This is a genomic window from Acinetobacter bohemicus ANC 3994 (genome assembly GCF_000367925.1).
Lineage (GTDB): Bacteria > Pseudomonadota > Gammaproteobacteria > Pseudomonadales > Moraxellaceae > Acinetobacter > Acinetobacter bohemicus.
Genome location: NZ_KB849168.1, coordinates 305,239 through 362,909, shown reverse-complemented (window position 1 = coordinate 362,909; position 57,671 = coordinate 305,239). Strand labels below are relative to the sequence as shown.

Genomic DNA, 57,671 nt, shown 5'->3' with positions numbered 1-57,671 from the left:
TTACCGACCAAAGCTGAAATTATTACTCCGCCTGAAGAACTACTTAAAATTCAAACCACCGGGCGGGGTAGTTATCGCATGCGTGCGATTTATACCATTGAAAAAAATGAAATCGTGATTACGGAATTGCCGTATCAAGTTTCAGGTTCAAAAATCATCACGCAAATTGCCGACCAAATGCAGGCCAAAAAATTGCCTTTGGTCAGTGATGTTCGAGACGAATCCGATCATAAAAATCCGACCCGTTTAGTGATTGTGTTGCGTTCAAATCGTATTGATGCAGAAGGGGTAATGAGTCACCTATTTGCAACCACGGATTTAGAATCCAGCTATCGTGTCAATATGAACATGATTGGTGCCGATGCACGTCCACAAGTTAAATCGATTCGTCGAATTTTATTGGAATGGATTGAAATTCGTAAGCATACCGTGACCCGTCGTCTACAGTATCATCTGAATAAAATTGAAAAACGCCTGCATATCTTGGCGGGATTGCTGATTGCTTATTTGGATTTAGATACCGTGATTCGGATTATTCGTGAAGAAGATCATCCGAAAGCAGAACTGATTGCCCATTTCGGCATTGATGACATTCAAGCTGAAGCCATTTTAGAACTGAAGTTACGTCATTTGGCGAAACTTGAAGAAATGGAAATTCGCCGTGAACAAGAAGAATTAGAAGCGCGTGCTGCCATTATTCGTGAACAATTGGCCAATCCAGAATCCTTAAAGAATTTAATCATCACTGAATTGAAGGATGATGCGAAAAAATTTGGCGATGATCGTCGTTCGCCCATCGTTCAGCGTTCAGAAGCGCAAGCCATCAATGAACAAGACATGTTGCCTGCTGATCCAGTGACAGTGGTTTTGTCAGAAGCCGGTTGGATTCGTTCTGCTAAAGGGCATGATATTGATGCTGAAAACCTAAACTTCCGTGCCGGCGATCAATATTTAAGTCATGCACAAGGTAAGTCCAATCAACGGGTATATGTACTGGATGAAACGGGGCGTAGTTATGCATTGGCGATTGCAAGTTTGCCATCGGCCCGTGGTTTGGGTGAGCCATTAAGTTCCAAACTTGCCCCTGCAAATGGCATTGCTTTTATTCAAGTGCTGATTACAGAGGATGAGCGTGAAGTCATTGCTGTTAGCTCGAAAGGTTATGGTTTTAAATCGAATGCGAAACAACTCGATACCAGTGCCAAAGCGGGTAAAGCATTTTTAACTGTAGCGGATGATGCCAAAGCTTTACCGTTACAAACAGTCGATGCACATACGCATTTGGCGATGCTGAGTACCGCGGGTCGTTTATTGGTGATTGATTTGTCAGAATTGCCAATCCTGAACAAGGGTAAAGGAAATAAATTGATACAACTTGAAGGCAAAGAACAAATTTTGTCCATGACATTAATTTCTTTAAATGAAATAATTCAAGTGGTTGCGGGGCAGCAACAATTAAAATTAAAAGGTGATGATCTTCAAAAATATATTGGTAAAAGAGCCACTAAAGGTCAACTCTTACCACGAGGATATCAAAAAGCAAATAAACTGTTCATTCAAAGATAAAACTAGCATCCATTGATCAAAATACGTTATATATGATTGGTATTCGTGTAAATGGATGTCATGTTATGCATAAACAAGTTAAATAATGACGCATAACATTGAAAAAATAGTTGAAACTAAGGATTATAGATTGGAGATTAGGGCATTATGGAAAAGATTTGGTTTGCTGAATACCAAAAAACAGGGATTCCTGAAACTGTAGAATTGCCAGCAGAAAATACCTCACTTAACGATGTTTTTGAACGTAATTTTCAAAAATTTGGTTCACGTGATGCTTTTATCTTTATGGATAAAGCCTTAACTTTTGATGAATTAGAAGAAGCAAGTCGTAAATTTGCAACCTATTTACAAAGTTTAGGCTTGGCAAAAGGTTCCCGCGTTGCCGTCATGATGCCTAACGTTCTTCAATATCCAGTGGTTGCACTTGGGGTTTTCCGTGCAGGTTTGGTGTTGGTGAATGTGAATCCACTGTATACCTCACGTGAACTTGAACATCAATTAAATGATTCTGGTGCTGAAGCATTGGTGATCATTGAAAACTTTGCCACTGTTTATCAAGCCATTATTGGTAAAACACCTGTGAAGCACGTCATTGTTGCTTCTGTCGGTGATATGTTGGGTACGCTCAAAGGCACATTGGTTAACTTTGTGTTGCGTTCAGTGCGTAAGCAAATCCCAGCTTGGAATATTCCAGGTCATATCCGTTTTAACGCGGCGATGTCTAAAGTCAGTGCCAGCAATTACAAACGTCCAAACTTAACTTTAAGTGATACCGCTGTACTTCAATATACTGGTGGTACTACAGGTGTTTCTAAAGGTGCAGAACTGACGCATCGCAACCTTGTTGCCAATATGTTGCAGTGTGATGGTATTTTCCAAAGTAAATTTGGCGCACAAGACGGCGCTAAAGATGACCGTATTTTCTGTGCATTACCGCTGTATCACATTTTTGCCTTCATGGTTTGTGCCATGTACGGTATGTATAAAGGTCAAGCCAACGTGCTCATTCCAAACCCACGTGACTTACCTGGGGTGATGAAAGAACTGCGTAAATATCAACCTTCATTCTTCCCAGCAGTAAACACTTTGTTTAATGCACTGGTAAATAATGAAGAGTTTAAACAACTTGACCATAGCAAACTTAAAATGGCGATGGGCGGTGGTATGGCGGTTCTTCCTTCTACAGCAGAAGCGTGGAAGAAAATCACAGGCACCAATATTATTGAAGGTTATGGTTTATCTGAAACCTCACCTGTTGCAACAGCAAACCCACCAACATCGACTGAATTCAGCGGCACCATTGGTATTCCATTACCATTGACTGAAGTTGCGATTTTAGATGATGAAGGCAATAATGTTGCATTAGGCGAACAAGGTGAAATCTCGATTCGTGGTCCACAAGTCATGAAAGGCTATTGGAACCGTCCAGATGAAACTGAAAAAGTGATGACGACTGATGGTTTCTTCCGTACGGGTGATATTGGTATCATGGACAGCCGCGGATACATTAAAATTGTCGACCGTAAAAAAGACATGATTTTGGTTTCTGGCTTTAATGTATATCCATCTGAAATTGAAGAAGTGATTTCAACACATCCAAAAGTATTGGAAGTGGCAGCAATTGGTGTTCCTGATGAAAAATCAGGTGAAGTGCCTAAGCTTTTTGTAGTGAAAAAAGATCCGTCTTTAACGACAGAAGAAGTGCTTGCTTTTGCTAAAGAAAACTTAACAGGCTATAAACGTCCTCGTTATGTTGAATTTATGGACGAATTACCAAAATCGAACGTAGGTAAAATTTTACGTAAAGATTTGCGTAAAACGGCATAAGTTAGCCATAAAAAAAGCGCCGTTTGCGGCGCTTTTTTTATGCTTTTTAAAAATCAATCTTTCATCAACCAGCGATCAATATACGGGCGTCCAAGGCCAAAAATACCGACAAAGGTAAACATGGTGCCAAACTGGCGGCTAAAACTGGGCAAACGAAATGCACCATAGCTCAGATAATTATCAATCAAGCAATACACCAAAATCGCGGTGAGCCAATACCATAAGTTTTGACGCTTAATGCTGACCATCCAGAAGGCAATAATTAAAATGATTAGTGTGCCGATGGGTGATGCAATATTCATATTGGCACATATGGTTGCGATTAAGAACGCCACGATTGGCAACACGATTTTCAGTACACGATCCACTTGACGTTGATGCTGTTGCTGTTTTTCAAGTACATCGAACATTTCTTGTTGATCAGGGTTGACCATAATGGATCCTTATTGCGCATTGATAAAAACATTATAATTTAACAAAAATTATTGTTGAAACACCATGCTATGATATGCAGCAGAAAATCGTAATGAGAAAAATGAGATGCAAAGCATAAGTGGAATAATTTATCTCATCTTAATTGCATGTTTATTGCCTTATGTTTTTACCATAATTGCAAAAAAAGCGGCAGGCTTTAAAGCACGAGATAACCAAAACCCACGAGAATTTTTGGGTAAAACCACGGGCTTGGCAGCGCGTGCCCATGCGGTACAGCAAAATAGTTTTGAAAGTTTACCTTTATTTATTGCTGCGATTTTAATGGCAGAATATATGGTGGTGCAGCAAACGGTGATTATGACCTTTGGCATGGCCTATATTGTATTTCGGATTATGTATGGCATTTGCTATTTAGCCAATTGGGCAACATTACGCTCAATCGTTTGGTTATTGTCTTTGCTTTGCCCCATTTGTTTATTAATTTTGGTGATTAAATTAACTTAAAGTCGCTGCATTTATGCAAATACATATTTGCGCGTAGCAGATGTATAATCACGAAGTTATTTAATTCTCAAAAACCGTTATAATCGTGCGGTTTAAATAAGATTTAACTTGTTAAAGAGTGATGCTATGAGCTACAGCAATATCCCAGCGGGTAAAGATGCACCAAACGACATCTATGTCATTATTGAAATTCCTGCAAATGCAGCACCAATCAAATATGAAATTGATAAAGATTCAGATGCTTTATTTGTAGACCGTTTTATGGGTACAGCAATGTTCTACCCAGCGAACTATGGTTATGTGCCAAACACATTGTCTCTTGATGGTGACCCATTAGACGTGCTTGTTGTGACTCCACATCCAGTTGAACCGGGTTCAGTCATTCGTTGCCGTCCTGTGGGCAAATTGAACATGGAAGATGATGGCGGTATCGATGCGAAATTGGTCGCTGTTCCACACGACAAATTAACCCCGATTTATAAAGATGTTCAGGAATATACCGATCTTCCACCATTGTTGATCAGCCAAATCGAACATTTTTTCCAACACTATAAAGATCTTGAGCCAGGCAAATGGGTTAAGCTCAGTGGTTGGGAGGGGGCTGATGTTGCGAAACAAGAAGTGCTTAGCTCAATTGCAGCTTATGCAGAAGCAAACAAATAATTGCTTTTTATCATCTAGGTTTTAAATTTTTTAAAGCTTGGAACAAAAAAACCTGCACAATGTGCAGGTTTTTTTTGATATTCGAAAATTAATCTGAATTAGAAGAATTTCACAGGGATATCAAGCCAGATACGCCATTCATTGGTATCACCAATGTATGCAGCTTGGTAAGCATCGCTTGCACGGTAATATGAGTGACGAAGACGTAAGCTCGCATCTTTGGCAAAACCAGATTGGACTGTGTATTTCACCTGATTAAAGAATTCACGTTCAGTTGCATTATCCGCCACTAATTGAGCACGATCAACTTGGCCTGCAACATCAATATCCCAACCATAAACAAAGGCAGTCGTCCATGATAAGCCCGGAACATTCATACCTGCAAAGTTGTAGGTATATTGAAGTTGTGCTGATTTTTCATCATTACCAACGAAGTCTGAAAGGTAAGAGTTAGCCAAATACATGGTTTGATGACCATCAGCAACGCCTTGACCTAATCCATAGTCATAACCCGTATTGCCAGTATTTTGCTGGTAAGCTACCATGACATTGTGGTTGCCCGTGTTATAGGTACTAGAAAGTGACCAAATATTATTGCTTAAGTTATTGAGATCATTGGTTGTGTGTGAGTATGTATACGCACCACCGCCAGTCTTTGCATCCCACTCAGTATGATAGCCGCTGAAATCATAAGTTAAAGAGCTATTATTTGCCAAAGCTTGTTTAAAGTTGGCATTGACATAATGACGTTCTAAACGATCTTGGATGTCAGCACCAAAATAAGAGGTATTTAGATTGTCATTGAATTGATACTTAGCGCCCCACACAACAGCGCGATCCAATTTATTCCCATCAGAATTGATTTGGTCTGAATATTGGTTTTTAGTGAATTTACCAGCTGTTAACTCTAGACCTTTAATTTCACGGCTAGTTGCTAACACACCTTCAAAGTATTCAGGTACTAAACGTACAGTGTTACTTGCAAGTACAGGTAGGTCGAGCACTTGAGTACCATAGCGAACTTCAGTATTTGAAATACGTGCTTTTACAATACCACCACCGCGTGTCCAATGGTCATAAGCATCAACATGACCATTTGCATCTTTTGCACCATCATTATGTAATGGGATCATGCCATTGCCAGCATGGTTGTTTTCGCCAATTTTAAAAGAAGCATCACCAATTGCACCTACACCAAAACCAATCACGCCTTTGGTATAGCCAGATTCCAATTTAACCATTGCAGTTTGAGCTGCTGAGCTTGTATCAGCATTGCCATTTTTTTTATCACGAGAAAGATAACCCGTGCGGAATAATACAGATCCTTCTGCATCTTCTACGAAACCTTTAGATTCACTTTGCTCACTGGCAAAGGCAGTAGAAATAAGAGCAGCTTGAATTAACACTGCTAAGGTCAGTTTTTGTGTTTTTTGCATTGGGAGAAAGCCTTATACAAAATAGGAGGAGGAAATTGAAAGAATTGTATACATAATGTATATCAGAAAAATCTTTTTTTTATTCATTTTATTTCATTAAAGTTATGCATTTTTTGAATATAAATTTGGCTGTTTTATAAAATAAAAATTGCCGATTTTTTTATTTTTTTAAATTATTATTTAAAACAATAATATATTTAAATTATGGGTGATTTTTTATGTAATTTTTTAAAAATCAGTCAACAAAATTTTGAGCTTGGTTGCTATTTTTAGGATCTAATACTTTAGTCGTATATGAATTTTTAGTGCTAAGTTATAGCCCTCTACTGAGGGGGGTATGACCTGTTGTGAAGTTTTAAATCGCGCTATATTTTTGATATTTAATGTAAAATTCATCTAATTTCTGCTCATTGAAAATAGATTTTTTCTGCATTTAAGCGCTTATTTTAGGTTAAAATTAAATCTAAAAAGAAGGGTTTTATTTGAAAATAAGTGATTTGAAATGATAAAAAAGCTTTAAAATCCACAGCTAAATTTGTCATCGAAAAAAGAATCTTCAGTGGATTCTATACAGGCCAGTAATGCATCAAAAATCACATAAAATTACGTTATTTTTACTGCTTAGCATGAGTGCAATGTCTGCATTTGCTGAGGAACAGACAATTTCAGCCACAGCGGGGCAGTTAACGGGTAGTTTTGCGGTGGTAAATAAATATATTTACCGTGGTGGGGTGGAAAATGATGATGTTGCGCTACAGATGGGTATTGAATATGCACATCACAATGGTGTTGCAGTAGGATACTGGGGATCAACATTGGATTATGATCCATCTGATGACAGTGAAACTAAAGATCATGGTTTTGAACATAACTTTTATTTGGCCTATGCTCAAAAGATCAACCAAAATTGGCACTATAAAGTTCAGACGACTGCTTATTATTATCAAGATGGCGGTACAGTTTATGCTGATAATGGTGATGCTCGTAAAACGACCGCACTCGATGTATTGGGTGAATTGGCTTATAAGGATTTAACTTTAGGCGCAGTGGTCATGCTGACCGATGTCTCTTTTGCCAATGCTGGGGATGTCTATTTAAATGCTAGATATCGTTATGCGTTAGCCCAAAACTTTATGTTGAATAGCTCGGTGGGTGCATCTATCTATAATAGCAGCCGCGATGACAGCATGATTTCAACCCAAAATAAGATTGCTTTTAATGAAGCTCGCATTGGGGTCAGTAAAGAAATTCCGAATACGGCTGTAACGGCATCTTTAGATTATATGGTTGGCGGTAAGGATCGTTTTGATACAAATTTTGACGATCAGGTGGTATTAGGTCTTAATTTTAATTTTTAAGCTGAAAAGCGTGAAGAATTTTTAAAGTGCATCGATTGTTTTAAATTTATGCACTTTTTTTAGGCATAATATAAAAATATGCTTAAAAAATAGCCTTAAAAAGAGGCATGATGTAAGTAAATATAAATCTTCATTGAAAGTGCGTTTGGGGGAAGTGTCGAACAGCCGAGCAAAGGGATTGAAGCAACGCGATTTTAGATAAAATACTTTATATGAAAAAAATTATAAAAATTTTACGTTGTTTTGAAAAAGTGAAATAGAAAATTTACGCATAAACGGCTGATACTGCCTGTCTTGATGATGGATTTAAAAGGTTTAAGCATGTACACATTTTACAACATTAGTTTTGCTCGCCAGAGAATTTTGCTCTCCAGTCTTTTTCATTTTAAAAAATTGGCATAGCAATTGCTAATACCAGTTGAGTCAATAAAAAATTGTTGGGGATGTTCAAATGCTTAAAAAATTATTGGTTGTTGCGACATTAACGGGTGTATCTGGCGCTGTATTTGCTGATGAGACACCTGCATTACCATTTGGTTTATCTGTGACTGGAACGGCTGCCTTAACCTCAGATTATCGTTTCCGTGGAGTGACACAAACATTTAATGATCCAGCTGTGCAGGCAGGTTTTGTATTGTCACATGAGTCAGGTGCATATGCGGGCGTATGGGGTTCAAATGTCGATTTTGGCGGTACAGCGCATATTGAACTTGACCCTTATATTGGTTATGCAACAACGCTAGACAGCTTTGCCAATAAACCTGTATTAGATGTGGGTTTATGGTATTACGCTTACCCAAGTGAAAGTGATTTAAACTGGTTAGAGTTGTACGGTAAATTGACCTTCAAAGATGTGTTGGTGCAAGGTGCAAGTTTGTTAACCGCAGTCAACTATACCAATGACTATGCGGGTAAAGATGAAAATAGTTGGAATGTGAATGCAACTTATTCTGTGCCTTTTGGTACAACGGGTTTTGGTGGTGTTGCTGCATTAGGCTATACACAGGCTGATAAATATGATTTTGGTGGTGGTGATGATCATTACGTGGATTGGAAAGCGGGTGTAACTTATTCATTTGCTTCTGTTAGTGGTCTAACTGCTGAATTGGCTGCGATAGGTACGGATATTGATGCTATTACTGTAACCGAGCGTGGCGTAGAAACAGGTGCCGTCTTCACATTAACCAAAGCATTTTAATTTTTGAAACTTTAACTTAAATTTCAAATAGAAAAGAACCTCTAAAGCCATGCTCTAGAGGTTCTTTTTATTGAGATGATTGAGGGACTGCTGACATTCCATCCCGCTGTATTAAAAATAAAGCATTGCTTTATTTTTGCTCATGTTGCAGAAAAAGCAGCATGATAGGTTACAGTGCCTTGTGGAAATTTTCCATCGAAACTCAATGCTTGAAAGTACTCCGCTGGGACATCTTCTAAAATAAGGTTGTTGATGGGCTGAAAACCAAATTGCGCATAAAAATGGGGATCACCTAAAACAACACAACCTGCTGCACCCATGGCTTCCAATTGCTTTAATGCCGCTTGCATCAGTGCTGAACCCATGCCGTGGTGTTGCCATTCTGGCGAAACGGCAATAGGACCTAAGCCAAACCAACCGTCGACACCTGAAGAAATGCTGACCGGAGAAATCGCAATATGTCCCACAACGTCTTGATTTAAAACAGCCACCAATGAAATAGTCAGTTGCTGTGCATCACGTAAAGCATGAACAATAAATTGCTCGGCATGGCTGGAATATTGCTGATCTTTAAAGGCTTGTTCAATCACATGTGAAATTGCAGCATGATCAGCCAGGCTTTCATTACGGATGATTAAATTTTGCATCAATGCTTAACCCTGTTGTGCTCGGTAAGACAAAGCTTCGGTTAAATGTTGGCTTTGAATCTCCGTATGTTGTGATAAATCGGCAATACTTCGTGCCACACGTAAAACGCGATGATAGGCACGCGCAGATAAGTTTAGGCGCTGCTGTGCCATTTCCATAATACGCTGGGTTTGGGAATCTAGCGGTGCAAACTGTTCCAGTTGTTTTGGAGTTAAAGCATGATTGAGACATTGTTGCCGTTGTATTTGCTGTTCATAGGCTTGAATCACGCGTTCACGCACAGTCAGGGAGTTTTCTACGGGAGCTGTATCTTGCAGTTCATGCGCTTGCAATGGTGGCACATCCAAATGTAGGTCTATACGATCCAGTAATGGCCCTGAAATACGGTTCTGATAGCGTTTAATGGCATCTGCCGAACATTGACAACGGGTATCTTGATTAAAAGCATAACCACAAGGACAGGGGTTCATGGCGGCAATCAGTTGAAAATTTGCGGGGAAGGTCATTTGCCGTGAGGCACGAGAAATCACAATTTCTTTCGACTCTAAGGGTTGTCTTAACACTTCTAAAACTTTGCGATCAAATTCGGGCAATTCATCTAAAAATAAAACGCCTAAATGTGCCAAAGTAATTTCACCGGGTTTCGGATGTGAACCACCACCGACAAGAGCAATCGCAGAAGCGGTATGATGTGGTGCACGAAAAGGGCGCTGTCCAAAAGAGTGCGCAGCATTGGCAACCGAATAAATACGTGCGACTTCTAAATTTTCCTGCATATTTAAGGGCGGTAAAATACTGGCCAGACGGGAAGCTAAAAGGGTTTTTCCTGTGCCCGGCGGTCCTTTAAACAATAAAGAATGTCCACCTGCTGCGGCAATTTCTAAAGCACGCCGTGGGCGCAGTTGACCTTTGACATCGGCTAAATCAAATTTGTATTGATCCACTGTCGTTGTCGTCTGTGGTTGATATTGCGCAATCGGTTGTTGCTTGGATAAATGCTCACAGACATCTTTTAAATGCTGGGCTGCGAAAACTTCAAACTGCGGTAATTGTGAGGCTTCTGGCGCATTTTGTTCAGGCAAAATCAGTTGATGCCCAGATTGCTGGCAAGCAATGGCAATGCTTAAAATCCCTGTAATTGGGCGAAGTTGACCATCCAAAGCCAGTTCACCAATAAATTCCAATTGATCTGTGGCATGTTCAGGAATTTGTCCTGATGCCATCAGAATGCCTAAAGCGATGGGCAAATCGAGACGTGAACCATCTTTGGGTAAGTCCGCAGGGGCTAAATTGATGGTGAGGCGTTTGGTTGGAAATTGAAACCCACTATTAATAATGGCAGAACGCACTCGGTCTTTACTTTCACGTACTGCGGCTTCCGCCAGCCCAACAATGGTTAAAGAGGGTAAACCTTGGCTGACGTGAACTTCGACCTCAATGAGGGGTGCATGAAGCCCAAGTAGGCCTCGCGTATAAATTTTAGCAAAAGACATTTTTGTTGTTCCATTATAGTGCGTTATTTTTAATCGTTTTGTGTCTTTTAATGCACTAAGAAAGTGCTTATTTATTATTCTTGATTTTGATTTCTAAAGCTTCAACCTGTTTAAGCAGTTCGTTTAACCGGATGTTGGTGTTATTGAGTGCAGTACGTTGACGCTCAAGTTCATCTTTAGACACTAAATCCATCTTGGCAACAGCTTCACTGAGTAAGGCACGTAAATTATGCTCAAGGTCTTTTTTAGGTTGCTCGATTTGTTCCATGATTGCTTGTAATAAAGTTTCGATCATTGTTGATTCCCTAACGATGGAGAGGTGGTTGCAGTGTAGCATTGCTCAAACCTAGACCATAGCCCCAGCGATAAGATATGGCTTTGTTCGATAAGTAAAATTGTCAATTTTATAGTAAAAATGTTGAGTTTTTAAAAATCGGACTACGCTTAAAAGTATAAAATAGGTTATAAAGAAAACTTGTGCTGAAAGTTTTTATTTCCCCCAACCTAAAAATTTTTGGCACGAAATTTGAACATAAAACCTTACTGGTGAAAGAAGCCGAAGGAAAACCAACATGAAGCTCGTAACTGCAATTGTAAAACCCTTTAAATTAGATGACGTGCGTGAAGCACTTTCTGAAATTGGTGTTCAAGGGATCACTGTAACTGAAGTCAAAGGCTTTGGTCGTCAAAAAGGTCATACTGAACTTTATCGTGGCGCTGAATATGTCGTTGATTTTTTACCTAAAGTAAAAATTGAAATCGCGATTAGCGATGAAATGGTGGATTCAGTGATTGAATCGATTACACGTGTTGCAAGCACAGGTAAAATTGGTGACGGTAAAATTTTCGTGACTAACTTAGAACAAGTCATCCGTATTCGTACCGGTGAAACAGGTGCAGACGCTGTTTAATTTGGCACGAAGTTTGCTGAGTACCTAATAACTCAAAAAAACTAGGTTGGGGGATACGAATGAAAAAAATGCTATTGGCGCTTAGTTTATCTGGCGCACTTTTAGGGGGTTCTGTTGCATGGGCTGAAGAAGCTGTAACAGCACCCACTCCTTCTGAAAATGTTGCAGTCGTTGCAACGACTGATACATCATTAACGCATTCTGAATTGGCTGTGGCACCTGCTGCTCCAGCTGAAGCAATAGCAGCACCTGTAGAAGAAGAAGTAAAATTAGATACAGGTGATACGGCATGGATTTTAGTGTCTACAGCACTGGTTTTACTCATGACCATTCCGGGTTTAGCCTTGTTCTACGGCGGTATGGTGCGTAAGAAAAACGTATTAAGCACGATGGCACATAGCTTTGTTGCAGCCGCAGTCGTGAGTATTACTTGGGTTGTGATTGGTTATACTCTTGCCTTTGGTGAAGGCAATGCATTTATTGGTGGCTTAGATAAAATTATGTTATCAGGCATTACCACAGATGCACTCACCGGAACCATTCCAGAAATTCTGTTCGTTATTTTCCAAATGACGTTTGCCATTATTACTGTAGCCATCATTACCGGTTCGATTGCAGAACGGATGAAATTCAGTGCTTTTGTGGCGTTCATTACCATTTGGAGTGTTGTGGTCTACGCACCGATTACCCACTGGGTATGGGGTGGTGGCTGGTTAGCTAACGATGGTGCACTGGATTTTGCCGGTGGTACGGTGGTTCACATTAACTCAGGTATTGCGGGTTTGGTTGCGGCATACATGCTTGGCAAACGTATGGGCTTAGGCCGTGAATCTATGGCACCGCATAACTTGGCTTTAACTGTACTTGGTGCAAGTTTAGTTTGGGTGGGCTGGTTCGGATTTAACGGTGGTTCTGCACTGGGTGCCAACGGTTCGGCAGGTTATGCGCTCGTCGCAACTCAAGTTGCAGCAGCAGCGGCAGCGGTTGCCTGGTTAATTACTGAAAAATTAGTGCGTGGTAAAGCATCGGTACTCGGTGGTGCATCTGGCGCAGTGGCTGGTTTGGTGGTGATTACACCCGCAGCAGGTTTTGTCACTGTAGGTGGTGCATTGGCCATGGGTTTAATTGGTGGTGTGGTCTGCTTCTGGGGTATTACCGCGCTGAAACGTGCATTGAAAGCCGATGATTCTTTAGATGCTTTTGGTCTGCATGGCGTGGGTGGTATTGTCGGTGCGCTGTTAACAGCAGTCTTTGCCAGTGAATTCATCATGGGCGATAAAGTCCCTACAGATATGATGCATCAATTATGGGTACAAGCTGAAGGTATACTTGCAACGATTGCTTACTCGGCTGTGCTGACTTTCATTATCCTTAAAGTGATTGATTTGGTGATTGGTATCCGTGTTGCTGCTGATGACGAACGTATGGGTCTAGACTTAAGTCAACATGGCGAACGCGTCGAATAATAGTTCAACTGCATAATCAATATATTGTGTGAAACAGCCCGAAAGGGCTGTTTTTTTTCCATATCTTGCGTAAGGCTCTACAAAACGCAGAATTTTTGCTACACTCTAAATCCGATTTGATTTGTTCAATTAAACCGCTATGCATTGCCCATTTTGCAACGCCGCAGATAGTAAAGTGATTGATTCGCGTTTGGCTGCTGAAGGCTGTCAAATTCGTCGCCGTCGTGAATGTATCAGTTGCGGAGAACGCTTTACCACTTTTGAAACTTATGAAGTTGTTATGCCACGGGTGATTAAATCTGATGGCAAGAGTGAGCCTTTTGATGAAGCTAAAATGCGTCGTTCATTGATGCATGCGCTACAAAAACGACCCGTGACGCAAGAGCAAATCGAAACCGTACTCAGTGATATCCAATTACAAATTCGTCGCTTAGGCGAGCGTGATGTGAAGTCACGTACCATTGGTGAAATTGTCATGCAATCTTTGTTTGCACTGGATCATGTGGCGTATGTGCGTTTTGCTTCGGTGTATCAAGATTTCCAAGATGTAGAAGCCTTTCGCCGTCAAATTGAACAAATGCAACAACGTGAACATTAAAAGAGTTTCAAGATGTCTAAGTTAAGCCCAGATTCCATTCAGCAAGATCAAATGTGGATGCAATTTGCCTTAGCAGAAGCAGAGACCGCAATTTATCGAACACGACCCAATCCTGCGGTTGGCTGTGTGATTGTGAAACAGCATCAAATAGTTGGTCGTGGAGCAACAGCACCTGTAGGCGGTTCACATGCGGAAGTCTTTGCTTTAAAGCAAGCCGGTGATCAGGTGCAGGGTGCAACAGCTTATGTGACTTTAGAACCGTGTGCACATTATGGCCGTACACCACCCTGTGCGAACGGCTTGGTTGAGGCGGGCATTAGCCGCGTTGTGATTGCCTGTTCAGACCCAAATCCATTGGTGGCAGGTAAAGGTGTGCAAATCCTGAAAAATGCAGGGATTGAAGTTTTACAAGGTGTTTGTGAAGCGCAAGCTGCTGCACAAAATAGAGGTTTTCTGAAAGCGATTGCAACGGGCATGCCTTATGTACGCTTAAAAGTGGCTTCCAGTTTGGATGGTCGCACGGCCATGGCATCGGGTGAGTCGAAATGGATTACCGGTACTGAGGCACGACAAGATGTACAACATTGGCGCGCGATTTCTGGTGTGGTCATCACGGGTATTGAAACAGTATTAGCGGATGATTGTCAGCTCAATGTACGTCAGTTAGCGGGTATTGATATCAGCAGCATTGTTCAACCGAAACGCTTGGTGCTTGATCGTCAGGGGCGCTTACCGCTTAATGCAAAAATTTTAAATGTTCCTGAAACAGTGATGGTGATGGGACCATTCCGTCAGGAACTTGCCGATTTAGGCGTGTTACAATTTAGTGTACAGCCTTTAACAGACTTGCTACAGCGCTTAGCGACACAACATCACATTTATGATGTGTTGGTGGAAGCAGGGGCAACATTATCGACGGCCTTTTTACAAGCGCGGTTGGTGGATGAAATGATCAGCTATGTTGCACCGACCTTTTTAGGTCAAACGGCACGTGCGATGTTTAATGCGGAATTTAATCGTATGGCAGAGCAACTTCGATTTAAGCTCATAGACGTCACCCAATTGGGGAATGATGTGCGCTTAAGGTTAATCCCTTCTCAAGAGACAGTATGAATTCAGAGTCTTCGGTTTATCATAAACGTCGTCATTCAGCACGTACCACAGACGAATATCTTTTTAATCAGCTTGTTCCGTATTTAGGCAATAAGCGTCGTTTACTGCATCTGATTTTAGAAGCGCTTGAGAGCACGGGAACATTAAATAGTAAAAATGGTCGTGCGCCAATTTTTGCCGACTTTTTTGCAGGCTCAGGTGTGGTTTCACGTCTGGCACGTCAAAATGGTTATCGGGTGATTGCCAATGATTGGGAACCGTATAGCCATGCACTCAACAGTGCGATTTTATCTTGCACAGAAGCACCGGCATTTAAAGAATTGGGTGGCTATCAAAAAGCCATCGATTACTTAAACCGTTTGCCTGAAGTAAAAGGCTGGGTCACGCATAATCTGTGCCCACGGAATGATGAAGTTTATGATCCGACCCGTGACCGTTTGTTCTTTAAACGCCGCAACGGCATGCGGATTGATGCGATTCGTCAGCAGATTGCGACTTGGCAGGCGCAAGGGGCAATTGATGATGTCGAGATGAGTGCTTTGCTGGCACCATTACTTTACTCTGCCAGTTTTGTCAGTAATACCAGTGGTGTATTCAAAAGTTTCCATCATGGTTGGGGCGGTAAAACGCAAACGGCTTTAGAGCGGATTGAATCCTTACTTTGGCTGACGCCAAGTCGTTTTTGTGACATTGGTGAGCCGAAAAAACCTGCGGCAGAAATGTGGTGTGTCGATGCACAGCATTTAGCCAACCAAATGAGCAGTTTTGAAGTGGATGTGGCTTATCTTGATCCACCTTATAATCAACATGCCTATAGCAGTAACTATCATGTCTTGAATGCATTGACCTTATGGGATCAGGCTGATTTACCCAGTCCGGATACCAAAGGTTTTAAGAGCGGAATTGACCGAGCATGGCGTAAAGAGCGCCCAAGTCAGTACAATTCTTCTAAATATGCCAAAGAAGCTTATGAAAAATTGGTTGCCACCATTAATGCACGTTATATTCTGACCAGTTATTCGACCGATGGTAATATTGAAGCGGGCGACTTGCTGCAAGCAAATTTAAAACGTGGTCGGGTGACTTTACTCACGCAAGATGTGCCACGTTATCGTGTCAGTAAGCAGCGTCAGTCAGAGCGTGCGCGTGTGCTGGAGTTTATTGTGATTACCGATACCCATGCCAAATCAGGACCGCCATTACGCCAGCTTTTAGGTCAGTTGTATCATTTTGCAGAACTGGGTGGGGTCGATACCACCGGTGTGAGCACGCAATTGGCATTGTGGTAAAATAAATACAGAAATAGAGAGCAAATTATGTTTACAGGCATTATTGAAAGTCTAGGTAAAGTTGAGAGTTTACAAAGTGTAGGCGGTGATGTTCGTTTACGTATTGGCACCAACCTTGATATGTCTGATGTGCATTTGGGGGATTCGATTGCGACCAATGGTATTTGCCTTACCGTGATTGAATGGGGTGAAAACTGGTATGCGGCGGATGTGTCACGTGAAAGTTTAAACCGCACCACACTCGGCACTTGGAAAGTCGGGCAGCCTGTAAATGTTGAAAAAGCCATGTTGCCGACCACACGTTTTGGCGGACATATCGTCAGCGGTCATGTTGATGCTGTGGGTGAAATTACCGTCGTGCGTGAAGATGCACGGTCAATTTATTACGAAGTCACGGCACCTGCTGAAATTGCCAAATATTTAGCAGAAAAAGGTTCGGTGACTGTCGACGGGATTAGCCTGACCATTAACCACTTGCGTGGCAGTGTGATTAGCCTGAATCTGATTCCCCATACCGCAGATCGAACCAATATTGGCACGTGGAAAACCGGTGCTAAAGTCAATTTAGAAGTCGATGTGCTCGCTCGTTATATTGAACGTTTAATGCTGGGTGATAAAGCCGCTGAAACGAAAGAACAATCAAAACTCAGTATGGCATTTTTGGCAGAAAATGGCTTCTTGAAGTAAAACACCATAGAATAGAAAACAGTCTCATTGCAAAATTAGACTGTTTTTTTTGTTTTGATGCATGGTTTTGCATGTATATGCACTTCTTATGGCTAAAGTGGATAGGTAAAAATGCTTGATTTTTTAATGCATATTGAACAATGGTTGCCCACTTTGCTGGATCAGTATGGCCTTTGGATTTACGCCATTTTATTTCTGATTATCTTTGCCGAAACCAGTTCTGTCTTTATGTTTTTCTTACCTGGGGATAGCTTGCTGCTCGCGATTGGCGCACTCTGCTCAACCACAGCGGTGATCCATTTACACTATATGGGACTGTTGCTTTTTACGGCGGCTGTATTGGGTTATATCGTTAATTATTATACTGGTCGGGTTTTGGGCTTTAAATTTTTTCATGCCCATGCCAAGTTTTTAAAGCCTGAATATATTGCCAAGACCAACCATTATTTTAGCAAACATGGTGGAAAAACCATTTTGGTGGCACGTTTTGTACCTTTTGTCCGTTCCTTTGCACCGTTTGCTGCGGGTGCAGGGCACATGAATATCTTCAGTTTTATGCTGTATAACTTAGTAGGTGGTCTGATCTGGATCAGTTTGCTGTTAGGGCTGGGGTATGGTGTCGGGAATATGCTTGGATTTGCCGTAGATGTATTTTAAGGTTTAAAGTATTTTTGAACATAAAAAGCCCACCGTAGTAGTAATGCTATTCACTTAAGCATTTTTAAATCCTCCCCTTGCGAAACAGTGTTTCTCATCCTTTTTCAAAGGAGGGAGTTTCAAGAGTATAAAATTATTTTAGCTTCTTGATAGTTCCCCTCTTTTTCAAAGAGGGGTTAGGGGAGATTTTTAAATGAGTAATCATTGAATTACTCTTAACTGACTGGCATTACACCAGAGTGGACTCTTTTGATGGTATTGGTTTTTAGTGTTTGGTAATGGTGACGGCTGTACTGCCGACCCAAGAACCTAAAAGAGCTGGGCTAGACACAGAAAACTGTCCTTTTTTCGCCTCACGGGAAATATAAATTGAGAGTGAGTGAAAGTCGGCATGACTGATGAATAAATCTTGAGCAGATAGATGCCATTTTTCTCCCGAATTGAGTGCTGCAATTTGAGAGGAAATTTGGTTCAAAATATCCATTTTTATTCCTGAATGACACGCATTTGAAGCGTTAAGATATGACTATCTTGTGACATAAACATGTCATTCATATGACAATCCTAACATCAGGCCAAATAATCATCAGCACTTATGCTTTTGGCTTTTCCGTTGAAAAGTTAGAATTTTTTAAAATATATTCAATTTCTTCTTGGCTGGCCTGCTGTAGCTTGGCACGAAATACAGCGACGGTTTGCTCAATCAAGGTTTCAGCTTCTAACTCGAGACGTAATCGAACATTTTCCAGTTCCGATAGCATGGCCGTGTCGCTAATCGACGGCATGCCTTTGGCAAAATTCAATGCCGCACCTTCAGGGTTCTTATGATAACGCGCCGTATAGGTCTGAATTTCACGCTCTAAATTTTGTCGAATCAGGGACAGTGTTTGGGTTTGTTCAGCAAATTGTCGTGCTTCATCTGACTGTAAGGCTTGAGCATAGTCTGCTTGTGCAGCGCGTTTTTTGGCTAAAGATTGTTCTAGCGCACGTTGATGACGTAGACGGGCATCTTCAATCAATTGTGCCTTACGTTCTACATAAGCACGTTCTATTGTTTCAAAGGATTGTTGCTGTGCAAGCTCGTCTTTTTCCAACCATTTTTGAATATTGGTTTCAGGTTTGAGCACATTACAGACGCGGTGTAGGTCATCAATAAATGCCTGACGAACAGCCTCAGGTACGTCTAACCAGCGCTGTTTAAAATCTTGACCGACATTTAATGCCACCGCGTATCTCCTTAATTCGATTGATCAGCTATAGTTTAAAAGTTCGTGGCTCAATACCTAAGCGTCGGTATTGTTTAAATTTTTCACGACCCAGTTGTTTTGCCGATTCATTATTTTCGATGATTTCTATAATGTGACTAAATTTATCAATCTGTTCAAGCGCTTGATTGTTAAAATTAAACACGATCCAGTCTGATTGTTCCGGCAGCCGAGATGAAATACAAATTGTAGCCGATTGCTGATCAATGCCATGCGGCATGAAACTGCTGGGATCAAAACTCCACAATCGTTCATCAAGCTGCTGTTGTAAGTCTGCGTCTGTACAATATAACCAAATCCGTTCAGGCTGTTTCAGAATCTTACGGCACAAACGGCAAGTGCTTTCCACTTGCCGTTCGGGACTTTTTTCAAATAAGTAAAAGCTTACTTTAGCCATTGGACTGCGCACGATTGGCTAAAAATTGGAGCAATAATGGCACAGGACGACCAGTTGCACCTTTGGCTGCACCCGAGTTCCATGCAGTACCAGCAATATCTAAATGCGCCCAACGGTATTCACGCGTGAAGCGTTGTAAGAAGCAGGCTGCGGTAACTGAACCGGCTTTAGGGCCACCAATATTGGCAATATCAGCAAATGGAGAATCCAGTTGTTCTTGGTAATCGTCAATCACGGGCATGCGCCATACACGGTCAAATGAGGTTTGTCCCGCAGCATGAATTTCAGCAGCCAGTTCATCATCTGGGGTGAATAGACCCGTCAGCACTGAACCTAAGGCAACCACACATGCACCAGTTAAAGTGGCAATATCAATAACTAAAGCAGGGTTAAAGCGTTTGATATAAGTCAAGGTATCGCATAAAACCAAACGACCTTCTGCATCGGTATTTAAAATTTCGACCGTTTGACCGCTCATGGTTTTTACAATATCCCCCGGACGTGTTGCATGGCCTGAAGGCATATTTTCAGCGGCAGCAATGGCACCAACCACATGAATCGGCAGTTTTGCTTCACAGAGCGCACGCATGGTCCCTAACACAGATGCTGCACCACACATATCGTATTTCATTTCATCCATACCAGCGCCGGGTTTGAGTGAAATACCGCCAGTATCAAAGGTGACGCCTTTACCCACTAAGACTACAGGCGCTTGTTCGGTATGGGCTTTATATTCAAGGGTAATGACACGACCCGGACGATCTGACCCTTTGCTAACGGCAAGGAAGGCGTTCATGCCTAAATCGGCCATTTGTTGCTCATTAATTACGGTGACTTTGAGCAAGTCAGGGTATTGTGCAGCGAGCGCTTGTGCTTGTTCGGCTAAATATTCAGGGAAGCAAATATTCCCCGGGCGATTGCCTAAATCACGCGCCCAGTTTTGACCCGATTGTACGGCATGAATCAAGTTGAGTTGTTGTGGATTCAAGGTACTGTTGTTTGAAATCAGATGAATATTTTCCAGTATGAATTCATTTTTTTTCGATTTGTATTCATCAAAAGCATACGCGGCTTGGGTTAAAGCCAAGGCAAATAAATAATGTTGCTCTATTGCTAATGCAGAAATATCAATACTGATCTGTTTGAATTTTTTTTGTGACGTTTTGATAATGCTTTGCGCAATTTTTGCTAATTTATTGGCTTGCAGATCCGCAGCTTTATCTATGCCGATAAGTACAGTATTACTACATACCGCCACTTTCCCGATGAGTGGTAAGCTTTCGGTTAAACTGGCTTTAAATTGGGCTGCTTCAACTAAAGCGCTTAAATTATTGATTTCATAAGAAGTAGCTGCCTTTTGTAGCTGTTCAGAATCGACTAATATCAACAAATATGGGCTAGACGCATTCTCTTGGAATGACGTATTAATTGTTAGTTTCATGTTCTGTATTCATGCCTTTGAATGTTTGCAAACCATTAAACCATTGAAACATTTCTATGAATAGAGTTTCAATGCGCAACTACAGTATAGGTTTTATATTTTCAGCATTCGGGTAAACTAAGCCTAGTTTTTATTTGCCTCTTTTTTGGAAGAATTAATTTGATTATTCGGAGTTATTTGGTCAAGCAAGTGGTGTCTACATCCTTGGTTGTGATTGCCTTATTGACCTTAATCATGATGGGTGGTCGACTGATCAAGTACTTTGGTGTTGCGGCACAAGGTCGTTTAGATGTCAGTATTCTATTCAGTATTATTGGTTATCGATTGCCAGAATTTCTGACTTTAATTCTTCCATTGGGCTTCTTTATTGGCTTGGTACTGGTGTTTGGTCGTTTGTATGTTGACCATGAAATGGCGGTGCTTAATGGCAGTGGAATCAGTCGGCATCGCTTGGGTCGTTTACTGATACCGTTGACTGTGGTTTTTCTTGCCGTGCAATCGGTGCTCATGATTTGGATATCGCCTTGGGGGCTGCGTCAGTTTGAAGAATTGACCACCAATCAAGCAGTGCGAACGGGCTTTGATTTAGTCCGCCCGAAAGAGTTTATTTCATCGGGGCCCTATACCATTTATGCGGGGGACTTGTCTGAAGATCGTCGTAATTTAAAAGATGTCTTTTTCTATCAACGTGCGGCAAAGCCAGATAAACCTGATGTGATGATTTTGGCGAAGGAAGCAACTCGTGTTGAAGTTGCCAATGAAACCGCCAGTATTGTCGATTTGGTCGAAGGTCGTCGTTACGAAATTTTCCCCGGCAAAGCGAAATATAGCCAAGCAGAATTTCAATCCTATCGTTTACGTTTAGAAAGTGACACAGAAGCTAAATTTGAAAGTGCCGAAGTGGAAGCATTACCTATTGCTAAGCTTTGGACGAATCGTGCTGATCCTGTTGTTGCCAGTGAATTGGGCTGGCGGATCTTCGTTCCATTCTCCATTATCGTGGCTTTAGCCTTAGCGATTGCACTTTCAGAAGTCAGTCCACGCCAAGGTCGTTATTTAAAACTCTTTCCTGCTTTGCTCATTTTTGCCAGTTTGATTGTGGCACTGATGGCGGTGAAAACGCGGGTCAGTAAAGATGAAATGGGCATAGAGGCATATCCGTTGGTCTTGGTGGTATATGGTGTTGCTGCGGCATTATTTTCACGCAAACAAAAGCTTGCCCCTAAAATTAAGAAACGCATTCAGCAGGTGAGGTCTTAAAATGTTAGCACGTCGAATAATTGCCAAACATGTGACCAAAACCACCGCATTAGCGATGCTGGGTGCAACTGTTGTGCTATCGGTTCTACAAGTTTTATTTACCTATTTAGGTGAATTAGGTGAGTTAAATGAAACCTATACTGCGTGGAATGCTTTGGTTTATGTACTTTGGAGTGCACCTCGCTACTTATATGAAATCTTGCCGATTGCGGCCTTAATTGGTGCTGTACTGGGTCTAGGCACGTTAGCGTCCAATGCTGAATTGGTGGTGATGCGTTCCGTCGGGATTAGTTTGTGGCGCATTGTGGGTTGGGTAATTCGCTCGGCATTAATTTTGGTGCTGTTGTCCTTTGTGCTCAGTGAATGGGTGATTCCATACACCAATGAACAAGCCAAAAGCGTGAAAGATCACCGCAGTGTCAGTTCATTGGGTGAAGTCAGTGGTTATTGGACACGCGAAGGTCAGCGTTTTATTTATATTGATTATGCCAATGCACAAGGACAGCTCAAGCATGTTCAAGTGGTTGACTTTGATGAGCGTTATCACTTGAAAGGGGTGTTAAATGCGGCAGAAGGCCAGTTCATCAAAGATGGCGACTGGAGTCTAAAAGCGGCTTCGCAAATTGACATTTTACCGCAGGGCAATGCAACAGTGGTTAAAGCAGAACAACTGCCTTTGGCTTTGGCGCTGCAACCTAAATATGTGCATATGGTGACCATTGATCCGGAGGATTTATCGCCAAGTCAATTGGTCAGTTTTATGAGTTATATGCATGAATACAGCCAAGTACCGAAAACGTATAAACTGGCATTTTGGCAGAAAGTGGCTTCACCGTTTGCTTTAATTGCATTGGTACTGATTGCTTGTTCCTTTATTTTTGGTCCTTTACGTCAACAGTCAATGGGTTTTCGTTTGGTGATTGCCTTGTTTATTGGCTTAGGATTCTTCTATCTACAAGATTTCTTGGGCTATGCAAGTTTAGTGTATTCACCTTCACCAGCATGGTTTGTGTTTGTACCGATTATTTTCATGATGCTGGCGGGCGGTTATTTACTGCGACGTGCTCGTTAATCATTGCATAGAGCCTGATAAAACACGGTGCATGATCCGCTTTAGGCATGATCTGCACATAGAGTCTTGACCGAAAATTCGGTAAGATATAACGATGAAATTGTAAACAAAAGAGTGTTCATTATGACGGGTGCAACTGCTGGCAAAATCCCTCACGTATTGGTAATTATGGATGGTGTAGGGCATCGCGAAGCGGTCGAAGACAATGCTTTTTTAGCAGCCAAACGACCTAATTTAACGGCTATGCAAGAAAAGCATCCACATAGTTTGATTTCTGGTTCTGGTGAAGATGTCGGTCTACCGGATGGTCAAATGGGCAATTCTGAAGTGGGTCACATGAACCTTGGTGCAGGTCGTGTGTTGTATCAAGACTTCACCCGTATTACCAAAGACATTCGTACAGGTGCTTTTTTTGAGCATGACGTTTTGATTGATGCGGTGGAAAAAGCCAAAGCTGCACAGGGTGCTGTACATATTCTGGGCCTGTTGTCACAAGGTGGCGTACATTCGCATGAAGACCATATTGTGGCGATGTGTGAGTTGGCCTTAAAACGTGGTGCGAAAGTATATTTGCATGCGTTCTTGGATGGTCGTGATACACCGCCTAAAAGTGCCCAACCTTCTTTAGAAAAATTAGAGGCTGTTTTTGCTCAATATCCGGGTCAAGGGCGTATTGCGACCATGATTGGTCGTTATTTTGCCATGGATCGTGACAATCGTTGGGATCGTGTTGAACAAGCCTATCGTTTATTGACTGAAGGCGAAGCAATACGTACAGCGACAACAGCCGTTGAAGGCTTAGAACAAGCTTATGCTGCTGAAGAAAAAGATGAATTTGTCAAAGCGACGCGTATTGGCGATGTGGCTAAAATTCAAGATGGTGACAGCGTTGTCTTTATGAATTTCCGTGCGGATCGTGCCCGTGAAATCACCAAAGCATTTGTCGAAAAAGATTTTGCAGCTTTTGAACGTAAAGTGGTTCCAAAGCTGTCTAAATTTGTGATGTTGACCCGTTATCAAGCCACGATTGATGCACCTGTGGCCTATATGCCAGATGCCTTGCAGAACTCGATTGGTGAATATTTATCGAATTTAGGTAAAACCCAACTGCGTATTGCTGAAACTGAAAAATATGCCCATGTGACTTTCTTCTTCAGTGGTGGTCGTGAAGATGAATATCCAGGTGAAAAACGCATCCTCATTCCATCACCCAATGTGGCGACCTATGACCTTAAGCCTGAAATGAGTGCTTATGAAGTGACCGATGAATTGGTGGCTGCAATTAATTCAGGTGAATTTGATTTGTTGGTGGTCAACTTTGCCAATGGTGATATGGTCGGACACACAGGGGTATTTGATGCTGCTGTGAAAGCAGTGGAAGCGGTAGACACCTGTTTAGGTCGTGTCTATGAAGCGGTGATGGCACAAAAAGGTCATATGCTGATCACGGCTGACCATGGTAATGTCGAACAAATGCAAGACTACAAAAGTGGTCAAGTCCATACGCAACATACCACTGAACTTGTGCCCTTCATTTACGTAGGACCAACTTCTGCAACGATTGCTGAAGGGGGTGTACTTGCCGATGTCGCACCGACCTTATTAAGCTTAATGCAAATTCCTGTACCTAAAGAAATGCAAGGTCGTAATTTGATTACTTTGGCATCATAAAATAAATCGTATAAACAGGTGAACGGATGGCTTTACAACGCTGGAAGATGGTTGTCACTTTAACCACGTTATTCATGTGTGTGAGCCATTCAGCTCTTGGGGCGGTGAAAACTCCGCCTGTTTTAGATTTTGATGATGAGGTTGAACAAAATTATGCTGAAGTTCCGGTGGAATCGATTCAGCAATTTGTGCAAATTTATAGCATTGTCAAAGACAATTATGTCGATGAAAAAAATGATGATGCTTTATTTCAACAAGCGATTAAAGGTTTGGTCGGTGGACTAGACCGTTATTCTCGTTATTTAAGTCCAGAAGATTATAAGCTGCTGTTACAATATACCGAAGGCGATATGGCCTCGGTTGATTTTGAATTGATTTATGATTCACAGCTACATCAGTGGGTGATTCAAGGCCTAAAAAGTAATGCCGATTCGACCAAACAGGGTCTACGTAATGGTGTTGCTGTATTTAAGATTGATGATCAAGAACTAAAAAAACTCAATCATGATCAAGTGCATAGTTTACTCAATGGCGCTATTGGTTCGACTTTAAGTTTACAATTGGCTCAAAATAGTGCGCCACTGACTTTAGTTCGCAATAAAAAAATAGAAACCGATATACAAGCGAATGTCTTGCATAATCAAGTTTTAGTGATAAAAATAAAAGTTTTTCAACAAGATACAGCCAATGAAATTAAACGCTTAATTGAAGAGCATTCTTCTTCACGCTTGAAAGCGGTCTTGCTTGATTTAAGAAATAATCCCGGTGGGCTATTATCTGCTGCGGTGGAATCCGCGGATTTATTTTTGAATCAAGGGCTGATTGTCTCGACCAAAAGCCGTTCTGAGGGTGATCAACAATTTCAAGCCTTACCGAGTTTTGAATTTCAAAATTTAAAGCTGGGTATTTTAATGAATAGCCGTTCTGCTTCAGCTGCTGAAGTCTTTACCGCAGCACTCAAAGATCATGGCCGTGCATGGGTTGTGGGGGAAAAAAGTTATGGAAAAGGGGTGGTGCAAAAATTATTCCCTTTGTCCAATGGTGCGGCTTTGCAGATGACGGTATCGCATTACTACACGCCTAAAGGCAACATGATTGAAGGGGTTGGAATTCAACCTAATCAGCAATATCTGCTGCAACATGACATGAAAGAGGAAAACTATCTTGAGCATGTTGCAGAGATTATTCTCAACCATAAATAAATGGTTTATTCATCATCGGTATCTAAGCCAAATTTCTTTAACCGGTAGCGTAAAGAACGAAACGACATGCCGAGTTTTTTTGCTGCCAGCGTTCTGTTCCAATGGGTTAGATTCAGTGCATTGAGTAAAATATCTTTTTCAATATTTTCTAAATAAAGCTCTAAACCTTCATCGGGTAACTTTTTCGAAGACAGTAGAATTTCAGTGCGAGGAATGAGGGTTGATTCCTGATCTGCGATTGTACTGACGACAGGGTAACGTAATGGCGCACTTTGTAAGTTCGGCAAGTCAATTTTTTCGTCATCACTTAAAGTCATGGCGCGTTCAATAATATTGCGCAGTTCTCGGACATTACCGGGATAATATTGACCTAGCAAAAAGTTTCTGGAACGCTCCGTCAATTGCTTGCTTGGAATACCCCATTCTTGACTAATTTTTTGAATAAAATGATGCGCCAATAAAATAATGTCATCGCCGCGTTCGCGTAGTGGCGGAAGCACAAGATCCATCACATGAATACGGAAAAACAAGTCTTGGCGAAATTTACCTTGTTGTACCAAGGCTTCCAAGTCTTGATGACTGGCGCTAATGACCCGAAAATCGACATCAATTTCAGCGTCCGAACCGACAGGGCGAATACGTTTTTCTTGCACCGCACGAAGCAGCTTGACCTGCATACTTAAAGGCAGTTCAGCCACTTCATCTAAAAATAGACTCCCGCCATGTGCCGACTGAATCAGCCCTTGTTTATCTTGCGTTGCACCAGTAAAGCTACCTTTTTTGTGCCCAAACAGCTCACTTTCCATCAGTTCAGTTGGAATCGCACCACAGTTAATCGCGATAAAAGGGCCTTCGTTGCGATTACTTAAACGATGGACCAGATTGGCAATGACTTCTTTACCTGTACCTGATTCACCCGTAATAAAGACCGGTGCTTGAGAGCGAGCGATTTTATTTAAGGTAATGCGTAATTGTTGAATCGGCAGCGATTGTCCAATCAGTAATTTTTGTTCCAGACTGTCTTCTTTGCTGTTGAAATGCTCGATGGGTTTGTTTAAAGCTTTTTGTAAAAGTTGTTGCAAATGTTTTTGATTAATCGGTTTGCTGACAAAATCAAAAGCGCCGGCTTTTAATGCGGCAATCGCAATTTCCATATTGCCATAGGCCGTCAATACTGCCACGGGCAAGGATGGAAAGCGCTGAGTCAACCATTCTACCAACTGTAGTCCATTACCATCAGGTAAATTTAAATCGGTTAAACAAGCATCATAACTATTTTCAGATAAGAGTTTTTTGGCTTGTTCTAGACGATGTGCAATATGAGTTTTTATGCCTATACGCGATAAAGACATTTGCATGAGCGTACACAAGTCTTCCTCATCATCCACTAACAAAACAAGTGGTTGTCGTTCCACAATTACACCCCAGTAATATTAATTTAAAGCAACATGTGGGCATTCTATTCGAAAGCATGCCCCTTGTTTTTGTTCTACGTAGTTGAGTTCTGCTTGATTTGCTTCGCAAAAGCTACGTGATAAGTATAATCCTAAACCAGTTCCTGTAATTTCGGTACTAAAAAAAGGTTGAAATAAATAAGCCAGGTCTTGTGAAGCTACGCCTGAACCAAAATCACGCACATCAATTCGAACATTAGATTCATGGGCATAAATATTTAATTCAATTTTTGCATGCGCTGGAACATTATGCCGAATTGCATTACGCAGCAAGTTAATTAGAATTTGCCGCAGTTGAGCTTCATCAAAAGTGATCGCCATTTTATCTTGGATGTTGTAGTTAATTTGCTGTGCAACATCAGCTAAATCTTCTTGTAGGAATGTTGGGATAAACTGATTGAGTTGTAATTGTGTGGGATAGGTTTCTTTATTTCGTACCATATTAAGCGTGTCTTGGATGATGCAATCAATCCGGAGCGCTTGTTTAGCAATCATCTGACTTAAACGCTGTTGCTGATCGAGATCACTGCCCGCCAAAAGCTCATTGGCTTGGACAATCGCTGCGAGTGGATTGCGAATTTCGTGCGCAATACTGGCTGAAAGTTGTCCTAATGCTGCAAGTTTTAATTGTTGTACTTTTTGATTGAGTTTACGGGCATCTTGTAGCACCAACAGGGTGAGGGTCTGATGGGGCACAATTAATTTTTGTACTTCAATGTGCATATGATACAAACTCAATTGTGACTCGAACTGAAATTTCTCGCCGTTTTTGAGCTGATCAAATTTGAGTAATTCAAATAAATCGGGTTGGGCTTTGTATAAGGGGAATTTATCATAAGCATAGAGTGGCGGAATACCCAACAGCATACATGCAGCAGGATTACTGAGCACAATATGACAGTTCTCATCTAAGACCAAATAACCCAGTTCAATCTGTTCTAAAATATAACGGTTCAAATTTTGTAGTCGATTAAGTTCCAAAGATTGCGAAAAATTTAAATTTTCCAACAATTGGAAGCGTCGAACTGCTAATTGACCACTGCCATAGACGACAAAAAACAAAAAAGCCAACAGGGCGCTATTGCCGATATTATTGAGGGATGAAAAATCAAATAAGCTGCCTAAAAAAAGCTGGTAAACCACACTAATCACCGCAATCAGGGTAATGACCAATGCCTTTTTTGCATCGAGTAATAAAGATGCTGCAAAAATGGTGATCACAAAAAGCAGGCTTAAATGCAGATTAGGGCCATCCATGGCTAAAGTCAGTAAACTTAAAGCAATGACATCGGCTGTAAAGATCAAAATGAATTGTTGTGGGATTTTATATTTTATTTTTCTAATTAAAATCAATTGAATAAAATTGATTGTGACATAGCCAATCAGTACATAAAGATAGAGTTTTGGATATTGATAATCTGTATTTAAGCGCTGATAAGTGAGTACGAAAATCAGTAGAAGACATGTCGCAATAATCAGTCTATAGGTGGCATACCACATGCCTAAATGATATTGATTAAACTCAAAAATATTCGTTTTTTGCGTCATGCATGTCTTCTAGAAAGCGAAATCAAAAAGTATTAAGGTTTAATTAGCCCATACCGAATGGCTAAATGGGTCAGTTTTACATCACTGTCTAAATTCAGTTTTTCGAAGATACGATAACGGTAAGTATTGACGGTTTTCACACTGACAAACAGTTTGTCGGCAATTTCCTGTGCACTAATACAATTCACCACCATCATTGCCACCTGCATTTCACGTTCTGATAATGCATTAAATGGCGACTGTTGTGTATCTGAAAGATATGAACTGGCCAGTTGTTCTGCAATATCGGCACTAAAATATTTGCCACCTTGCATGACTTTGTTGATGGCACGAACCATCTCGGTGACTGGAGCACCTTTGGTAATATAGCCTTTCGCACCGGCTTTTAATAATAATGAAGGGTAAGGCTCTTCCGCTAAACCACTCACAGCGAGGACTTTGGTCTCGGGTGCGGTTTGCAATAGGCGTCGGGTGGTTTCTACCCCACCAATGCCCGGCATGTTGACATCGAGTAAGACTACATTGGGGTGATGTTGACGGACTAAGGTAATCGCTTCTTCTCCAGATTCAGCTTGACCAATGACTTGAACATCCGCATGGTCTTCGAGCATTCGGCAAATTCCGGTACGTACCAACTCATGGTCATCTACTACTAAAACTGTGATCACCTAGTTCTCCCTCAAATAAAAAAAAGCATGTTTTTTGTTACATAAAGCAAAATAAGCTTGCAATGAAATGACAAAATTAGCAATCCTATTCTTAATCTTTAAATGAAATGTTATGCACAATGTGATGAGCGAGAAACTGTTCACCTTTGTGTCTAAATGTAAGGCATATTTGAGGTAATACACAAATGTATCTTACCTCCCAGAGTTGAGTAAACTATCGTGAAAAATTCAAATAAATCTTTAATGCATGTGCTAGGGATGTCTATCTTACTTAGCATGAGTTCAAGCAGCTTTGCAGAACTCATCATGGATGCATCTGGGGGGACAGGTCAAGCTGCTTTAAATTGGTCCTCTGAAGATGCGAAACAACTTCTCAATGGTGATGTTTCATCATTAAACGATGAAGCAACGCCACAAGGTTCAACTAAAATCACCACCTCTGTGCGCAGTTCGAATGCTGTCGTATCGCATGCTGCGCCTAAAACTGTACAAATTTTAAATAATTCGCGTTATAGCAATCAACCCGCGGTCAATGCACGTGCAGCATTGGTCATGGATTCTCAAACAGGTGAAGTGCTATACAGTAAAAATACCAATGCTGCATTGCCGATTGCATCCATCACCAAACTGATGACTGCGGTGGTCATTGCCGATGCTAGACTAAATATGTCTGAAGACATTACTTTGCAAGCGGTTGATTTTGCAGGAGCAGGCGGTAAAAATTCAAGCTCGACTTTACGTGCTGGCGACTCAATGAATCGTGCGGAAGTTTTATTGTTGGCTTTAATGAAGTCTGAAAATCCGGCTGCCGCGGCTTTAGCTCGTACTTACCCGGGTGGTCGAGCTGCTTTTGTTTCAGCAATGAATAGCAAAGCAAAATCTTTAGGTATGACGTCCGCTCATTATTATGAATCGACTGGGCTTGATCCACGTAATATCGCTTCTGCACGTGATTTAGGTATTTTGGTCAGTGCTGCTTATCAATATGGATTAATTCGTCAATTCTCAACCACGGCAAGCTATGACTTTAATTTGGGTTATCGTGTGTTGAAATCGAATAATACCAATGCTTTGGTGCGTAATGGTGGTTGGAATATCAATATTTCAAAAACCGGCTATATCAATGAAGCAGGGCGCTGTGTCGTGATGCACACCACTTTGAATAATCGTCCGGCAGTGGTGGTGCTATTGGGTGCAGACAGCTCTCAAGCGCGTACTGAAGATGCCATGCGTTTAATGAATTGGACAAGTCAGTTACCAAAACGTATTTAATACGGTTTTTAATTCTTACAAAAACTCTTCTTCGGAAGAGTTTTTTTATTCCTTTAGATTGTTATTTACAACGACAGAATGTGTCTCATCTGTCCGTTTTTTCATCGATTTTTCTCAAAAAAAGATTAAGATATAAAGCGATAAAAACCAGATGACAACAGATTATGAATGCTATGCAGCATGCGCGTATTTCGGCTAAGCGTTGGGGCGGAGAAGCTGAAGATTATTATGAAGTTCATCGCTTTATTGATAGCACCAAAAGCCTGTGTAGCGATGCTCGCCATCGTATTTTACACACGCTTTGGGGGGTAAATAGCGTTGTGGTTCCAATTTATGGGCATAGTCTGCTCAACAGTGCAGGAAAGTCGGTCGATCTGAAAGATCTCTGTGAACGTGATCATTTGTTGGTGGATTATCAGCAACGTTTTATTCCCACCTTGGCTGATTTTGTTCGCGCGATTGATCCGGCACGTTTGCCTGTGGGGTTCGAACAAAAAATTGAAAAAATACACCAGTATTATTCAGATCAACCGCAACTTTCACAAATATTGTTATCGCCCTTAGCTTTAACGGGAAAATTACACTCGCTGTTGTTGACCCATAACAGTTGGTTTATCTACGAAATCTTGCCGCGTATGGGCTATCCCATCCGCAATTTAGTGGATCTGGATGGTGCCCCAGAGGACTTTTTTAATGCCATGCAATTTGAATTGTGGATGGATAATGGCATGGCTGTACCTGCCAGTGCTCAGGCACTTAATCAAATAAAACATAATGATCAATACACTTCATAATCAACACACTTAATAAAGGAAATGAACATGCCGACTTTTGTCATCCGTGAAAAATTTTTCGGTTATAACGATGAGGTTTTTTATGTGGCAGGAAACCGAATTGCCAATATTTTTCAGGATCAAGCTGTAGCTGAACAGCACTATAAACAATTAGAAATTGTGGCAGCCCGTAACTTTGCCTTATACGAAGTGGCTTCTTTTTTCGATGCAACAGAAGATGAACTGCAAAAGTATGATGATTTTGTGTTTTCACGTTGTGGAGAACATATTGTCGAGGCGGGCGATATTTCTGAAGATGTTTTGCCCGCAAGTTTGAATGATGCCGATACTTTTGAGTTTGTGCAGTTGGCTCAGATGCAGAGTTATCAATTGGTCAGTTTTGCCGATGAAGTCAAATTTTATGCACTCTGGTCTTTGAAACAGCAAGACTGGATTAAACAATATGATGAATGTTTTGCGGGTCTCATTTATGCGGCCAGTCCCGAATATTTAAAACCGTATATGGAACATGTATTTTCTGAATTTGATGAGCCTAATATTGTCCTTCAGGGAACACTTGATAGCTTAACGCAAAACCCAATATTGATGCAGTCGCTGATCGCAACCCATGCTGGACTTAGTTATAGTCAAGATCAACTACGCATTCAGGCTTGGGATGATGACGCTTTATTTGCGATAAACACCATGTTAAAGCAACCCCTTTTTGAGATACGTGAAATTGCGCTGGATGAGATACAGCGCATTGAAAAAGAGCTGGAAAAAGAATATGGCTATGATTATGAATAAGCAGCTGGGTAGAAAATAGCCCAATAAAAAACCAGTTGCATGCAACTGGTTTTTTATTGCCGAAATTCGATGCTTACATATTAGAAAGAATCGAGGTTTTCACATCATTCATGGTTGCATCAATGGTCAGCATTACTGCATCTGAACATTGTTTGATTGCTGTGTCTGGGTCTTTTAAGCCATTGCCAGTCACTGTACACACAATCACTGAACCTTCAGCAATTTTACCTGCTTTAATGTCACGAATTGCGCCGCCAATTGAAGCTGCAGATGCAGGTTCAACAAAGACACCTTCGTACATAGAAAGCAGACGTTGTGCTTCTAAAATTTCGCTATCTTGAAGTTCATCAAACCAACCGTTTGAATCACGTACCACGGCTTTTGCATGGTTAAAGCTTTGTGGATTACCAATACGAATCGCTGTTGCAACGGTTTCAGGGTTTGCAACTGGGCCACCACGTAGGAATGGTGCAGCACCTGAAGCTTGATAACCGACCATAATCGGTAAGCCCGCAGGTTTTGGCCCTGTGAATTGATCTGTTTCAGCATCGTAAATCACTGGTTCGAATTGCTCTTTCGGCTGATTGGCAACAGCTTCGGTATAACCCATCCAATGTGCAGTAATGTTACCTGCATTACCCACAGGTAAGCAGTGATAATCAGGTGCACGACCTAAAGCTTCAACAATTTCGTAAGCAATGGTTTTTTGACCTTGCAAACGGTAAGGGTTGATTGAGTTCACAATCGTGACTGGTGCTTGATCCGCCACTTCTTTGACCAAACGCATACCGTCATCAAAGTTACCACGGATTTGCATGGTGATTGCGCCGTACATCATCGCTTGTGCCATTTTACCCATGGCAATTTTGCCTTCTGGGATTAAAACGAATGCTTTGATGCCTGCACGAGCTGCATAGGCCGCCGCCGCAGCAGAAGTATTACCAGTAGAGGCACAAATAATGGCTTTAGAGCCTTCTTCAACCGCTTTGGTGACCGCCATGGTCATACCACGGTCTTTAAATGAACCCGTCGGGTTTAAGCCTTCGTACTTCACATAGATTTCAACATCTTTACCAATAATGCGGGGAATGTTCTCAAGCTTAATCAGTGGTGTATTACCTTCACCTAAAGAGATTGCACGAGTGGTTGCAGATACTGGTAAACGGTCACGATAACGGTCAACTAAACCAGTATAACGATTGGCATTAGACATGATGATGTTCCAATTGTGTGTAGAGCTTGGCAAGGGGAAATACTCCCCTTAACCCGATTAATTATCAAGCGATTCTAAACGAATTCGCACAATTTCGCCATGAATGAAGGGGAATGCTTGAATTTGTTCTAAGGCTTCATCCATTTTTGATTCAACCACAGGATCGGTCAAAATCACGATCGGAATCAAATCTTTTAAGCGCGGTTGTTGCATGATGGCATCAATGCTAATTCCGGCACGACTTAAAATTGTGGTGACATCGGCAAGAACGCCAGTTTGATCTTCGGCATTAATCCGAATGTAGTATCCAGTGGTCATTTCTTCGCGTGAAAGAATAGGCAAGTCGCTTAGGGCTTCAAAGGCCAATTGCGGGATGGTACCTGCACCGTCTTCGGTATAGGCAATATCACGTACAATATCGACCACATCGGCAACCACAGCAGACGCTGTTGGACCTGCACCCGCACCCGCACCGTAATACAGGGTCGGACCGACTGCATTGGCTTGCACCAAAATGGCATTTTTCACGCCGTTGACATTGGCAAGCAATTCTTCAGCAGGAATTAAGGTCGGATGGACACGCAGCTCAATACCCTTTGCGGCACGGCGTGCAATCCCCAAATGCTTGATACGAAAGCCCAGTTCTTCAGCATATTTGACATCTTGTGCGGTAATTTTGCTGATGCCTTCGGTGAAGACTTTATCGAACTGTAAAGGAATACCAAAGGCGATAGATGCGAGCAGCGTTAATTTGTGCGCCGCATCAATCCCTTCCACGTCAAACGTTGGGTCTGCTTCGGCATAGCCCAATTCTTGCGCTTCTGTCAGTACATCGGCAAAGGTACGACCTTTTTCACGCATTTCAGACAAAATGAAGTTGCCTGTACCGTTAATAATGCCAGCAAGCCAATCAATTTTATTCGCGGCTAAACCTTCACGAATGACTTTAATAATTGGAATACCGCCAGCAACAGCTGCTTCATAAGCAATCTGTACTTTATGATCATCAGCGGCTTTAAATAGCGCAGTGCCATGTTCAGCCAGTAAGGCTTTATTTGCAGTGACAATATGTTTGCCATGTTTCATGGCTTCCATAATCACTTCATAGGCAGGATGAATTCCACCCATGACTTCAACCACAACGTCAACATCGGGCTGACGTACAATATCGAGCAGATCAGCACTTTGCTTAATTGATTCTGGAAGATCCAAATCGAGACGTGGACGACGCGTACCGACATGGGTAATTTCAATTTCTCGACCGGTGCGACGTCTGATCTCAGCAGCATTTTCTTTTAGTAGTTTAAGGGCACCACCACCCACAGTACCAAGACCGAGGATTGCCAGACGAACTGGTTTCACGTCACACTCCAATATCTAATCAATTTTAAGCGAGTCTAGATCATAGCTAAAAAAAGCATCAGACTCTAGGAAAGAAATCACTTTATCTTCAACTATAAAAATTAGTAAATTAACGAATAAAAATTAGTTATTTAAACGCTGTACTAATTCATCTGGAGAGAGGTAGCCACCGAGGTAAATACCTTCTTCATTATAGATCGCTGGCGTGCCATTAACCCCCATATTTAGACCGAGTTGATATTGTGCACGAACCGGGTTTTTGCAGGTTGCTGGTGGAAGTGGGGCACCGGCAATAGCTTGATTGAAAGCCGCTTGACGATCGGCGCTACACCAAACACTTTCCATGGCTGGCATGAACTGCTCGCCACGTGGCCATGCGATATAACGCACTTCAATGCCTTTGGCATTAATTTCGCTCATGTGTTCATGTAATTTATGACAATACGGGCAGCTGGCATCGGTAAAGACATACACGATATGTTGGGTTTTACCTTGGGCTTTATAGACCAAAAGATCTTCAGTTTTTAAATCAGCCAGTAGTTTTTTGTTGGCTGCCGATTGTAGGTTTTCACTGACATTGTGGATTTTACTATCGCCTAAACGCAGTACATCGCCTTGGATAATGTATTTACCGTCTGCCGTGGCATAGACCGATGACATCCCTTCAAGGTTGACCCAATACAAATTGGGCACTTCAGTGGTTTTAATATCGAGCACTTTGGCATTGATATTGGCTTTTTTGAAGTGCTGTTGCAGGGTTTTAATGAGACGCTGCTGTGTATTACGTTCAGAGAGATTAGAGGCTTCTCCCGTTGCTGGTGCACTCGCGGTTAAGGTGTTTTGCTTTTTTTCATCGTTATTTGAGTTGGAACAAGCACTGATTGCTAAGCTGCTTGCCAAAGTACATGCAATAAAAATTTTTGAGCGGGTAGATGACATAAATAACCCTTTCTTTTAACTATAGATAAAATAGGTGGCTTAGCATAACAAAAAACCGTCATGCTGGTTAGAGGCTCGTGATATTTGAGCAATGGATTGCGTTGTTGCTGAACAACCTTGTGCAGTCATCACCCTGTTGCAAGATCAAAGCTTCTTTACTGAATCATTTTATCTGCGTTCTAGGCATCGCTTTAAGCGCGAGGGTGATGAGTTGCATGTAGTTGTTGCATACGAATTTGAGCCACGTGAGTATAAATTTGTGTGGTGGATAAATCACTGTGCCCCAATAGCATTTGAACCACACGTAAATCAGCACCATGATTGAGTAAATGGGTGGCGAAAGCATGGCGTAAAGTATGTGGTGATAATTCGGCTTGAACCCCCGCTTGTAGTGCATAGCGTTTAATAGCATACCAAAAATTTTGCCGACTCATGATGCCGCCATGCTGGGTTAAAAATACATAGTCTGTGGCAGATTTATACAATTGAGAACGTGCTTCAGTTAAGTATTTTTCAATCCATTCACAGGCCATTTGTCCTAAAGGCACCAAGCGTTCTTTATTGCCTTTACCGACAATGCGCAAATAGCCTTGTTTTAAATTAATCAATTCAAGCCGTAAATTGAGTAATTCAGTTACGCGTAAGCCACAGGCATACAGCACTTCGAGCATGGCACGATCGCGTAGACCCAATGCTGTTGCAATATCGGGGGCATGAATAAGCGCTTCAACTTCTTGTTCTGAAATGTCTTTCGGTAGGGAGCGTCCAATTTTAGGGGTTTTATGGGTCGCCACCGGATTGTCTGAGCGTAATTTCTGCTCACGGAGAAATTTATAAAAAGAACGCAATGCCGAAAGTGAGCGAGCAATGGAACGTGGACTTTTCCCTTGTTTAGTAAGTGTGAGTAAAACATCCGCAACGTCATCGCTAGACCAATCCGGCATTGCAACAGATTTACATTCGCTACATTGAATTAAATCAGATAGATAGGCATTGCGCGTATGCGGGCTTACAGTTTGTGCAATTAAATAATCTCGGAAACCCTGTAAAAAACTTAAATGTTCAGGAATGCCCACAGGCGCAGGAATACGAGGTTTTTTATTCAGCATGTCAGCTCTACATTCAATGGAAAATCCAAGTTTTTCTTGGCTTTCATCAATTTAGAATAATTTTTTTATAATGTCGATGTGCAAGTGCAAGATGAGAATTAGAATCAAACCTTATTTGGTAATTATTCTCATTTGTTTGTATACTGGGGAAAATATTTTAGGATTAGATGCGGTGCGTTTATCTGATTTAAAAGTGAAACAAACAGCCATTATTCACAAAGTCAACCGAACTTTAGATGGCAATCTTGCTCAAAACGATGTGGTAGCCAGTCGTTTAGAGACGCTAGGTTTTGTTCCCGGTACAAAAGTACAGGTCATTACCAAAGGTATTTTTGGTGGAGATCCAATTTTAATTCAAGTTGGATTTACCCGATTCGCACTGCGTAAAGTTGAAGCTGAAAAAATTGAAATTAGTCTTGAGGGAGCACCTGCATGAGTGATGCGCTGCGTATTGCCCTAGTAGGTAACCCAAACTGCGGTAAAACATCTTTATTTAACCACTTGACTGGTACGCGTCAAAAAGTCGCAAACTATGCAGGTGTCACTGTTGAACGTAAAGTGGGGCAGTTTACCCTGCCATCGGGTAAGCCAGTCCGTGTATTAGATTTGCCCGGAACTTATAGTTTAGATGCGACCAGTCCAGATGAAGAAATCACCCGTGATGTAGTACAAGGGAAAATTGCCGAAGAAGGACAGCAAGACGCGTTCTTGTGCGTGGTCGATGCGAGCAATCTAAATCTACATTTAGGTCTGGTGCTAGAAATGATCGCGCTGGGTCGCCCGATTTTACTTGTGCTGAATATGATGGATGAAGCACGTCGCCGTGGCATGCAAATCAACACGCAAAAACTTTCAGAACGTTTAGGGATTCCCGTGGTGGAAACCGTGGCAGTACGTCATTCAGGCATTGAAAACCTGATGAATGCGCTGGATCAAGGTAAATATTCCATACCACATACAGAACTCAGCGGCTTGAATGGCGATAATCATCATAAAATCAGCACCATTTTGCATGATGTTGTCCATTCGGTGGATCAAGAAGATAAGCGTTCTGATTTTCTCGATAAAATATTTTTACATCCTGTATTGGGCTTAGTCAGCCTTGCACTGATGATGTTTGTGGTCTTTCAAGCCGTATTTGCTTGGGCTGCACCGTTCATGGATGGCATTGAAAGCCTATTTGCTTGGTTCGGTGAGTTTGTTGGACAGCATATTTCCCATCCATTGCTGAATAGTTTGGTGGTGGATGGCGTTATTGCAGGCGCAGGCGGCGTTTTGGTGTTTTTGCCACAAATTTTGATTCTGTTCTTCTTTATTTTGGTACTTGAAGAATCGGGTTATTTACCTCGTGCTGCATTTTTACTGGATAAGTTGATGTTTAAAGCCGGCTTAAGTGGTCGGGCTTTTATTCCGTTATTGTCGAGTTTTGCCTGTGCTGTGCCCGGGATTATGGCGACACGAAGTATCAGTGACCCACGAGATCGTTTAACCACGATTTTGGTTGCCCCGCTGATGACCTGTTCAGCGCGTTTACCTGTTTATGCGCTACTGATTGCTGCCTTTATTCCAGAACAATTGGTTTGGGGTGTTTTTAATCTGCAAGGTCTAGTGTTGTTTGGTTTGTATATGGCCGGCATTGTCAGTGCATTACTGGTCTCATTTGTACTGAAATTTTTCCAAACCGATAAATCACAACATATGTTGCTGATGGAATTGCCGAGCTACCGTTTTCCAGATGTGAAAAGTATTTGGATTGGTTTACTTGACCGCGCCAAGATCTTTTTAAAACGTGTCGGTGGCATTATCTTCGCACTGTCTATTTTATTGTGGTTCTTATGTACTTTCCCACAACCGCCTGAAGGTGCGACTTTACCTGCAATTGATTATTCTCTGGCAGGGATGCTTGGTCATGTGATGCAACCGATTTTTGCCCCACTGGGTTTTAACTGGCAGATTTGTATTGCTTTAATTCCAGCCATGGCAGCGCGTGAAGTGGTGGTGGCAGCTTTAGGCACAGTGTATGCCTTGTCTGCGACGGATGATGATGCTGTTGCCCAAGGTTTAGCTTCGATTATTAGTAGTGATGGTAGTTTGGGATGGTCATTGGCGACCGCTTTATCGCTTTTGGTTTGGTTTATTTATGCGCCGCATTGCCTTGCAACATTGGCAACCGTGAAACGTGAAACTGGATCGTGGAAAACGGTCAGCTTTATGACGGCTTATTTATTTGGTTTGGCATATTTAATGTCTTTCCTGACCTATCAAATTGCATCGCATTATTTGGGTTAAATGAATTGGCTTGATTTGATTCAAAATAATGTACAGAGGAGATTGAGATGATTGAAGTTCTTATTATTGCAGCATTGGTGATTTGGAGTGCGGTTGTGGTCTTCAAAAAAGTCTTGCCTAAGACGGCAAACTCAGTCTTTATGGCGTTGTCCAATGTATGTCATCAACAAGGTTGGTCAACATTGGCAAAATGGTTAAAACCTGCGATGGTTTCTGGTTGTGGCGGAAGTTGTGGCTGTGCTGCAACGGAGGACAGCACACAGAAAAAAACAGAAGTCCAAGCGGTAAAATGGAAATAAATCGCCAGTTCTCAGCTGATTTAAAAAAACCGTCTTTTAAAGACGGTTTTTTTACGCACTGACACAAAAAAAGACGCATAAAGTCAAAACAGAAAAAGCATTCAAAACAGCAAAGTGCTAACATTTTGTCAGTTTTAAAAACCGACCAGAAAATGGGGCAAAAATGTTAATACAACGTGGTGGACTAAAAGTCGTTGCAGGGCTCGGAATTTCAGGTGTTGCAGCAGTAAATTTCTTACATGAACATGGCTACCGCGTTGCAGTAACAGATTCTCGCAAGACTCCACCAGGACATGATCAAATTCCAAGTGACGTGCAAACCAGCTTCGGTCAACTTGATCAAGAGCTGCTATTACAAGCCGAAGAAATTGTGATTAGTCCGGGACTGGATCCTCAACTGCCAGAGATTCAAACCGCAATTGCCCAAGGCATTGCCGTGGTCAGTGAAATTCAAATTTTACGCCGCTTTACCGACAAGCCGATCATGGCCATTACCGGTTCAAATGCTAAAAGTACCGTAACCACCTTGATTGGTCTTATGGCGAAAGATGCGGGGGTTAAGGTCGCTGTTGGGGGCAACTTAGGGCGTCCTGCACTGGATTTAACCAAAGATGATCCAGAGCTGTATATTTTGGAATTATCGAGCTTCCAATTGGAAACCACTTCGAATTTACATGCAGAAGTGGCTGTTATATTGAATATGAGTGAAGATCATTTAGACCGTCATGGTGACATGATGGGCTATCACACCGCGAAACATCGTATCTTTCAAGGGGTGAAAAAAGTGGTTTATAACCGTGATGATTCCCTGACGCGCCCATTGGTTCCAGATGCAACCCCGATGCAGAGTTTTGGTTTAAATGCACCAGATATGAACCAATATGGCATCTTAAAAGAAAATGATGGCACCATGTGGTTAGCACGTGGTCGTGAACGCATATTGAAAAGTTCAGAGATGTACATTCAAGGCACGCATAATGTCGCCAATGCTTTGGCATGCTTAGCTTTGGGTGAGGCGATTGGTTTGCCATTGGCATCAATGCTGGACACTTTAAAAACCTTTAAAGGTCTAGAGCATCGCTGTGAATTTGTTAAAGAAGTTCAGGGTGTACGTTATTACAATGATTCTAAAGGCACCAACATTGGGGCGACATTAGCCGCAATTGATGGTCTAGGTGCTGCGATTGAGCCGCAACAGGGCAAAGTCGCCATTATTCTTGGGGGACAGGGTAAAGGTCAGGATTTCACTGCTTTACGCGATGCCTTAAGCAAATATGCAAAGCTGGCGGTGCTGATTGGTGAAGATCGTGCTGTGATTGAACAAGCGATTGCAGGGACAACGACTTTGCTGCATGCGGCATCTTTACAAGAAGCGGTTGAATTATGTCAACAGCATACTCAAGCCCATGATGTGGTGTTATTGTCTCCTGCATGTGCAAGTTTTGATATGTTTAAAGGTTATAGTGAACGTGGACACCAGTTTGTTGAATGTGTGAACACACTTGCTTAGAAGAACGATAAGGAAAGCTGTATGGCTGGGTTAGCTCAGACGACCATAAATAAAATTAATCAGGTCTATAATGCGTGGGGAACAAAAATCCCTGCTGAATTTACGCCACGTAATGTACTCATTTTTTGTGTGATTGCCTTGCTGTGTATCGGCTCTGTCATGGTGGCATCGGCTTCGATGCCCTATGCAGACCGTTTACATGAAAATGCATTTCACTATGTGATCCGACACGGAATTTCAATTCTGGTCGCAGCAGCAGCAGCATTTTTAACTTACAAAGTGTCACTGAATATTTGGTTTAATAACACATTTCCATTGTGGTTAATGACCATTTTATTGCTTGCGGTGGTGTTAATTGTCGGTACTGAGGTGAATGGTTCGACGCGATGGATTCGTATCGCAGGTTTTACTCTACAAGCATCTGAAGTGGCAAAAGTCATGATGGCCATTTTTACTGCCGATTATGTGGTGCGAAGGGCAGAAGAAGTTCGAAATAACCTATCGGGACTGTTTCGTTTAGGTGGTGTCATGGTGATTACCGTCGGTTTAATTCTGGCTGAACCGGATTTAGGTGCCACAGCGGTAATTGTCTTGATGATTTTGGGCGTGTTCTTTTTAGCGGGTGCACCACCGATTCAGTTCATTGGTTTTATGCTGGCGATTATTCTGGGCTTAGCGGCTGCGATTATCTTCGAACCTTACCGTTTACAACGTGCTTTATCTTTTACTGATCCTTGGGCCGATCCATTAGGTACAGGTTATCAGCTCTCTAACGCGCTGATGGCTTTTGGTCGTGGTGAATGGGCAGGCGTAGGACTGGGACACAGTATTCAAAAAATGGCTTATCTTCCTGAAGCACATACCGACTTCATGTTGGCCATTTTAGGTGAAGAGTTTGGCTTCTTTGGCATCGCGACTGTTTTAGCATTGTCTTTTACCATGCTGGTCTGTTGTATCAAAATTGGTCATCGTGCCTTGCAACATCAATATTTACGCGCAGGCTATTTGGCTTATGGCATTAGTATTATTTTCTTGCTGCAAATTTTGGTCAATGCCGGTATGAATATGGGTATGCTGCCAACTAAAGGTTTGACTTTGCCATTCATTAGTTATGGGGGTTCCTCTTTAATTATGTGTGCGGTGATGATCAGCTTAATTTTAAAAATTGATGCAACTACGCAAAAAACCAACCCGAGTAAAGAAGAGTCTAGCTTCTAATTTTAATTCAATTCAGTTGGATTAAAAGTGATTCAGCGATGTGTGGGAAGGCGGTAAGACCATGCTTGGCATGGTCATCTCAGCATGAAGTATTTCCCCCATTTTTTCTTTGGTTTTTGAAAGGATAAATGGGGGAGATCAATTATAAAGAAAAATTCTAAGTTTAGTATTCTTAGATGAGCATTTTAAATTCAATAGTTTGCTTTAAGCATTTTCGTAAAACACCCCATATTAAGCGTAATGCTGTTTACTTAAGAGTAACTCAATGCTTACTCATTTAAAAAATTGCCCCTCTTACGAAGCCATGCTTCTCATCTTTGAAAAAGATGCGAACTATCAAGAATTTAAAATAATTTTATCTTCTTGAAGCCCCCTCCTTTGAAAAAGGAGGGTTGGGGAGGATTTAAAAATGCTTAATTGAACAGCATTGCACATCAAACGATCCTTTTTGAGAGGGATCTTTTAGTTTGATGTGGTTGTGACTTTATAAATACGTCCCTTCGAGTTGGGTAGTATGCGGAATAGATTGGATATCCCACTGAGCAATCGCTTGTTTTAGCATATTGGCTGGTGTGTCTAAATCCACTTCAGGCTGATGTAAAGCACGAATCGCGTGTTGTAATAGTTCAGATGCAAGATTTAAATCGAGTGCTTGAGCCAAGTTTTGTTTAGACAGCTTTTGTCCTTGATCATTCATGGCTAAAGGCAGGTGCATATATTCAAGCTGAGGATAGCCGAGTACAGTACCGAGCCAGATCTGCCGTTCCGTGTTATCCAGCAAGTCTGCACCACGAACCACATGCGTTATGCCTTGCAGATAATCATCGATGACTACAGCCAATTGATAGTTGATAATGCCATCACGACGCTTGAGCACAAAATCACCTAAGTCCCGTTGCAGATTGGAACAGTGCGTTCCTTGCAGACGATCGTCGAAACAAATCTCTTGATTGGAGACTTTAAGACGAATGGCGTGTTGTTGAAAAGGTAGATTTAACTCGCGGCAAGTGCCTGAATAAATATGATTGGAGCCCAACATTTTTCGGGTGCATTGGCAGGCATAAACCAGATGATTTTGCCAAAGTTGATGCAGAACGGATTCATACAGATCTAAGCGGTCTTTCTGACAAATGATGGCGTCATCAGGTTCAAACTGAAAGGCATCGATAGCGCCTAGGATATGCGCTTCACTGTCAGGATAAATACGCGGAATGTCGGTGTCTTCAATACGAACCAACCATGAACCCTGATGTGCTTTGGCATCGCAATAACTCGCCACAGCGGTAATGAGTGAGCCAAAATGCAGAGGGCCGGTTGGCGATGGCGCAAACCGACCCACGTAATTCTCTTCAGCTTTCCCTCCCTTTTTTAAAGGGAGGGTCAGGGAGGGATTACTTAACACAGTATTAACCGTTATTTTGCTTCTCTTTGATTTCTGCTAAAGTTTTGCAGTCAATACAAAGGGTTGCAGTTGGACGTGCTTCCAAACGACGCAGACCAATTTCAATACCACACGTTTCACAGAAACCATAGTCATCATTTTTAATCGCTTCAATTGATTGCTCAATTTTACGAATGAGTTTACGTTCACGATCACGTGTACGCAGTTCAATGGCAAACTCTTCTTCTTGTGTCGCACGGTCATTGACATCAGGCAATGCAGTATTTTCATCTTGCATTGTGTTTAAAGTACGATCGACTTCAGACATCAGCTCTTCTTTCCATGCCAACAGAATTTGGCGGAAATGTTCGAGCTGTCCTTCGGACATATATTCTTCATTTTTTTTCGGCTGATAAGGTGCAATACCAAATAAGCTGGCAGTAGAACCACTTTCTGACGCTTTTGGCTTGGTTTTTCGCACACGTTTTGTAGATTTTTCATCTACAGCATCAGTTTGTTCATCCAAGACTTGATTTTGGTTGTCATTCGCCATATAGGGCATTCCTCATCATATACGCATTATCTATACGCAAAAAATATGGTGATATGCAAGTGTTTTTATCCAACCCTTAGGAGATTCTCCTTCGAGGGGCATCATCATATAGGCTTTTTCGGCTTTTTGATAGTCTTTGATGCTTGGATTCTATCTATCACGTTTTCTTTTGAAGCCATAAAGTAATAGAAAAAAAGCAAAATGAAAAGTTAATAACCTGAAATTTCATTATTAATTTTTTGTTGTACATTTTCTGCACGATAAATTTTAGTTTTTAATTCACCATTTGCTTGTAAATGTAGAACACGAAAACCCGGTGCTTCTTCATCAAGTGCAAAATCATCACTGAAAGGTTTGAACTGAACGCAAGTTGAAGGGGTAGAAAAAAATTGAATATTACGCCATTCATTTAAGGAGTCTTGATGGACATGACCACAGATAACGGCTTTGACATTGTGATATTTGGCTAACAGGTCGGTTAAGTTTTCAGTGTTTTTTAGCTTATGTTGGTCGATCCATTTTGATTTCATGTCGAAAGGATGATGATGACATGCAACAATCACAAATTGCTGTTGGAATTTGGATAAAATTTGATCCAGTTGTTGGAGTTGCTCTTGTTCAATCCAACCATCTACTTTGTCACGCACAGCACTATTGAGCAGCACAATGCTCCATTTACCAAAATGAATGGCATGAACTTGATTTTGATTTTGATAAAACGGGAAATGATCAATATTGTCATGATTGCCCGGAATTTGATAAAACGGGGTGCCGAAGTGTTGCATAAAGGTCAAATAGCGCGCATAGGTTTCTTGCACCGGCACTTGGGCTAAATCACCGGTATGCACGATGGCATCAATATGAGGATATTGCTGCTGAATTTGCTGCATGACGGCATGAAAGCTTTGTTCAGGGTTCATCTGCACAAATTCTAAATCATCCTGATCCATGAGATGTGTATCTGAAATTTGAACGATGGTCCAGTCGCGCTGGTCGTTATGATTCGGGGATAAAGTCATGTCTGACTCCTTAGACATTCCTTGTAGTTTTAATATGTTGTTGCAACCATTGCAATGCCATAATGACCGGTGCATTTTTTAAGCGACCATTGGTCAGCAAATTTTTAATGTCATGGTAGTCAATCAGATGTAACTGAATATTTTCCCCTTCATCGGGCATGCCAAATATGCCCCCTTCTTGAGGAAGTTCGGCTTGTGCGCTATATAAATGGAACAGTTCGGAACAAGCACCAGCAGAGGGATAAAAGCTAAATAAATGCTGTAATTGATCAATTTCACAACCCGATTCCTCTAAACTTTCACGGCGTATACAGCTTTCAGGTGATTCATCACCATCTAACACACCGGCAATAATTTCGAGTTGCCACGGTGAATCGACATCATCCATTGCACCGACACGGAATTGTTCAATTAAGGCGAATTTCTGTTGGTGATCATTATAAATAAGGACACCCGCAGCTTCAGGACGATGAACCAGTTCACGTTGAATCACTGAGGTAAATTCAGTTTGATCGAATAAACGATGTTTGAGATTTACTTTTTCAACCTGAATGAAGCCACGAAAAAGAGGCTCGCGTGACTGAATTTTGACTTGGTCGCTGTTATACGTTGCTTGTTGAATAATGTTCATATAGCTCAGTCAGGATGAAAAGCGTACATTCATCCTAACTGAGAATCTCATCAAAATAAAAGATTTTTTGTCAAATTACAGTTTGTGGTACAATTTTTGACCATGTTCTTGGTAGGTGGTTTTCATGGTATTGAATCCCGCTTCAATTTCGGCATTTGTTTCGGGTGTGGCTGCGGTATTACTTTGATTTTTCGCATAATCTCGCACGTTTTGCGTGATTTTCATCGAACAAAATTTAGGCCCACACATGGAACAAAAATGTGCCGATTTATGTGCTTCTTTTGGCATGGTTTCATCATGCATGCTGCGTGCTGTATCAGGATCAAGACTTAAGTTGAATTGGTCTTCCCAACGGAACTCAAAGCGTGCTTTAGATAAAGCATTATCACGGACTTGTGAACCCGGATGACCTTTGGCCAAATCTGCTGCGTGAGCGGCAATTTTATAGGTGATAATGCCATCTTTGACATCTTTCTTATTTGGTAAGCCCAAATGTTCTTTCGGGGTCACGTAGCACAGCATTGCAGTGCCATACCAACCAATCATGGCAGCACCAATGGCTGAGGTAATGTGATCATAACCCGGAGCAATGTCGGTGGTTAACGGGCCAAGGGTATAGAACGGTGCTTCTTTACAGACCTCAAGCTGTAGATCCATATTTTCTTTAATCATATGCATTGGCACATGACCCGGACCTTCAATCATCACTTGCACATCATGTTCCCATGCGCGATGAGTCAATTCACCCAGCGTTTTTAACTCACTGAATTGCGCTTCATCATTGGCATCTTGGATACACCCTGGACGTAAGCCATCTCCTAGACTAAAAGACACGTCATAGGCTTTCATAATTTCGCAGATTTCATCGAAATGGGTATAGAGGAAGTTTTCTTCATGATGCGCGAGGCACCACTGTGCCATGATCGATCCACCACGTGACACAATGCCGGTTAAACGGTTTGCAGTCAGTGGCACATATCTTAAAAGTACACCCGCATGAATGGTGAAGTAATCCACACCTTGTTCGGCTTGTTCAATCAGCGTGTCTTTAAAAATTTCCCACGTCAGATCTTCAGCGACACCATCGACTTTTTCCAAAGCTTGATAGATCGGAACCGTACCAATCGGAACTGGCGAGTTACGGATAATCCATTCACGGGTTTCATGGATATTTTTACCGGTGGATAAATCCATGATGGTGTCTGCGCCCCAACGGGTCGCCCACGTCATTTTCGCCACTTCTTCATCAATGCTGGAACCCAATGCGGAGTTACCAATATTGGCATTGATTTTCACCAAGAAATTACGCCCAATAATCATCGGTTCAATTTCTGGATGATTGATATTGGCAGGAATAATTGCACGACCTTCAGCGATTTCCTGACGTACAAATTCAGGCGTGATTTCAGTAAGGTTTTTCGCGCCAAAGTTTTGTCCTACATGTTGGCGTGCATCGACACCATCCAGTTGACGTTGGTTTTCACGAATTGCAATATATTCCATTTCAGGGGTAATGATGCCCTGACGTGCATAATGCATTTGGGTGACATTTTTGCCTGCTTTGGCACGACGTGGTTTTTGAATATGCGCAAAGCGAATTTCGGCGGTGCGAATATCTTTTAAACGTTCTTGTCCAAAGGCAGAAGTTAAAGTATTTAAACGTTCAGTATCGTCACGCTCTGCAATCCAGCTTTCACGCACATTCGGCAAACCTTTATTTAGGTCAATGGCAACTTTAGCGTCGGTATACACGCCTGAAGTGTCATAGACCAGAATATCGGGATTGTGTTCACCGCCTAAGCCAGTTGGGGTATCTGTAAGTTCAATGGCGCGCATCGGCACTTGAATATCAGCACGAGAACCTTGGATATAGACTTTTTTTGAGGCCGGTAAAATACGGGTGAGATCTTTGGAGTCTTGCTCATGTTGAGCAGAAATATCTGTTGCAGATAGATTCGTTAATTGGTTCATTGCAATGATCCTTATGAATGACATCAACGAATCAAGCACGACCAAAAACGTGGCAGACTTATCTTAGGTTTTAATTCAAGCTGAATTGAAAAATAGATAAATTGAGGGCTTAAGTTTTTAGATGGCTTGATTCCTACGCAGGTCTTAACCTGATCAGGTTCAACGGTACTCAGCATTAAATTGAAAGAATCAATTTTGCTGATCTCAGCGAGTAATTACTCGCGCTCCGTCAAGCGATGGACAAATATTAACATGCCTATGCATTAAAAAACATTCACATTAAATATCGCTTTTATTGTGTATTGGAGATATTCAGGTAAAAGATTGCTTTAGAGACAAACAGCATCACTAAAACAATCGCGTATTTTTGAGAGATTGGTATTTTTTAAGCCTAAATATTGCGCTAATTGTTTTTGGCTAAGTACGTTTTTAGACTGCGATGATTGTTCTTGCGCACTCGGCTGAACGGGTATTTGCTTTAAACGCTGCTCTTCTGAAAGTTGTAAAAAGTGCATAAATTTACCTGCTTGAGCGGCTAAAGCGGAATTTTTGATTTGCGCTAATTTTTCAATTTCATCTAAAGAACTACTTTGAACCGTATCTTGATCTAGATAGTGGTCAGAGACAGGTGAATTTTTGGTTCCTATAAATAAAAACACGCTATACATGTTTAAAAGATATTCGGCATCTTTACGATAGCTGCTTTTAGGATATTGATTTAAATATTCTTCCCAAAATAAGGCGCGTGTTGCAATCTCATGCGGTTCAATCATTAAGGTCTTTTCGACAAAGACCGGCATCATATTTTGAGCTGCTAAATTTTCGATAAAGATCTGTTCTGCCTGTGGCATGTAGGGCGCAAAAATTTTGGCTAAATATTCAGGACTACGACGATACTTCAACATTCCTTTACCTGCATCAAACAGCTCAATATAGGCTTGCCCTTTATGTTTGAGTAGATATTGATCACGTAACGAGAGTTGTTCAAAATGGTTTTGTTGAACCGTCGGATGCTGGGCTAAGTCAAAAGCATAGGCTTCAAAAGCAGCTTGTTGGGGCGGTGTGCGATTGACGGTTAAGAAGTTTTGATACATTTGATTCGACAGAGTTAAAAAATGCTTTTGTTCATCGAAGGTTGACAGCGGCAAGCATAATTTTAAATCTTGATTAATTTGTTCTAAAGCGAAAGTGGTTCGTTCCGAGTTAATGTTGAGTATTTCATTTTCAATATTTTTACATAATAAAGATAAATCAACCGGTTCATCTTGCTGTGATTGTTTCTGCACTTGTTCCGGAATAGGCTGTGGTTCAGGTTTTTGACACCCGAGCAAAAGTATACAAATGACAAAAGCAAAGTAAGGCTTTACAGAGCAACGTTTATTGAAAGGCACAGTCATTTTATATCTGGATACATGCAAAAATGATTTTGGAAAATAGGAGGCTATTTTATCGCTGAACAGGATTTTTTCTGTGTAGCATTGTGCAGGAGTTTGGTTACGCGTTGTGATGAGTAATCGATATTTTGCCGATCAAGTGCAATCACAGAGGGAGATGGTAAAAAGCTATAAATACAAATGAAGAAATGGTGGGTCGAGCATTCGTTGCAATAAGCCAGCTAAATATTAAGGCTGTTGTCATAAAAGTTTCATATTAGATATGATTTAATATTAAACAAAATTTTTAATCCTAAAAGTGCTGTTGTGGAGTGCGCCCCTTGCCAAATAATCCGGTGTTGAATCACCATATTTCATCGCAATTTAATGAAGATTTGCAGGATGTAAATACCAAGTTTATGACCATGGGAGGCTTAGTTGAACAGCAAGTTGCCAATGGGATTCATGCTTTATTAGATACCGATGCAAGTTTAGCGATTGATGTACAATTTCAAGACAATATCGTTAATCGCTTAGAGACGGAAATTGATGAAGCCTTAACCCTGATTTTGGCACGTCGTCATCCGGCAGCGATTGATTTACGTATGGTCATTGCCATGTCGAAAGCCAATACCGACTTAGAACGGATTGGCGATGAAGCGGCAAAAATTGCCCGTATTGCACAAAATTTATGTGAAGAGGGCAGTTCACCGCGTGGCTATATGGAAACCCGTCATATTGGTAATCAAGTGCGCGTTATGATCCATGATGCCTTAGATGCCTTTGCCCGTTTAGATGTCGATCAAGCTTTACGTGTACTTCTTGCAGATGCAGATATTGACCGTGAATATCAATCGGCAACACGCACATTAATGACCTATATGATTGAAGATCCACGTCATATTTCACGCGTGATTAATGTGTTATGGGTGCTACGTTCTTTAGAACGGATTGGCGATCATGCACGGAATATTTCTGAACAAGTGATTTATATGGTGAAAGGTTTAGATGTGCGCCATACCAGTGTTGAAGAGATTGAAGAGAAAGTCCAAGAGCGTTAATTAGAATATATGGTTTGCTTAAAAGCCTCAAAATAAATTGAGGCTTTTTTTATGCCTTGGATCACCAAAAACATCTAGAGAGATGAAGACTGAGGCCTCTAAAAAAATGAATATTGAATCTGCGCATTCTAGTGCGATAAATTTCCGCGCGGGATCGATGCTGCGCGATCCTTTTTGCTATTGAATACAGAACAGGCTTCAAATTGGAGTTCGGCAAGTGTTAATTTTATTTAAGACGTAACAAAAGATTAAAAATAAAGGCAAAAAAAAGCTCATGCATAGGCACAAGCTTTTCCTCTGAGGATGTCACTCAAATGGTCATGGAATCCAGTTGGTGACATCAAGAATGATAATCATATTATGAGAAAATGATCCGTAATACAATAAGCATGAGGCTTATTCTTGCATCATTTGATACTGATTTAACTATTTTTGAGTGGCTTAAAAATCTTCATTTTTAGACAATTCAGTAAATTTTTTCTCAATCAATGCGGCATTTTCTTTCAAAATTTCAATTAATTTTTGTAAGTTTACAAATTCAAAGCGATTTTTTGATGCCAATAGGGTTAATGCTAATGGCGGTTCTTTGCTTGAGAACTTAATCGGAATAGATAAGCCGGCAATATTCGGATCTAATTCACCATTCGAGAAATAAAAACCCTGTTTTTTAATTTGCTTCATTTTGAGTAAAAATTCAGCTTCACTCTCAGCAAAGTTAACTTCAGCAAGTTCAACCGAGAAGCGCTGGTAATAGTCCAAAATCCCTTGTTTCGGTAAGTGGGAAATAATCACTTTCGGCGATGAACCGACAAATACAGGACGCGGGCAACCTCGACCATAAGACAGCAAAGTGACATCTTTAAACAATTCATGATGAAGGTCGATACATGAATCATGGTTTAAATGCGTGAGCAGGCAACACAGTTCAGTACGTTCCACAATTTGCTGCATAAAAGGGATGCTAATTTGTACCAAAGGATCGGTGGTTCGAGAGATGTAATCCAACACTGCAATTTTAGAACCCAGTGTATAGTCGCCTGATGTGCCACTTAATCGTTGCAGTAATTCTGCTGAAACCAGTTCTTTTAAATAGCGGTAGCTGGTGGGTTTAGACAGTCCTAATTCTTCACTAATGATATCGACATTAATGATAGGGCGAGGCACAGAAAAGAGATCCAAAACGGTGAGAATCTTACCAAAACTAGAAAGTGCCATAAGTACCTGCTTGGTCAAAGCATAAAAAAGAAAATAACAATGAGCATTACTTTATAACAAAAAAGTAAGCAAAAGAGCGCTTTTGTTATGTCGATACTGTATTTGTCAGCATTTAATTTGTTTTTTATGCAATATGAGAAATTTAAGGCTGAGAAGTTGAATAGTTTGATGTTATTTTAATTGTATTATCGTAATAAGATATTTTATTTGACTTATTTTGGTTTTTTTGAAAAAATAATCAGAATAAATATCCAATGCTGAATTTTTAGCCTGATTCTGGTTGGTGGTTTTTCCTCGTTTATTTCGTCTAAATAACGCGCTGTAAAAGTTTCTCTATTCATTTTGAATGACGATTATTTCTGATGACATGCTTAGCTGCATGTATTTTTTGCACGATTTATCCGCAGGATATATCGTGTTTTTTAGTCGTCATCTAAAAATGAGTGGGGGAACTGTTCAATCTGAATGTGAGATAAGCCTATGCTGCTAACCAAACCTTTACTCGCTTTTCGACCCAGTAAATTGGATTGGATTTTTGCGACTAAAACTTTTGTGGCAGGCATTTTGGCGCTTTATATCGCATTTTCTTTAAATTTGGCTTATCCGATTTGGGCGATTGGTACAGTATTTGTGATCGCTAACCCATATTCTGGCATGACGTCATCTAAAAGTATTTATCGGCTGTTGGGGACCTTATTAGGTGCAATCGTGTCGATTGCCGTGACGCCATTTTTAATCAATACCCCGATGTTATTTACCTTGTTCTTGGCCAGTTGGGTCGGTTTTTGTCTGTATATTTCCATGCTAGACAGAACACCGCGCAGCTATGTTTCAATGTTGGCGGGTTATACCACGGTCATTATTTGCTACAACGTGGTTTACTATGCCGACACGGTGTCTATTTTTGATATGGCGCTTGGACGCTTTTTGGAAATTACTGTGGGGGTGGTGTGCAGTGCAATTGTCACCACCACCATTTTTCCAATGCATATCGGACCTGCGGTGCAAAGCCGTGTTGCAAAAACCATTCAGGATATTAAGGCATTATTTGATCAGATTTTACTGGATCAGAAACAGCTGGATAATTACAACCAATTGTTGGGCAATATTACCCGAGATGCTTCAGATATCCATGTGCTGGCCGTACATTTGTCTTATGAGAAATCTAAACTTCAGGGCATGACCAAACCCCTTCAGGAAATGTTGCATCAATTGACCCTGCTGGTGGCAAATTTGGTTGCCATGTCCGAACGAATGAAGCAGTTAGATCAAATTGAGATCACATACCGTGAAAATCTAAAAGCGGTACATGCGCATATTGCAGAATTTTTGCATGATCATCATGAAATAAAAGCACAAGAATTAAATTTTTTACCCAGCCAGTTTGAATCCGATTTTTCTGCTTTAGTGGCATCCGCACCTCCTGAACAGCAGCTCATTTTAAATGGTTTGAAGATGGATATTCGGCACTTTATTCAAAATGTGCGTGCGGTGAAATTGATTTGGCAACGCATTCAGCAAGGGGATGATGCCTTGCCAGAAAGTATGACGCCTTTAACCACCACCTATCCGAGTTTGCACCGTGATCATGGCGTGGCCGTGCGAGGTGGAATTTCCGCATTTTTAATCATTCTAATTGCGACTGCATTTTGGATATTAAGTGGTTGGAAAGCCGGATTTATGTTGGCGGAAATGGCCGCGATCAGTGCGTGTATTTTAACGGCAATGGATAACCCTGTACCTGCCTTAAAACTATTTATCCGAGCCAATATTTACTCTGCTGTGGTGGTGTTTATTTACGCTTATGGTGTTTTTCCGCATGTGACAGCTTTTTGGGAGTTGGCCTTGGTACTGGCACCCTTTAGCATATTTTGCCTGATGTTGTTTCCACATCCGCCCTTAGCAGGACTGGGCTTACCTTTATTGATGAGTTCAATCATGGGGCTGAATTTACAGAACCGTTATGTGTTGGATCAAATTGCATTTTTTGATGCCTCGATTGGTGCTGTGATTGGTCTGATTATTTCTGTGTATATCATTCATATGGTTCGAGCTATGTCTCCAGATATGGCTGTGCAACGTATTCTGGCTTTACATTATAAAGCCGTCAGAACTGCCTTATATCTGCCTTATGGGGCCGATTTTAAAAAGCATTTGCGTAGTATGCTGGATCGGATTGGGGTATTGAATAGTAAAGCAGTACAGTCTGAACAGCTTAAAAATGACATCAATTTGGCACTCATTGAAACCAGTGCAGTGATTGATTTAACTCGATTACAAGAGCTAATCAACCAATTGCCACAACAAGACGCGATCATTTTTTATATTCAAGATTTACAACAGTCATTAGATGACTATTTTCAAGCCAAAGAAATGCAGCGTGCATCTGCCGATATTTTACAAAATTTGTTGCAGCGTCTTGCTGTGGTTCACTCTGCAACGGATGACGTGGAAAATCGGCAGATTGCGCAGCGTTTGAATATTTCACTGAACAATATTCGCAGCAGTTTATGCCATCAAACGGGCTTAAAAATGGCTGAACACGAACAATGGGTAGGCATATAAGGATGGGCGAACTTAATCTTTATGGGGTTTACGTCCCGATCCTGTTAATTCAAAGCATTCTTGCTTATCTGCTGCTGCAAATCGTGATGCTGGCAACAGATCGACTGGTTGATCAGGGCTGGATTGCATGGCCGGGCATTTTTAATTTATGCCTTTATGTGCTGCTGCTTTTTCTGGTGCATTGGTTATTTATTTTATCTGGCATCTAAGCTGAAGATCAAAATTGTGCAAATTGAAATGAATGAGGTAAAGCGGATATGAGATCTTTTGATTTACGTAAAATAATCCGACCGATTGTTTTGCTGGTCATGGCGCTCATGGCAATTTTTGCCGTGATCCATATCTGGAATTATTACAATTCTGAACCGTGGACACGTGATGGTCGTGTGCGTGGTGATGTGATTCAGGTGTCTTCCGATGTTTCGGGCTTGGTGACAGATGTTTTAGTACAAGATAACCAAAGCGTTAAAAAAGGACAGGTGCTGTTTAAAATAGATGTCGCACGTCAAGCATTGGATGTGGAACAAGCGAAATCTGATTTGAGCAAAGCCAAAGCAAGCTTAGCCGCAGCTGAGGCCAGCTTAGTACAGGCCAAAGCTAATGTGGTTGCATCTCAAGCGAGTACTATGCTGGCTGAAAAAAATGCCAATCGTTATGCCAATTTAATGGAGGGTGCAATCTCTAAACAAGAACAAGATCAAATGTTTGCAGCACGAGATCAATCGCATGCTGAACATGAACAAATGCAAGCGGCAACAGCGCAGGCGCAAGCCAATATCAAGCAACAACAAGCCTTGATTGATGTTGCAAGCAGCCAATTGCATATGGCACAGTTAAATTTGCATCGTTCTGAAGTGATTGCCCCAGCAGATGGCACATTATCCAATTTTGAACTTCGGGTTGGCAATTATGTCAAAGTTGGGCAAGCGGTAGCGGCATTATTAGACCGTAAACAGTTGTACATCGTGGGTTATTTTGAAGAAACCAAACTTGATAAAATTTATGTCGGAGCACCTGCCACTATTCAGATGATGGGCGATGCTGAAAAATTAAAAGGCCATGTACAAGGGATTGCTTTAGGAATTGAAGACCGTGAACGCACATCGTCATCGGGGCTTTTAGCCAATGTAAATCCGACTTTTAGTTGGGTGCGTTTAGCGCAACGTGTACCAGTAAAAATTGTATTAGATGAAATGCCGAACAATGAATTGGCTTTTGTGGCAGGGCGCACGGCAACTATTCATATTGAAAAACCAGCCAAATAACCAACTTATTCTTTATTACTTTCAATTTAAAAAGCCATTCGGTTTGAATGGCTTTTTGACACAATATTGTTTGCAATGGTTTTAATGCTTGAGCAAATCAGGGTGTAAGCCCTTGAGGGGTTCGATACCAACTTTCAATAAAAAGTGCAGCGGCAATACTATCCGCAGCTAACTTTTTACCCCGACCTTGCGCTTGATAATGATCCAATTCATCACGGGCTTCACGTGTGGTTAAACGCTCATCCACCATCAAGGTTTCAATATTGGTTTGATGGCGCAAACGACGCGCAAACTTGCGCGAGCGCGCAGAAAGTTCGGACTCGGTATCATCCATATTTAACGGTAAACCCACTAAAAATAAAGTCGGTTGATACTGTTTCACAATTTTCAATAATTCATCCCAGTTCGGAATGCCATCTTTCATGGGAAACAGCGCAAGTGGATTGGCACTCTCAATCATGGATTGACCCACTGCCATGCCCATTTTTTGTGTACCAAAATCAAAGGCCATAATCATGTAGGGTTGTGATAAATCAGGCATGTCCAATCTCTGATGAAAGCCAAGTTCGGTCTACGCCCATTTTTTTATAGGCAGCATCCAAACGGTCACCATAAGGTAAATTAAAAATTAAATCCATATCGGAATCACAAATCAGCCAAGCACCACGTGCCATTTCTTGTTCCAGCTGATTTTTACCCCAACTGGCATAACCTAAGGCAATTTGGTAACGTCCAACGCCTTCATTATGTGCAATAGCATCTAAAATATCTTTAGACGTGGTAATACACACATTTTCACCCACAGCAATTGATGAATGCCAAGTCGGTTGACCGGTATGTAGCACAAATCCAGCTTCAGGGCGTAAAGGCCCCCCTTGTAATACATCATGAGGATGAACATGATCCGCTTCGATTTCAAGGTCATTCAAGAGTTCTTTGATTGAAAGACCAGACGGGCGGTTAATAATGATGCCTTGAGCGCCTTCTTCATCATGTCGTGCCAAATAAATAACGGTATTGGCAAAAAAATCATCGGCTAAATCAGGAGGCGCAATGAGACAGCGATGTGTCAGATATTGTTTAGTCATCTAAGCCATTCCCCCTTAAAATTAAAAAGCTGATTAAATTAATAATAATGTTCTTCTGTTTAACTTACTAAACTAATTGAGTTTCGCCAATCATTTTTTGTGATTTAATCGACAAAATTACACCTGTTGAAACTTAAGCTGACGCAATTGCTTGGCATGTTGCAGCGTGGTGTCATTAATTTCGACGCCGCCCGTCATACGAGCGAGTTCATCAATCCGTTGTTCTTCAGTAAGATTGATAATGGTACTGCTTGCAGGATCGGTTTGACGTTTTTTAACCAATAAATGCTGATCAGATTGGGCCGCAACTTGTGCTTGATGTGTAATACATAAAATTTGCACATGCTGAGCTAAATCTGCCAATAAACGCCCGACCATTTCCGCCGTTCCGCCACTGATCCCGACATCAATTTCGTCAAAAACTAAAACTTCAGATTCTGTTTTTTCCGCATTCATCACCTGCATGACCAATGCAATACGAGACAATTCACCACCTGATGCGACACGTGCCAACGGTTGCGCGGGAATGCCTTTATTTGCGGTGAACAGCAGTTGAATAAAGCTAAATCCTTCGGCTGTTGCTTGTTCTAAGGGTTCAAATTTGAATTCAAAATAGGCTTCAGGCAAGGCCAATTGTTTGACTTGTTCGGTCAGTTTTTTCGCCAAAGGGAGTGCTGCTGCACGGCGAATCTCATCTAAGTGTTGTGCTTTGGCTAAAAAGTCTTGCTGAGATAAGGCAACCTGTTCGGCTAAAGTTTCAGGATCTTCCAACTGATGCAGTTGTTCAAGTTCCGTCTGCCAAGTCTGATAATCCTGTTTCAACTGTTCAGGCTGGGTTCGATATTTACGCGCTAAACGATGAAAGATTTCGAGCTGTGTGTTTAGCTCTTCGACCCGCTCCGGATTGAAGCTTTGACGATCAATAAATTGA

Annotated in this window: 55 protein-coding genes and 1 riboswitch (2 of these 56 only partly in view); of the genes, 29 read left to right on the top strand and 26 right to left on the bottom strand. The window is 41.4% G+C overall.

The genetic code is table 11. The annotated features are described in order from the left end of the window. Both parC and F994_RS09430 read left to right on the top strand, forming a co-directional pair. Positions 1–1,566 carry the 3' portion of a DNA topoisomerase IV subunit A gene (parC, locus tag F994_RS09435; RefSeq protein WP_004650095.1) on the top strand. 654 nt of this gene lie to the left of the window's left edge, so only the last 1,566 of its 2,220 coding nucleotides appear in the window; its start codon lies beyond the left edge, outside the window; the stop codon is at positions 1,564–1,566. Positions 1,567–1,713: 147 nt separating this feature from the next. Then, positions 1,714–3,393 carry a long-chain-fatty-acid--CoA ligase gene (locus tag F994_RS09430; protein ID WP_004650094.1) on the top strand — a complete coding sequence of 560 codons (1,680 nt, stop codon included), beginning with the start codon at positions 1,714–1,716 and terminating at the stop codon, positions 3,391–3,393. A gap of 53 nt (positions 3,394–3,446) precedes the next feature. On the opposite strand, the gene F994_RS09425 is transcribed toward F994_RS09430, so the two are convergent. Further along, the gene (locus tag F994_RS09425) at positions 3,447–3,827 is read right to left on the bottom strand and encodes a hypothetical protein (protein WP_004650092.1); all 381 of its coding nucleotides are present in this window, start codon (positions 3,825–3,827) and stop codon (positions 3,447–3,449) included. Between the two features lie 106 nt (positions 3,828–3,933). Here F994_RS09425 and F994_RS09420 point away from each other — a divergent pair, with 106 nt between their 5' ends. Further along, a complete protein-coding gene (locus F994_RS09420) occupies positions 3,934–4,332 on the top strand; it encodes an MAPEG family protein (protein WP_004650091.1) in 399 nt (132 codons plus the stop codon). Between the two features lie 126 nt (positions 4,333–4,458). Next, complete coding sequence (ppa, locus tag F994_RS09415) at positions 4,459–4,995, top strand: inorganic diphosphatase (RefSeq protein ID WP_004650090.1); 537 nt, start codon at positions 4,459–4,461, stop codon at positions 4,993–4,995. Between the two features lie 98 nt (positions 4,996–5,093). On the opposite strand, the gene F994_RS09410 is transcribed toward ppa, so the two are convergent. After that, the gene (locus F994_RS09410) at positions 5,094–6,431 is read right to left on the bottom strand and encodes an OprD family outer membrane porin (protein ID WP_004650089.1); all 1,338 of its coding nucleotides are present in this window, start codon (positions 6,429–6,431) and stop codon (positions 5,094–5,096) included. 581 nt (positions 6,432–7,012) lie between these two features. Here F994_RS09410 and F994_RS09405 point away from each other — a divergent pair. Both F994_RS09405 and F994_RS09400 read left to right on the top strand, forming a co-directional pair. Then, positions 7,013–7,789: a TorF family putative porin gene (locus tag F994_RS09405; protein ID WP_004650087.1), complete on the top strand. Its 777-nt coding sequence runs from the start codon at positions 7,013–7,015 to the stop codon at positions 7,787–7,789. 451 nt (positions 7,790–8,240) lie between these two features. Then, positions 8,241–8,987: a TorF family putative porin gene (locus F994_RS09400; RefSeq protein WP_004650086.1), complete on the top strand. Its 747-nt coding sequence runs from the start codon at positions 8,241–8,243 to the stop codon at positions 8,985–8,987. 140 nt (positions 8,988–9,127) lie between these two features. On the opposite strand, the gene F994_RS09395 is transcribed toward F994_RS09400, so the two are convergent. The 3 genes from F994_RS09395 to F994_RS09385 all read right to left on the bottom strand — a co-directional run bounded on the left by F994_RS09395 (position 9,128) and on the right by F994_RS09385 (position 11,423). Further along, positions 9,128–9,634, bottom strand: coding sequence for a GNAT family N-acetyltransferase (locus F994_RS09395; protein ID WP_004650085.1), 507 nt, complete (start codon positions 9,632–9,634; stop codon positions 9,128–9,130). A gap of 6 nt (positions 9,635–9,640) precedes the next feature. Then, a complete protein-coding gene (locus F994_RS09390; protein ID WP_004650084.1) occupies positions 9,641–11,128 on the bottom strand; it encodes a YifB family Mg chelatase-like AAA ATPase in 1,488 nt (495 codons plus the stop codon). A 67-nt stretch (positions 11,129–11,195) separates the two neighbouring features. After that, positions 11,196–11,423, bottom strand: coding sequence for an accessory factor UbiK family protein (locus F994_RS09385; protein WP_004650083.1), 228 nt, complete (start codon positions 11,421–11,423; stop codon positions 11,196–11,198). A gap of 277 nt (positions 11,424–11,700) precedes the next feature. On the opposite strand from F994_RS09385, the gene glnK reads away from it, so the two are divergent. The 7 genes from glnK to F994_RS09350 all read left to right on the top strand — a co-directional run bounded on the left by glnK (position 11,701) and on the right by F994_RS09350 (position 17,849). Then, on the top strand, positions 11,701–12,039 hold the full coding sequence (glnK, locus tag F994_RS09380; RefSeq protein WP_004650081.1) for a P-II family nitrogen regulator: 339 nt from the start codon (positions 11,701–11,703) through the stop codon (positions 12,037–12,039). Positions 12,040–12,098: 59 nt separating this feature from the next. Further along, on the top strand, positions 12,099–13,505 hold the full coding sequence (locus F994_RS09375) for an ammonium transporter (RefSeq protein ID WP_004650080.1): 1,407 nt from the start codon (positions 12,099–12,101) through the stop codon (positions 13,503–13,505). Between the two features lie 139 nt (positions 13,506–13,644). Beyond that, positions 13,645–14,103, top strand: a complete 459-nt coding sequence (nrdR, locus tag F994_RS09370) for a transcriptional regulator NrdR (RefSeq protein ID WP_004650079.1) — start codon at positions 13,645–13,647, stop codon at positions 14,101–14,103. A gap of 12 nt (positions 14,104–14,115) precedes the next feature. After that, complete coding sequence (gene ribD, locus F994_RS09365; protein WP_004650078.1) at positions 14,116–15,216, top strand: bifunctional diaminohydroxyphosphoribosylaminopyrimidine deaminase/5-amino-6-(5-phosphoribosylamino)uracil reductase RibD; 1,101 nt, start codon at positions 14,116–14,118, stop codon at positions 15,214–15,216. After that, entirely contained in the window at positions 15,213–16,505 is a 1,293-nt protein-coding gene (locus tag F994_RS09360) for a DNA adenine methylase (protein ID WP_004650077.1), read from the top strand. The genes ribD and F994_RS09360 overlap by 4 nt, the downstream gene beginning before the upstream one ends. 27 nt (positions 16,506–16,532) lie before the next feature. Then, positions 16,533–17,192 carry a riboflavin synthase gene (locus F994_RS09355; RefSeq protein ID WP_004650075.1) on the top strand — a complete coding sequence of 220 codons (660 nt, stop codon included), beginning with the start codon at positions 16,533–16,535 and terminating at the stop codon, positions 17,190–17,192. A 111-nt stretch (positions 17,193–17,303) separates the two neighbouring features. Then, positions 17,304–17,849: a VTT domain-containing protein gene (locus F994_RS09350; protein ID WP_004650074.1), complete on the top strand. Its 546-nt coding sequence runs from the start codon at positions 17,304–17,306 to the stop codon at positions 17,847–17,849. Between the two features lie 265 nt (positions 17,850–18,114). Here F994_RS09350 and F994_RS09345 read toward each other — a convergent pair whose 3' ends face one another. The 4 genes from F994_RS09345 to F994_RS09330 all read right to left on the bottom strand — a co-directional run bounded on the left by F994_RS09345 (position 18,115) and on the right by F994_RS09330 (position 20,952). Beyond that, positions 18,115–18,333 (bottom strand): hypothetical protein, encoded by a 219-nt coding sequence (locus tag F994_RS09345; protein ID WP_004650073.1) that lies wholly within the window; start codon positions 18,331–18,333, stop codon positions 18,115–18,117. A gap of 109 nt (positions 18,334–18,442) precedes the next feature. Continuing rightward, a complete protein-coding gene (gene blhA / locus F994_RS09340) occupies positions 18,443–19,075 on the bottom strand; it encodes a cell division protein BlhA (protein ID WP_004650072.1) in 633 nt (210 codons plus the stop codon). Between the two features lie 28 nt (positions 19,076–19,103). Then, complete coding sequence (locus tag F994_RS09335) at positions 19,104–19,511, bottom strand: DNA polymerase III subunit chi (RefSeq protein ID WP_004650071.1); 408 nt, start codon at positions 19,509–19,511, stop codon at positions 19,104–19,106. Next, positions 19,504–20,952 carry a leucyl aminopeptidase gene (locus F994_RS09330; protein ID WP_004650070.1) on the bottom strand — a complete coding sequence of 483 codons (1,449 nt, stop codon included), beginning with the start codon at positions 20,950–20,952 and terminating at the stop codon, positions 19,504–19,506. The genes F994_RS09335 and F994_RS09330 overlap by 8 nt, the downstream gene beginning before the upstream one ends. 159 nt (positions 20,953–21,111) lie before the next feature. Between F994_RS09330 and lptF the strand changes: the two genes are divergently transcribed. The 4 genes from lptF (at position 21,112) to F994_RS09310 (ending at position 26,157) form a co-directional block, all read left to right on the top strand. Further along, positions 21,112–22,212, top strand: coding sequence for an LPS export ABC transporter permease LptF (gene lptF / locus F994_RS09325; RefSeq protein ID WP_004650069.1), 1,101 nt, complete (start codon positions 21,112–21,114; stop codon positions 22,210–22,212). Position 22,213: 1 nt separating this feature from the next. After that, entirely contained in the window at positions 22,214–23,284 is a 1,071-nt protein-coding gene (lptG, locus tag F994_RS09320; protein ID WP_004650068.1) for an LPS export ABC transporter permease LptG, read from the top strand. Between the two features lie 123 nt (positions 23,285–23,407). Then, entirely contained in the window at positions 23,408–24,955 is a 1,548-nt protein-coding gene (gene gpmI, locus F994_RS09315) for a 2,3-bisphosphoglycerate-independent phosphoglycerate mutase (protein ID WP_004650066.1), read from the top strand. A 26-nt stretch (positions 24,956–24,981) separates the two neighbouring features. Then, complete coding sequence (locus F994_RS09310) at positions 24,982–26,157, top strand: S41 family peptidase (RefSeq protein WP_004650065.1); 1,176 nt, start codon at positions 24,982–24,984, stop codon at positions 26,155–26,157. Positions 26,158–26,162: 5 nt separating this feature from the next. Here F994_RS09310 and F994_RS09305 read toward each other — a convergent pair whose 3' ends face one another. Genes F994_RS09305 through gacA form a run of 3 tightly spaced genes read right to left on the bottom strand, consistent with a single transcriptional unit; the run spans position 26,163 to position 29,827 of the window. Further along, a complete protein-coding gene (locus tag F994_RS09305) occupies positions 26,163–27,575 on the bottom strand; it encodes a sigma-54-dependent transcriptional regulator (RefSeq protein WP_167555803.1) in 1,413 nt (470 codons plus the stop codon). Positions 27,576–27,590: 15 nt separating this feature from the next. Continuing rightward, complete coding sequence (locus F994_RS09300; protein WP_004650063.1) at positions 27,591–29,159, bottom strand: sensor histidine kinase; 1,569 nt, start codon at positions 29,157–29,159, stop codon at positions 27,591–27,593. Positions 29,160–29,191: 32 nt separating this feature from the next. Continuing rightward, a complete protein-coding gene (gacA, locus tag F994_RS09295) occupies positions 29,192–29,827 on the bottom strand; it encodes a response regulator transcription factor GacA (RefSeq protein ID WP_004650062.1) in 636 nt (211 codons plus the stop codon). 219 nt (positions 29,828–30,046) lie between these two features. Here gacA and pbpG point away from each other — a divergent pair, with 219 nt between their 5' ends. From pbpG to F994_RS09280, 3 genes are all read left to right on the top strand, one after another. Then, positions 30,047–31,099, top strand: coding sequence for a D-alanyl-D-alanine endopeptidase PBP7/8 (gene pbpG / locus F994_RS09290; RefSeq protein WP_004650061.1), 1,053 nt, complete (start codon positions 30,047–30,049; stop codon positions 31,097–31,099). Between the two features lie 164 nt (positions 31,100–31,263). Further along, positions 31,264–31,893, top strand: a complete 630-nt coding sequence (locus F994_RS09285) for a DUF6915 family protein (protein WP_004650059.1) — start codon at positions 31,264–31,266, stop codon at positions 31,891–31,893. Positions 31,894–31,920: 27 nt separating this feature from the next. Next, the gene (locus tag F994_RS09280; RefSeq protein ID WP_004650058.1) at positions 31,921–32,679 is read left to right on the top strand and encodes a hypothetical protein; all 759 of its coding nucleotides are present in this window, start codon (positions 31,921–31,923) and stop codon (positions 32,677–32,679) included. A gap of 73 nt (positions 32,680–32,752) precedes the next feature. Here the strand turns inward: F994_RS09280 and thrC are convergent, their stop codons facing one another. The 4 genes from thrC to xerD all read right to left on the bottom strand — a co-directional run bounded on the left by thrC (position 32,753) and on the right by xerD (position 37,302). Then, on the bottom strand, positions 32,753–33,892 hold the full coding sequence (gene thrC, locus F994_RS09275; RefSeq protein WP_004650057.1) for a threonine synthase: 1,140 nt from the start codon (positions 33,890–33,892) through the stop codon (positions 32,753–32,755). Positions 33,893–33,949: 57 nt separating this feature from the next. Then, the gene (locus F994_RS09270) at positions 33,950–35,254 is read right to left on the bottom strand and encodes a homoserine dehydrogenase (protein ID WP_004650056.1); all 1,305 of its coding nucleotides are present in this window, start codon (positions 35,252–35,254) and stop codon (positions 33,950–33,952) included. Positions 35,255–35,377: 123 nt separating this feature from the next. Next, positions 35,378–36,193 carry a DsbC family protein gene (locus tag F994_RS09265; protein WP_004650055.1) on the bottom strand — a complete coding sequence of 272 codons (816 nt, stop codon included), beginning with the start codon at positions 36,191–36,193 and terminating at the stop codon, positions 35,378–35,380. 191 nt (positions 36,194–36,384) lie between these two features. Further along, positions 36,385–37,302 (bottom strand): site-specific tyrosine recombinase XerD, encoded by a 918-nt coding sequence (gene xerD, locus F994_RS09260; protein ID WP_004650054.1) that lies wholly within the window; start codon positions 37,300–37,302, stop codon positions 36,385–36,387. Between the two features lie 172 nt (positions 37,303–37,474). Between xerD and F994_RS09255 the strand changes: the two genes are divergently transcribed. From F994_RS09255 to ftsW, 5 genes are all read left to right on the top strand, one after another. Next, complete coding sequence (locus F994_RS09255) at positions 37,475–37,738, top strand: FeoA family protein (RefSeq protein WP_034696995.1); 264 nt, start codon at positions 37,475–37,477, stop codon at positions 37,736–37,738. Next, positions 37,735–39,591 (top strand): ferrous iron transporter B, encoded by a 1,857-nt coding sequence (gene feoB, locus F994_RS09250; protein ID WP_004650052.1) that lies wholly within the window; start codon positions 37,735–37,737, stop codon positions 39,589–39,591. The genes F994_RS09255 and feoB overlap by 4 nt, the downstream gene beginning before the upstream one ends. A gap of 47 nt (positions 39,592–39,638) precedes the next feature. Then, positions 39,639–39,890 (top strand): DUF6587 family protein, encoded by a 252-nt coding sequence (locus F994_RS09245; RefSeq protein WP_004650051.1) that lies wholly within the window; start codon positions 39,639–39,641, stop codon positions 39,888–39,890. A gap of 163 nt (positions 39,891–40,053) precedes the next feature. Further along, complete coding sequence (gene murD, locus F994_RS09240) at positions 40,054–41,400, top strand: UDP-N-acetylmuramoyl-L-alanine--D-glutamate ligase (RefSeq protein ID WP_004650049.1); 1,347 nt, start codon at positions 40,054–40,056, stop codon at positions 41,398–41,400. A 21-nt stretch (positions 41,401–41,421) separates the two neighbouring features. Beyond that, complete coding sequence (gene ftsW / locus F994_RS09235; RefSeq protein WP_004650048.1) at positions 41,422–42,618, top strand: putative lipid II flippase FtsW; 1,197 nt, start codon at positions 41,422–41,424, stop codon at positions 42,616–42,618. A 484-nt stretch (positions 42,619–43,102) separates the two neighbouring features. On the opposite strand, the gene gluQRS is transcribed toward ftsW, so the two are convergent. The 6 genes from gluQRS to F994_RS09205 all read right to left on the bottom strand — a co-directional run bounded on the left by gluQRS (position 43,103) and on the right by F994_RS09205 (position 49,570). Then, the gene (gene gluQRS, locus F994_RS09230) at positions 43,103–44,020 is read right to left on the bottom strand and encodes a tRNA glutamyl-Q(34) synthetase GluQRS (protein ID WP_004650047.1); all 918 of its coding nucleotides are present in this window, start codon (positions 44,018–44,020) and stop codon (positions 43,103–43,105) included. 4 nt (positions 44,021–44,024) lie between these two features. After that, positions 44,025–44,552: an RNA polymerase-binding protein DksA gene (gene dksA / locus F994_RS09225; RefSeq protein ID WP_004650046.1), complete on the bottom strand. Its 528-nt coding sequence runs from the start codon at positions 44,550–44,552 to the stop codon at positions 44,025–44,027. 209 nt (positions 44,553–44,761) lie between these two features. Beyond that, positions 44,762–45,571 (bottom strand): 3',5'-cyclic-AMP phosphodiesterase, encoded by an 810-nt coding sequence (cpdA, locus tag F994_RS09220; RefSeq protein ID WP_004650045.1) that lies wholly within the window; start codon positions 45,569–45,571, stop codon positions 44,762–44,764. Between the two features lie 10 nt (positions 45,572–45,581). Beyond that, positions 45,582–46,202 (bottom strand): NUDIX domain-containing protein, encoded by a 621-nt coding sequence (locus F994_RS09215; protein WP_004650044.1) that lies wholly within the window; start codon positions 46,200–46,202, stop codon positions 45,582–45,584. Positions 46,203–46,277: 75 nt separating this feature from the next. Then, positions 46,278–48,173, bottom strand: a complete 1,896-nt coding sequence (thiC, locus tag F994_RS09210) for a phosphomethylpyrimidine synthase ThiC (protein WP_004650043.1) — start codon at positions 48,171–48,173, stop codon at positions 46,278–46,280. 113 nt (positions 48,174–48,286) lie between these two features. Further along, positions 48,287–48,412, bottom strand: a riboswitch (TPP riboswitch). A gap of 90 nt (positions 48,413–48,502) precedes the next feature. Further along, positions 48,503–49,570 (bottom strand): hypothetical protein, encoded by a 1,068-nt coding sequence (locus tag F994_RS09205; RefSeq protein ID WP_004650041.1) that lies wholly within the window; start codon positions 49,568–49,570, stop codon positions 48,503–48,505. A gap of 317 nt (positions 49,571–49,887) precedes the next feature. On the opposite strand from F994_RS09205, the gene phoU reads away from it, so the two are divergent. Continuing rightward, a complete protein-coding gene (phoU, locus tag F994_RS09200; protein ID WP_004650040.1) occupies positions 49,888–50,607 on the top strand; it encodes a phosphate signaling complex protein PhoU in 720 nt (239 codons plus the stop codon). Positions 50,608–51,048: 441 nt separating this feature from the next. Here phoU and F994_RS09195 read toward each other — a convergent pair whose 3' ends face one another. Then, the gene (locus F994_RS09195; RefSeq protein WP_004650039.1) at positions 51,049–51,822 is read right to left on the bottom strand and encodes an IclR family transcriptional regulator; all 774 of its coding nucleotides are present in this window, start codon (positions 51,820–51,822) and stop codon (positions 51,049–51,051) included. A gap of 480 nt (positions 51,823–52,302) precedes the next feature. Between F994_RS09195 and F994_RS09190 the strand changes: the two genes are divergently transcribed. Genes F994_RS09190 through F994_RS09180 form a run of 3 tightly spaced genes read left to right on the top strand, consistent with a single transcriptional unit; the run spans position 52,303 to position 55,652 of the window. After that, positions 52,303–54,387 (top strand): FUSC family protein, encoded by a 2,085-nt coding sequence (locus F994_RS09190; protein WP_004650038.1) that lies wholly within the window; start codon positions 52,303–52,305, stop codon positions 54,385–54,387. Positions 54,388–54,389: 2 nt separating this feature from the next. After that, entirely contained in the window at positions 54,390–54,596 is a 207-nt protein-coding gene (locus F994_RS09185; RefSeq protein ID WP_004650037.1) for a DUF1656 domain-containing protein, read from the top strand. Positions 54,597–54,644: 48 nt separating this feature from the next. Continuing rightward, complete coding sequence (locus F994_RS09180) at positions 54,645–55,652, top strand: HlyD family secretion protein (RefSeq protein WP_004650036.1); 1,008 nt, start codon at positions 54,645–54,647, stop codon at positions 55,650–55,652. Positions 55,653–55,749: 97 nt separating this feature from the next. On the opposite strand, the gene ruvX is transcribed toward F994_RS09180, so the two are convergent. From ruvX to recN, 3 genes are all read right to left on the bottom strand, one after another. Next, a complete protein-coding gene (ruvX, locus tag F994_RS09175) occupies positions 55,750–56,193 on the bottom strand; it encodes a Holliday junction resolvase RuvX (RefSeq protein ID WP_004650035.1) in 444 nt (147 codons plus the stop codon). Beyond that, positions 56,186–56,740, bottom strand: a complete 555-nt coding sequence (locus F994_RS09170; RefSeq protein ID WP_004650034.1) for a YqgE/AlgH family protein — start codon at positions 56,738–56,740, stop codon at positions 56,186–56,188. Before F994_RS09170 ends, ruvX begins: the two co-directional genes overlap by 8 nt. Positions 56,741–56,857: 117 nt before the next feature. Beyond that, positions 56,858–57,671: the final stretch of a DNA repair protein RecN gene (recN, locus tag F994_RS09165; protein ID WP_004650033.1), read on the bottom strand. Its footprint extends 848 nt past the window's final position; 814 of the gene's 1,662 nt are visible here — the last part of the coding sequence; the start codon falls outside the window, past its right edge — the gene reads right to left on this strand; its stop codon occupies positions 56,858–56,860.

Excerpts from the sequence above, each read along its gene's own strand:
- nrdR (WP_004650079.1), top strand. The coding sequence starts at position 13,645 with ATGCATTGCCCATTTTGCAACGCCGCAGATAGTAAAGTGATTGATTCG.
- murD (WP_004650049.1), top strand. The coding sequence starts at position 40,054 with ATGTTAATACAACGTGGTGGACTAAAAGTCGTTGCAGGGCTCGGAATT.
- F994_RS09215 (WP_004650044.1), bottom strand. The coding sequence starts at position 46,202 with ATGAACATTATTCAACAAGCAACGTATAACAGCGACCAAGTCAAAATT.
- F994_RS09330 (WP_004650070.1), bottom strand. The coding sequence starts at position 20,952 with ATGAAACTAACAATTAATACGTCATTCCAAGAGAATGCGTCTAGCCCA.
- F994_RS09345 (WP_004650073.1), bottom strand. The coding sequence starts at position 18,333 with ATGGATATTTTGAACCAAATTTCCTCTCAAATTGCAGCACTCAATTCG.
- feoB (WP_004650052.1), top strand. The coding sequence starts at position 37,735 with ATGAGTGATGCGCTGCGTATTGCCCTAGTAGGTAACCCAAACTGCGGT.
- F994_RS09285 (WP_004650059.1), top strand. The coding sequence starts at position 31,264 with ATGAATGCTATGCAGCATGCGCGTATTTCGGCTAAGCGTTGGGGCGGA.
- F994_RS09400 (WP_004650086.1), top strand. The coding sequence starts at position 8,241 with ATGCTTAAAAAATTATTGGTTGTTGCGACATTAACGGGTGTATCTGGC.
- ribD (WP_004650078.1), top strand. The coding sequence starts at position 14,116 with ATGTCTAAGTTAAGCCCAGATTCCATTCAGCAAGATCAAATGTGGATG.
- F994_RS09425 (WP_004650092.1), bottom strand. The coding sequence starts at position 3,827 with ATGGTCAACCCTGATCAACAAGAAATGTTCGATGTACTTGAAAAACAG.
- ppa (WP_004650090.1), top strand. The coding sequence starts at position 4,459 with ATGAGCTACAGCAATATCCCAGCGGGTAAAGATGCACCAAACGACATC.
- ruvX (WP_004650035.1), bottom strand. The coding sequence starts at position 56,193 with ATGCCTGATTTATCACAACCCTACATGATTATGGCCTTTGATTTTGGT.
- F994_RS09410 (WP_004650089.1), bottom strand. The coding sequence starts at position 6,431 with ATGCAAAAAACACAAAAACTGACCTTAGCAGTGTTAATTCAAGCTGCT.
- gpmI (WP_004650066.1), top strand. The coding sequence starts at position 23,408 with ATGACGGGTGCAACTGCTGGCAAAATCCCTCACGTATTGGTAATTATG.
- F994_RS09310 (WP_004650065.1), top strand. The coding sequence starts at position 24,982 with ATGGCTTTACAACGCTGGAAGATGGTTGTCACTTTAACCACGTTATTC.
- glnK (WP_004650081.1), top strand. The coding sequence starts at position 11,701 with ATGAAGCTCGTAACTGCAATTGTAAAACCCTTTAAATTAGATGACGTG.
- F994_RS09375 (WP_004650080.1), top strand. The coding sequence starts at position 12,099 with ATGAAAAAAATGCTATTGGCGCTTAGTTTATCTGGCGCACTTTTAGGG.
- F994_RS09420 (WP_004650091.1), top strand. The coding sequence starts at position 3,934 with ATGCAAAGCATAAGTGGAATAATTTATCTCATCTTAATTGCATGTTTA.
- F994_RS09300 (WP_004650063.1), bottom strand. The coding sequence starts at position 29,159 with ATGACGCAAAAAACGAATATTTTTGAGTTTAATCAATATCATTTAGGC.
- F994_RS09205 (WP_004650041.1), bottom strand. The coding sequence starts at position 49,570 with ATGACTGTGCCTTTCAATAAACGTTGCTCTGTAAAGCCTTACTTTGCT.
- F994_RS09190 (WP_004650038.1), top strand. The coding sequence starts at position 52,303 with ATGCTGCTAACCAAACCTTTACTCGCTTTTCGACCCAGTAAATTGGAT.
- F994_RS09385 (WP_004650083.1), bottom strand. The coding sequence starts at position 11,423 with ATGATCGAAACTTTATTACAAGCAATCATGGAACAAATCGAGCAACCT.
- F994_RS09405 (WP_004650087.1), top strand. The coding sequence starts at position 7,013 with ATGCATCAAAAATCACATAAAATTACGTTATTTTTACTGCTTAGCATG.
- xerD (WP_004650054.1), bottom strand. The coding sequence starts at position 37,302 with ATGCTGAATAAAAAACCTCGTATTCCTGCGCCTGTGGGCATTCCTGAA.
- F994_RS09390 (WP_004650084.1), bottom strand. The coding sequence starts at position 11,128 with ATGTCTTTTGCTAAAATTTATACGCGAGGCCTACTTGGGCTTCATGCA.
- F994_RS09280 (WP_004650058.1), top strand. The coding sequence starts at position 31,921 with ATGCCGACTTTTGTCATCCGTGAAAAATTTTTCGGTTATAACGATGAG.
- cpdA (WP_004650045.1), bottom strand. The coding sequence starts at position 45,571 with ATGACTTTATCCCCGAATCATAACGACCAGCGCGACTGGACCATCGTT.
- dksA (WP_004650046.1), bottom strand. The coding sequence starts at position 44,552 with ATGGCGAATGACAACCAAAATCAAGTCTTGGATGAACAAACTGATGCT.
- thiC (WP_004650043.1), bottom strand. The coding sequence starts at position 48,173 with ATGAACCAATTAACGAATCTATCTGCAACAGATATTTCTGCTCAACAT.
- ftsW (WP_004650048.1), top strand. The coding sequence starts at position 41,422 with ATGGCTGGGTTAGCTCAGACGACCATAAATAAAATTAATCAGGTCTAT.
- F994_RS09355 (WP_004650075.1), top strand. The coding sequence starts at position 16,533 with ATGTTTACAGGCATTATTGAAAGTCTAGGTAAAGTTGAGAGTTTACAA.
- F994_RS09430 (WP_004650094.1), top strand. The coding sequence starts at position 1,714 with ATGGAAAAGATTTGGTTTGCTGAATACCAAAAAACAGGGATTCCTGAA.
- F994_RS09170 (WP_004650034.1), bottom strand. The coding sequence starts at position 56,740 with ATGACTAAACAATATCTGACACATCGCTGTCTCATTGCGCCTCCTGAT.
- F994_RS09360 (WP_004650077.1), top strand. The coding sequence starts at position 15,213 with ATGAATTCAGAGTCTTCGGTTTATCATAAACGTCGTCATTCAGCACGT.
- thrC (WP_004650057.1), bottom strand. The coding sequence starts at position 33,892 with ATGTCTAATGCCAATCGTTATACTGGTTTAGTTGACCGTTATCGTGAC.
- F994_RS09335 (WP_004650071.1), bottom strand. The coding sequence starts at position 19,511 with ATGGCTAAAGTAAGCTTTTACTTATTTGAAAAAAGTCCCGAACGGCAA.
- F994_RS09395 (WP_004650085.1), bottom strand. The coding sequence starts at position 9,634 with ATGCAAAATTTAATCATCCGTAATGAAAGCCTGGCTGATCATGCTGCA.
- F994_RS09245 (WP_004650051.1), top strand. The coding sequence starts at position 39,639 with ATGATTGAAGTTCTTATTATTGCAGCATTGGTGATTTGGAGTGCGGTT.
- lptG (WP_004650068.1), top strand. The coding sequence starts at position 22,214 with ATGTTAGCACGTCGAATAATTGCCAAACATGTGACCAAAACCACCGCA.
- F994_RS09265 (WP_004650055.1), bottom strand. The coding sequence starts at position 36,193 with ATGTCATCTACCCGCTCAAAAATTTTTATTGCATGTACTTTGGCAAGC.
- F994_RS09185 (WP_004650037.1), top strand. The coding sequence starts at position 54,390 with ATGGGCGAACTTAATCTTTATGGGGTTTACGTCCCGATCCTGTTAATT.
- F994_RS09180 (WP_004650036.1), top strand. The coding sequence starts at position 54,645 with ATGAGATCTTTTGATTTACGTAAAATAATCCGACCGATTGTTTTGCTG.
- F994_RS09195 (WP_004650039.1), bottom strand. The coding sequence starts at position 51,822 with ATGGCACTTTCTAGTTTTGGTAAGATTCTCACCGTTTTGGATCTCTTT.
- F994_RS09350 (WP_004650074.1), top strand. The coding sequence starts at position 17,304 with ATGCTTGATTTTTTAATGCATATTGAACAATGGTTGCCCACTTTGCTG.